A 54,853-nucleotide genomic window follows, 5' to 3' on the forward strand; every position below is an offset into this window, starting at 1 on the left:
ACGATGATCAAGGCCTCCCGCTTCATGAATGAAAAGGATCCGCACAGCACGGCGGTAATGATGCTGTTGCAGCCGGGGCGGGTGACCTGGGGACATTGCGGCGACAGTCGTCTTTATCGCTTCCGCGATGGCCAGTTGCTCGGTCGTACCGTGGACCACTCCTTTGTCGAGCATCTGGTGGCCATCGGCAAGATCACGCCGGAGCAGGCGGAAACCCATCCCAACCGCAACGTGTTGATGACTTCACTGGGCGGCCAGGACGAACCGCGCTTCGACTTTGGCGATACCGATGACCTGCGCCCTGGCGACAGTTTCATGCTGTGTTCGGATGGTATCTGGGCCTACTTCGACGAAGCCGAAATGGGCGCCCTGCTCAAGCAGAATTCGGCGCGCAAGGCCTGCGAGAAGATCATCGAACTGGCGCGCCAGCGAGCGGCCGGTAGCGGTGACAATCTCTCGCTGGCCGTCATCCGCCTGCTGGAGATCGAGGTGCCAAAAAATCGGCCGCCAGCCGGCTTCGTGCCGCGTACGTCGAGTTAACGCAAAAGCGGCCCGCAGGCCGCTTTTTTCATTCCGGGGAGGCTCAGCCTTTTCGGCCGAGGCCGCCGAGCAGCGCCGCCACCACCCGTTTCGGCTTGTGCGGATCAGCCTTGGCCGGGGCCGTGGGCGAATCTGGCACTTCACCGTGGGGTTGGGGTGTGGATTCATAGGGCTTGCTGAAGTCGAAGCCGTCGGCGGCGATCATCGGGTTGCGCCGGGGGCGTTCCGGACGGTCCCGGCGTTCGCTACGCTCGCTGCGTTCCGGCCGGGTGGCTAGCGGTGCCTTGGGCGGCGGCGTACGCTTCTTCTTGTTTCCCGGCGGGTATTCGTATTCCGGTTCCGGTTCGAAACCGGCCACTTCAACCTGTTCGATCGGGCGCTTGATCAGCTTCTCGATATCCATCAGGTACACGACTTCGTGTGCGCTGACCAGCGAGATGGCGTTGCCCGTCTTGCCGGCACGACCGGTCCGGCCGATGCGGTGTACGTAGTCTTCCGGAGTATGCGGCAGTTCGTAATTGATCACGTAGGGCAGGTCGTCCACGTCGAGGCCGCGGGCGGCGACATCGGTGGCGATCAGGGCATGCGTGTCGCCAGCCTTGAAAGCGTCGAGCGCCTTGATCCGGTCGAGCTGGCTCTTGTCGCCGTGAATGGCGTCAGCCTTGATGCCGGCGCGCTGCAGTTCACGGGTCAGGCGCGAGCAGCCCTGCTTGGTGCGCATGAAGACGATGCACTGGCGAATCTCACCGGACTTGAGCAGCTTGGTCAGCAGGCCGCGTTTGCCATATTCGGAGACCGGATGCACGCGGTGAGTGATGGTGTCGGAAACCTGATTGCGGCGGGCGACTTCGACCAGCACTGGCGACTGCAGCATGGTGTCGGCGAGTTTCTTGATCTCTTCCGAGAAGGTCGCCGAGAACAGCAGGCTCTGACGTTGCGCCGGCAGCATGTTCAGGATGCGGGTGACGTCCGGGATGAAACCCATGTCGAGCATGCGGTCGGCTTCGTCGAGGACCAGCGCCTGTACCGAGTTGAAGCTGACGCTCTTCGATTCGACGTGGTCGAGCAGTCGGCCCGGCGTGGCGACGAGGACTTCGACGCCTTTTTTCAGTTCGGCGATTTGCGGCTTGATATCGACGCCGCCGAAGGCGCACATGGCGCGGATCGGTGTGTGCTTGCTGTAAGCCTTGACCGATTCGAACACCTGCAGTGCCAGTTCACGCGTCGGTGCCAGGATCAGCGCACGTACCGGATGTTTGGCCGGCGACGGGCTGCTGCTGGCAAATGGCAGGATGCGCTGGAGGATGGGCAGCGTGAACGCGGCGGTCTTGCCGGTGCCGGTCTGGGCGCCGCCCATGATGTCCTTGCCGCTGACGACGAGCGGGATGGCCTTGGCCTGGATCGGCGTCGGCTTGCTGTAGCCCATGTCGTTGAGGGCGCGCAGCAACTCGGGCGCGAGGCCGAGGTCGGCGAAGGTGATTTCTGGGACTGCTTCCGCAGGCGGGGGGCTGACCGTGTTGTCAGCTAACGTATTGATTTCAGACATGGGCCGGAATTATACCCGCGAAGGCGCCTGCATATCGGGCGAGTTTGTACAAGGCCGCCCAGCGGCTCAGGGAATCTGCGCCAGCGCCTGCAATTGCTCGCGGTTGATCGGTTTGACCAGAATGTCGTCGAAGCCGACGGCAAGGAAGCTGGCGCGCTCTTCGGGGAAGGCGTGCGCTGTGTAGGCGATGATCCGGATGTTGCGTCCAGCGTACTGCTGGCGCAGGCGTTCGCAGGTTTCCTCGCCGCTCAGGCCAGGCATGCTGATGTCGAGCAGGACCAGCCGGAAGTCATGGCGGGCGGCGAGTTCGAGCGCGGCTTCGCCGCTGTCGGCCTCGTGTGTCTGCCAGCCCATCTTGCGCAGCAGGGTGGTGGCAATCAGGCGGTTGGTCGGGTGATCGTCGACGATCAGGGCCAGGTGTTCACTCATCCTGCGCTTTCTTCGGCATCAATACGGTAAAGGTCGCTCCCTGGCCGGGCTCGGATTCGACGCTGACCTGGCCGCCCATGTGGGTGACGAGTTGCCGGACCAGCGCCAGCCCCAGGCCGGTGCCGCCGTGTTCGCGGGTGAGGAAGTTTTCCAGCTGCTTGAATTTCTCGAAGATCACTTCCTGATCCTCGCGGGCAATGCCCGGGCCGGTGTCGCGCACGTAAATGGCGATCCATTCCTTCTCGTCGCGGGCGCCAAGGATGATGCTGCCCTGCTGGGTGAATTTGACGGCGTTGCTGAGCAGGTTGTTGATGATCTGGCGCAGGCGGGTGGCGTCGGTTTTCAGGTAATCGGGCAGGTCGGCGGCAAGGTGCAGCGAGATCGTCAGCCCCTTGGCTTCCGCGCTGCTGCGATGCACGGCCAGTGCATTTTCCAGGAAGCCGTGCAGGGGAACCTCGTTCTGCTGGAATTGCATCTCGCCGGCTTCGATCTTGGCCAGGTCGAGGATTTCGCTGACCAGGGTGAGTAGGTGTTCGCCGCTCTGATGGATGATTTTCGCGTATTCGAGATGTTCCGGCGATTGCAGGTCGCTGCGCAGCAGGTCGGCGAAACCCAGAATGCCGTTCAGTGGCGTCCGCAATTCGTGCGAGACGGTCGCCAGGAAGGCCGACTTGGCGCGGCTCGCCTGTTCGGCTTTCTCGCGGGCTTCTTCGAGGCGCTTGAACGACTCTTCGACGGAGTCGGCCATGGCGTTGAAGGAATGCGCCAGTTCGCCCATTTCGTCCTTGGCAGAGTCGTCCAGGCGGCGACGCAGGTCGCCGTCGCGGAAGGCGCGGATGCCGTCGATCATCGAGGTGATCCGGGCAGTCAGCAGATTGGCCATCCAGATGGCGATGAAGATGACCACGACGACCATGGCCACGGTTGATCCCCAGAGACCGATTGCGGTGGTGGTCAGGCTCTGTTCGATGCCTTCCAGCAGGTCGCTGCGCTGGGCCTTGAACTGACGGTCCTTTTCGCCGACCAGGGTATTGATCTTCTCGGCCGTGTCGGTGGCGGCCTTGTGGAAATCGTCCACATTCGCGCCGATGGTGACGAAGCCGAATCCTTGCGGTGTCTTGCCGTACTGGCCGGTGTAATAGGGAATCGCGGCCGCCGTGGTCAGTTTCCACAGGCCGGAGAAGAAGATCACGAAGGAGCCGGAGCCGCCGTGTTCGGTCAGTGCATTCCAGCCGTCGCATTGGGGCGAGAAATTGAGGTAGCGGCAGTCCAGGCCGAGGGTGCCGGCCTTGATCTGCTCGGGCGCCGGCTTGCGGGTCAGGCGCTGGTCGCGGAAGGGGGGAATGTCGGCCAGGAATTCGTGCGAGGGTTTGCCGCTGGCCTGCCATTCGGCGTACAGCTCGGTGTCCAGCCACGGGGTGACCGGGTGGCCGGTCTCCGGGTCGTAGCCGACGATCATGTAATCGCGCGGATGCGAGATTGAGCGGCTCTTATGGTCCCAGATGAAGGCGTAATTGCCCTTGATCGCGTCGATGATCGGTGTGTAGCGCTCGGCGGTCGGCATCAGCCGGTCGGTGAACTGGCGGATGTGGTCGTGATCGAGTGCCAGCGTGACGTAGCCGGTAACCTGGCCGTTGCGCACGACCGGTGTGGCCCAGCGGACGATGCCGCGGAAACGCTTGCCGACGGGATTTTCCGTGCCGGCGTAGGCAGCCTTTTCCGGGGAAAAGGGCAGCCCGATCTTTTCCAGGCGCTCGGGGATGTAGGGACCGATCAGGTCGGTGCGGACGTAGGCGCCGATGACGTCGGATACGTAGATTTCCCCGGGCTTGAGGCTTTTCAGTTCGGCAAAGTAGTTTTCGGCGCGGACAAAGGTGTTGCGACGGTCGCTGACATTCTTCAATGCCTTGTCGGTCAGGTCGCCCTGAGTGATCTTGATCTTTTCGTTGCCGGCCAGGTCGATGTAAGTCATTTCGACGAACAGCGGCGTGACTTCGGGTTCGCCCAGATATTCCGGTGGGCGCAGGTGGAAGTCGCGGGCATTGTCCGGCAGGATGGGGCGCGTCCGTTTGGCTTCAAGGCTGACGGTTTCGACCGGCTCCCAGGTTTTGGTGTCGGGCGCCAGCCGCCAGGGGCCGTGCCGATAGAGGGTGCGCTTACGTTGCGCCAGGAAGCGGCGGAAAGCGGCTTCGCTGAGGTCGCTGTCGGCCGCCTGCAGGATGTCGGCATCGCGGGCATAAAGGAAGCGGGCGATGTTGCGGGCCGCGTCGGTGGTCAGGGTCTCGATGGCCTCGCGTGAGCGCTCGTCGAGTGCCTTGATCGAATCCTCGGTGACTGTCTTGCCAATGTCCTGGATGGTTTGCAGCGAGGTGTCGGCCATGTCGGCCGCCTTCTGCGATACCGCATCGCCCAGGCCCTGCGCCGTGTACCAGGCGAACCAGGCCAGCAGGACCAGTGGTACGACCTTGATCAGAACGAAGATGGAGATCAGCTTGCCGCGGATTCCGTGCAGAAATTTGGGCAGCCGGTTCTTCATTTGGAATGTCTCGGTAGGCGCCGTAGCGGTCAGGCTGAGCTTACTTGTTTTCTGTAGCGGTTGGCGGTGCCGTCTCGGTCGGCGTGGCCGGTACCGCGGTTGTGCTGGCAGTTTCGGTCTCCGCCGCGGCGGCCGGCCGGCGGCGTTTCGCGCCGGGGGGTTCCGGCGGAGGGAGTTGCGGGGCGATGGTTTCCAGCTGGTTCTCCCGCATGTACTCGTCCATCTCGCGCCAGCCGCTGTATACGCTGGCCTTGGGTAGCCAGCTGTAGATTGCGTAACAGTCCTCGATGGCCCGCCCGGAATGGCGGCAGGCGCTGCCGACGGCCTTGCCTTCGGCGTCGACCTTGGCTTCCTTGAGGGCCGGGTTCTCGATGCCGAGCTTGGCGGTCACCTGGTCGCAACCGGCCAGGACCATTGCGGTCAGGCTGAGAATGAGGGCGTGCTTGATCATGCGGGGGATTCTCGCATATCTGTCACCAATCTGTCGAAATCTGGCAACCTGACAAGGCGTTATAATGCGCCGACGTTTTTTGCCGGGTGTTGCACATGCTGCGTGTCGTTCGTTCCTTGTTGATTGTTTCTTCCCTGGTGCTGGCCGGGCCCGGTCATGCTGCCAAAACACCGGCCAAGGCGCCGGCCGTCGAGCCGACGTTGGCGCATAACCTCGATGTTGCCAATGAAGCCCGTCTGGCTGAGATCATCGAGCGCTATCGCAAGGAAACCGGTAATTCGATTCGTCTGGTCCGGATCGAGAAAGGCGACAAGCCGGCGACGCTGAACCTGCTCAGCCGCTATCAGATGAGCGATGTGCTCAGCCAGCCCAAGGATTTTGTGCCGCTGCACTCGATGATGAGCCGGGCGGGTGTCCCGCTGTCGCTGAGCTTGTCGGAAGTGCTCAAGCCGGGCGTCACCGACGCTCGGGGCCGCCTGGTGGCCCTGCCGGTGCTCTATTCGACGCCGGTGCTGTTCTACAACAAGAACGCCTTCCGCAAAGCCGGGCTGAATCCCGACGTGGCGCCGAAGACCTGGTTCGAAATGCAGGGCTATCTCGACAAGCTGCAATCGGCCGGCTATGACTGCCCGTACACCTCGTCGTGGCCGGTGTGGGTGCATATCGACAATGTCAGCGCCGTTTCCGGCGTGCCGGCCACCGACGCCAAGGGCGGACTGCGTTTCAACGCGCTGCCGCAGGTCAAGCATGTGGCGATGATGGCGACCTGGAGCAAGGCCCGCTATTTCCGCCAGTTCGGTCACGGCAATGAAGCCAGCCAGCGGTTCCGCGACGGCCAGTGCGCGATGATCACCACCGATTCCCGCGAGCACGCCGACTTCCAGGATGCGCGCGGTGTCGAACTCGGCGTTGCGCCGCTGCCGTATCACGACGATGTCTATGGCGGTCGCCGTCCGGCGCTGGCCGACGGCCCGTCGCTGTGGGTCGGTGCCGGCAAGCCGGCGGCTGAATATCGTCAGGCGGCGCGTTTTGTTTCCTTCCTGCTGTCGCCGGAAATCCAGATCGAACTGGTGCGCAACCACGGTGGTCTGCCGATGACCGAAGCGGCGCGCCTGGCCTCGCTCAGCCGCCTGCTGCAGGATGGCAAGCAGGCGCTCGACGCAGCCTACGCCTCGCTGCAGGGCAAGGCCGATACGCCGTCGCTGCGGGTCAGCAATGTCGATGGTGCGCGCATCATCGCCGACGAAGAGCTGAGCGCCGTCTGGGCCGACGAGAAGCCGGCCAAGGCCGCGCTCGACACGGCGGTCAGCCGTGGCAATTCGGTACTCGGCGCACGCCCCGCCCTGAAGAAGGTCCAGCCCTTCTGAGCGCTTTACGCCTGCCCCGCTGGATTGCCCACCGGGGCGGCGGCGCGCTGGCGCCCGAAAATACGCTGGCCGGCATCCGTCTGGCGGCCCGGATGGGATTCCGGGCGGTCGAGTTCGACGTGATGTTGAGCGCCGATGCCTCACCTTTCCTGATTCACGACGAAACCCTGGAGCGCACCACCAACGGCCACGGCGCGGTCTGCCGGACCGGCGATCGTGAACTCTCAGCGCTCGACGCCGGCGCCGGCGAACGGGTGCCGAGCCTGAGCGAGGCGGCGCTGCTTTGCCGGCAACTGGGCCTGCGCGCCAATGTCGAAATCAAGCCGGCGCAGGGGCTGGCGCGGCAGACTGCCGAAGTCGTCGTCCGCCAAGCGCAAACTTTGTGGGGCGGCGACTCGCTGCCGCCGCTGTTGTCCTCGTTCTCGCTGGAAGCCCTGGAAATCTGTCGCGATCTCGCGCCGGAACTGCCGCGGGGGGTGCTGTTCGAAACCTTGCCCGGCGATTGGCCGGCGGTGGTTCGCCAACTCGGGGCCGTTTCCGTTCATTGCGACGCGACCCAACTGAGCCCGGAACAGGCGGCAGCGGTTCGCCAGCAGGGTCTGCTGCTGTGTTGCTATACGGTCAACGAAGCGGTACAGGCGGAGCGTCTGCTGGCCTGGGGCGTGAACAGCCTGTTTACTGACCGCCTCGATCTTTTTGCGGCAGACGCTGCCACCTGAGCGCGGATCGGCATTTTTTCTTTTAAAATCACGGGTTCCGTATTCTTCGAGCCCAAGGGGCAGATCGTTCATGAAAAGCGCCGAAATCCGCCAGAAATTCCTCGACTTCTTTGCCGCCAAGGGCCACCAGATCGTCTCGTCCAGCTCGCTGGTGCCGCACGACGATCCGACGCTGCTATTCACCAACGCCGGCATGAATCAGTTCAAGGACGTCTTCCTCGGTTTCGACAAGCGCCCCTACAACCGGGCGACGACCTCGCAAAAATGCGTGCGCGCCGGCGGCAAGCACAACGACCTCGAAAACGTCGGCTACACCGCCCGTCACCACACCTTCTTCGAGATGCTCGGCAACTTCAGCTTCGGCGACTACTTCAAGCGCGACGCGATCAAGTACGCCTGGGAACTGCTCACCGAGGTCTATGGCCTGCCGAAAGACAAGCTGATGGTCACGGTGTATGCCGAGGACGACGAGGCCTACGACATCTGGCACAAGGAAGTCGGCGTGCCGGCCGAGAAAATCGTGCGCATCGGCGACAACAAGGGCAGTCGCTACGCGTCCGACAACTTCTGGATGATGGGTGATACCGGCCCCTGCGGCCCGTGCACCGAAATCTTCTACGACCACGGTGAGAAGCACTGGGGCGGCCCCCCGGGGTCGCCGGAAGAAGACGGCGACCGTTTCATCGAAATCTGGAACAACGTCTTCATGCAGTTCAACCGCGACGAAGCCGGCGTCATGCATCCGCTGCCCAAGCCGTCGGTGGACACCGGTATGGGCCTGGAGCGCATTTCCGCCGTGCTCCAGGGTGTGCATGCCAACTACGAGATCGACCTGTTCCAGGCGCTGATCGCCGCCGCCGCCCGTGAAACCAGCGACGCCGACATGAATTCGCCGTCGCTCAAGGTGCTTGCCGACCATGTCCGTGCCTGCTCCTTCCTGATCGCCGATGGCGTCATCCCGGGCAATGAAGGCCGTGGCTACGTGCTGCGCCGCATCATTCGCCGCGCCATTCGCCACGGCTACAAGCTCGGCGCCCGCGCCGCCTTCTTCCACCGCATCGTCCCCGATCTGGTCGGCGAGATGGGCGAGGCCTATCCGGAACTCAAGGAAAACCAGGCCAAGATCGTCGCCACGCTGAAGCAGGAAGAAGACCGCTTCTTCGCGACCATCGAGAACGGCATGGAAATCCTCGAAGGCGAACTCGCCGCGATGGCCGACAAGGGCGTCACGGTGTTCAACGGCGAAACCGCGTTCAAGCTGCACGACACCTACGGCTTCCCGCTCGACCTGACCGCCGACATCTGCCGCGAGCGCGACGTCACCGTCGACGGCGCCGCCTTCGACGCCGCCATGGCCCGCCAGAAGGAACAGGCGCGTGCCGCTGGCAAGTTCAAGATGGCGGTCAATCTGGAATATGCCGGCGCCGAAACGACCTTCCACGGCTACGAATCGCTCGACGCCAAGGGCAAGGTGCTGGCGCTGTACAAGGACGGCGCGGCGGTCGATGAACTGCACGAAGGTGACCTCGGTGTCGTCGTCCTCGATCACACCCCGTTCTACGCCGAATCCGGCGGCCAGTGCGGCGACCGTGGCGAACTCAAGGGCGTTGGCGGCATCTTCGCGGTCGAAGATACGCTGAAGATCCAGGCCGCCGTGTTCGGCCACCACGGCATCCTCAAGACCGGCAAACTGGCCGTCGGCCAGGAAGTCGGCGCTCGCGTCGATGCCGTCGCCCGCGCTGCCACTGCCCGTAACCATTCGGTCACCCACCTGATGCACAAGGCGCTGCGCGAAGTGCTCGGCGCCCACGTTCAGCAGAAGGGCTCGCAGGTCGATCCGGACAAGACCCGTTTCGACTTCGCCCACAATTCGCCGATGAGCGCCGAGGAAATCCGTGAGGTCGAAGAAATCGTCAATGCCGAGATCCTTGCCAACGCCGCTACCGACAGCCGGGTGATGGGGCTCGAAGACGCGCAGAAATCCGGCGCGATGATGCTCTTCGGCGAGAAGTACGGCGATGAAGTACGCGTCGTCGCCATCGGTTCTTCCAAGGAACTGTGCGGCGGCACCCACGTCGCCCGCAGCGGCGACATCGGTCTGTTCAAGATCGTCTCCGAAGCCGGCGTTGCTGCCGGCGTGCGCCGCGTCGAAGCGGTCACCGGCACCAATGCACTGGCCTACGTCCAGGAACAGGCGACCCGCGTCGCCGGCATCTCGGCGCTGTTGAAGACGCAGCCGGACGATATCGCCGAGCGCATCGCCGGCATGCTCGACAACGTCCGTTCGCTGGAAAAGGAACTGGCCCGCCTGAAGTCCAAACTGGCCGCCTCGCAGGGCGACGATCTGGCCGCCGGCGCGGTCGACGTCAAGGGTGCGAAAGTCCTGGCGGCAACGCTGGAAGGTGCCGACGTGGCGACCCTGCGCGAGACCATGGACAAGTTGAAGGACAAGCTGAAGTCGGCGGCGATCCTGCTGGCTTCGGTGGCCGATGGCAAAGTGACGCTGATCGCCGGCGTCACCGCCGACCTGACCGGCAAGGTCAAGGCCGGCGAGCTGGTCAATATGGTTGCCCAGCAGGTCGGCGGCAAGGGTGGCGGGCGTCCGGACATGGCGCAGGCCGGCGGCACCCAGCCGGAAAACCTGCCGGCGGCGCTGGCTTCGGTCAAGTCCTGGGTGGAGGGAAAACTGTGAAAAAAATGCTGATGATTGCCTTGCTTGCCGCTGGGCCGGCCCTGGCGACGGAACTGGATCGTACGCCACTGACGGCGGTGACGGCCGATGGCCAGTCGGTACGCTTGTTCCCGAACGGTCGCTGGGAATATGTCGATCAGGCCAAGGCGGCGGAAGCGCAGAAAGTTGCTGCCGAATATCCGGAAAACAAGACTCGCCCAATCGAGTCTCAGGGGATCGTGATCGGCGGTATCGGCCGCTACGTGATGCCCGGTGACAAGGATTACAACCGCGGTTCGCTGAATCCGAAGATGCGCTGAGCGCTCAGCGCAGCAAACGATCGTCCGGGGTTTCCCGGACGCATTCCCCGTCGATGAAGTCGCCGCCGCCGGCCTGGCCCGGCATCGGCGCGGCTTCGCGCATGGCCTTGCGCAGGGCGCGGGTCTTCCACCAGAACCAGCCGGCGAAGAGCAAACCGCCGACAGCGGCCACCGCCAGTGCTACCAGCGAGAACATCAGCGCCAGTACGATCAGCACGCCGGTCAGGATGAAGGCAACGATGCGCCCGAGCAGGGTTTGCGGTGGGCGGACGAAGTTGCTGCGGGCGTGAAAGCGATTCATTGTGGCTGACAGGGTTGGGGAAACAGGCTGACATTGTGCCGCAGCATCCTGGCGGCGTTTGTATTGTCTTGTCGCTGCTTGTGTAACCGTAGCCTCAAGCGGATTTTTCCTGGGTCAGGCTGTTGGCCCATTGCAGGGCGCCGGTCTGTGCCCGGTTGAGGGCCTTGGGGCCGATCGCCGGCAGGCGGGCAAAGCAGCTGGCCAGACGCGACAGGTCGCCGCTCTCGCTGCATTCGGTCAGGCTGAGCAGGTCGGCCAGTGGGCCGGTGTCGTCGCACAGCGCGCCTTTGACATCGTCGCCGAGGCCGAGCGGGGCCACGATCTCGCGGATCGGCTGGCCGACCAGCACCGGCATCAGTGACATGATGCCGACCATGAAGGCCTTGTCGGCGAAAGCCGGGTTGGCCGGTTCGACTTCGGCGGCCAGCAGTTCCATCAGGCGGCCGCGGGTTGCCGCCAGTTGCAGCAAGGGGCTGGCGGTGCCGTTCTGGCTGCCGGAAGCGAACAGCAGGAGTTGCAGCCAGCGTTGCAACTGGCGCCGGCCGAGCACGGCGATGGCGTGGCCCAGCGAAGTGATCGTTTCGGTAGTGCCGCTGCCGACCGAATTGGTCATGCGCAGCAGGTTCATGGTCAGGCCGGGTTCGGGTTTCAGCGCCTGTTCAATCGCGCCGGTATCGGCGTCCGACAGCAGCAGGCCCATGAGCTTCATCAGCGAAAGCTGGGAATGGTCGAGCTTGCGGCCGGCGATGATGGTCGGCTTGGCGAAGTAATAGCCCTGGAACAGTGCGAAGCCGAGCTTCATGCATTGTTCCATCTGTTCCCGGGAGTCGACCTTTTCGGCGAGCAGGACTTTGCCGCTCGGCTTCAGTTTCATCGCCAGTTGCATCAGTTCGACGCGGCTGAGCGGCTGGATGTCGACCTTGACGATTTCCACCAGCGAGAGCAGTTCGGCGTATTCCGGGGCGAGCTGGATGACGTCGTCGAGCGCCAGCGTGAAGCCGGCGGCCTTCAACATCCGGCAGCGGTCGACGACGGCTTCGCTGGGCGGAACGGTTTCGAGGATTTCCAGCACCACCGACTGGCGCGGCAGCAGTTCCAGCATGTCGCTGAACAGGAATTCCTCGTCGACGTTGATGAAGCCCCGGCAGTTGCCGAGCGCCGCTTCGACGCCGAGTTCGGTAAAGGCATTGGCAATGACCGTGGCGGTTGCCGCGACGCCGTCGGTGACGTCGGCGGCATTGCCACTGCCGTTGCGGAAGAGCAGTTCGTAAGCGTGGAGCCGCTGGTCGCGGTCAAGGATGGGTTGGCGTCCGAGAAAAAGCTGATCGGCGGCGTCGCTCACGAAATCTCCTTAGAACGGCAGTTGTATCCCCGGCCAGACGGCGTTCAGCGCCTGCCGGAAGCCGGCCTGGATGCGCGCCAGTGCTTCGGCGTTGTCCGCTTCGAAGCGCAGCACGACCACCGGCGTCGTGTTCGACGGCCGGGCCAGGCCGAAACCATCCTTGTATTCTACGCGTACGCCGTCGATGGTGATGATCTCTTCAGCACCGTCGAAGCGGCCTTCGGCCTTGAGCTTGTCGATCAGGACGAAGGGTTCGCCTTCGGCCATCTTGATGTTCAGTTCCGGGGTCGATGGCGAATTCGGCAGCGCCTTCAGCGGGGCATTGACGTCGGCCGAGCGGCTCAGGGTTTCTAGCAGGCGGGCGCCGGTGTACAAACCGTCGTCGAAACCGTACCAGCGTTCCTTGAAGAAGGTGTGGCCGGACATCTCGCCGGCCAGTGGGGCGCCGGTTTCCTTGAGCTTGGCCTTGACCAGCGCGTGGCCGGTGTTCCACATCAGTGGCGTGCCGCCGTGCTGCTTGATCCACGGGGCCAGCAGGCGCGTGCATTTGACGTCGTAGATGATGGTCCCGCCCGGCACGCGCGCCAGCACGTCGGCAGCGAACAGCATCAGTTGGCGGTCCGGGTAGATGATTTCGCCGTCCTTGGTGACGACGCCGAGACGGTCGCCGTCGCCGTCGAAGGCGATGCCGATTTCGGCGTCGGTATCCTTGAGCGCCTGGACCACGTCGGCCAGGTTTTCCGGCTTGGACGGGTCCGGGTGGTGGTTGGGGAAGTTGCCGTCAACCTCGCAATACAACGGCACGATCTCGCAACCCAGGCGCTTGAACAGTTCCGGTGCGACCGCGCCGGCCACCCCGTTACCGCAATCCATGACGATCTTCAGCGGCCGTGCCAGTTTGACGTCGCCGACGATCTTGTCGATGTAGGCGGCAACGACATCGGCGCTGCGCTTGCTGCCCTGGCCGTTGCGTACCTGGCCAGCCTCGATGCGCCGCTTCAGGTCCTGGATCGCGTCGAGTGCCAGCGTGGTGCCGGCGATCACCATCTTCAGGCCGTTGTAGTCGGGCGGGTTGTGGCTGCCGGTGACCGAGACGCAGGAGTTGCAACCGAGCTCATAGGCGGCGAAGTAGGTCAGCGGGGTGGGCACGCAGCCGACGTCGATGGCGTCACAGCCGGCGGCCATGATGCCGTCCATCAGCGCACCAGCCAGTTCTGGTCCCGACAGGCGGCCGTCGCGACCGACGGCGATCGCCGTCTGGCCCTGTTCGAGTGCCAGCGTGCCGAGCGCCTGGCCGATCCTCCGGACGACATCGGCGGTCAGCGATTTGTTGACGATCCCACGAATGTCGTAGGCCTTGAAGATTTCTGCGGGGAGAGCTTGGTTCATGATGGGCGCTTATGACGTTTCGAAAAGGAAGAAGTGTAAGAGCCTTTGCGGGAGCCAGTCCAGCCGTCCGGGAAAACTGCCGCCGACAAAACCGACGTGACCGCCGCTGGCCGGTTGTTCAAGGCGGACGCAGGCGGCCACTTCGGCGGCGCCGGGCAAGAAGCGGGCGGGCAGAAACGGGTCGTTCTTCGGATTGACCGCGAGTGCCGGGACGGCAATCGATTTCAGGAAGGGCTTGGCCGAACAGCGCCGCCAGTAATCGTCGGCGCCGGCAAAGCCGTGCACCGGGCCGGTGACGGCGTCGTCGAACTGCCACAGGTTGGCGGCGCGGCGCATGCGGGCTTCGTCGAAAATGCCGGGGAAGCGGCGCAGGCGCTCGGCCGAGATGGCTTTCAAAGTGTTCAGGAAGTGCCGGGTATAGACGCGGTTGAAACCGCGCGCCAGGTGGTGGCCGCAGGCGGCGAGGTCGAGCGGCGCGCACATCGCGGCGACGCCGGTCACCACCTCGGCGGCGGCTGTGCCGCGTTCGCCGGCCCACTTGAGCAACGCGTTGCCGCCGAGCGAGACGCCGGCCGCGTGCAGTCGCCGGCCACCTTGCCCGGCCTGGATGCGACGAAGGATCCAGTCGATCTCGTCGCTGTCGCCGGAATGGTAGGCACGTGGCTGCCGATTGAGTTCGCCCGAGCAGCCGCGGAAATGCGGCAGCATCAGGCGCCAGCCGGCGGCCCGGCAGGCGTGCGCGGTCGAGATCGCGTAGTGGCTGCGCGAACTGCCTTCGAGACCGTGGAAAAGCACCAGCGTCGGTGCGTCGTCCGGCGCATCGAGAAAATCTACGTCGATGAAATCGCCGTCCGGCGTCGGCCAGCGTTCCCGGCGCAGCGGCAGCGGGCGCGGCTTGATCAGCAGCGGCCACAGCGTCTGCAGGTGGCCGCCCGGCAGCCAGGACGGCGCGTGATAGGCGGGCGGTTGAGCGCTCAATGCAGGGTGTGCGGCATGGCGTCGGCCATCGCCTGGTGGCCGTCGTCGGCGGCCGAGGCGTGGCGGCTGGCCAGGCGCCAGCCGTGGGCGCCCCGGACATAGACGTGGGTGACGTGCAGCGGCCCGTGCGGCGAGGGATCGTCCCCGACGAACAGGATTTCGGTCAGGTGATGTACCGCCATCACCGTGCCCTGCCAGTGGGCGATGCGCTCGGGCTGGATACGCAGGCGGGCGTTGGCAAAGATGCTGCGCCAGCTTTCGCGGATCGGCACGATGCCGGTCAGGCGCACCCCGGTCGGATGCACGCACAGGGTTTCGTCGTCCTCGCACCAGTAGTGCATCAACAGGTCGGCATCGCCGCCGGTGAGGGCGTCGTAAAAGGCGATTTCCAGGTCGTCGGGCGAGGCGAAAGTGATCGGCTGGCTCATGCGGGTATCCATTTCTCGCAGGCGGCGGCGACTTGCGCGGGGTAGAGCCGGTTCAGGCAATCGAGGTGGCCGAGCGGGCAGTCGCGCTTGAAGCAGGGGCTGCAGTCGAGTTTCAGGCTGAGGATGTCGGCCCGGTCGGACAGCGGCGGCGTGAAACCGGGCGACGACGAGCCGTAGAGGGCGACGATGGGCCGGTCGACGGCAGCGGCGACATGCATCAAGCCGGAATCGTTGCAGACCACGAAATCGCTCAGGGCGAGCAGGTCGACCGCCTGGTCGAGGGTCGTTGTGCCACAGAGGTTGCGACAGCAGCCGGGGGCCAGCGTAGCGATTTCCTCGGCGACCGCGTGATCCTTGGGCGAGCCGAACAGCCACACGGCGTAGCCACGCCCGGCGAGTGCTCTCGCCAGTTCGGCGAAATGCGCCGCCGGCCAGCGCTTGGCCGGGCCGTACTCGGCGCCGGGGCAGAAAGCGACGACCCGGGCCGGACGTTCCATGCCGAGTTCGCCGAGCGTGCGTGCCTGGTCGGCGGCGGTCGAGCGCAGGCGCGGATGGGCGAGCGGCCGCTGTAGCGCGGCACCGGGCATCTCGGCCAGTTGCATGAAACGTTCGAGCATCAGCGGCAGGGCCGCCTTGTCGAGCGTGTGGCGGACGTTGATCAGGCCATAGCGCGACTCGCCGGTGAAACCGACGCGTTGCGGAATGCCGGCGAGAAACGGGACCAGTGCCGACTTCAGCGAGTTGGGCAGGACCCAGACGGCGTCGTAATCGCGCGCCGCCAGTTCGCGGGCCAGCCGCCAGCGTGCCTTGAGCGAGAGCTGGCCGTGGCCGAAAGGACTGTCGACGAGGTCGGCGATCTCGTCCATGCGGCGCAGCACCGGCGCCACCCAGCGCGGTGCCAGGGCGTCGATCTGCAGGCCGGGATGGCGCTCGACCAGCCGCGCGAACAGCGGCTGCGCCATGATCGTGTCGCCGATCCACGAGGGGGCGACGATGAGGGCTTTCTTCATGTGAAAACGGCGGGTGTTGTGCCCGCCGTCCCTGTGTCAGTGATGGCCCTTGGGCGCCTCACCGGTGAAGACATACTTCGTGCTGCAGTAGGGGCAGACGACTTCGCCGGTCTTCAGCACGTCGAGGAAGACGCGCGGATGCTGGCTCCACAGCGCCGAGCCCGGCTGCGGGCAGTGCAGCGGCAGGTCGGCTGCGGTGACTTCGATGGTCTTGTTATCGGACATCGTTCTCTCCCTGAGGATAGCGATCAGACGTGGGCCAGCCAGTCGGCGTGGGCGGCCGAGCGGCCATAGACCACGTCGAAGTACTTTTCCTGCAGTGCCTTGGTGATCGGGCCGCGGTGGCCGGGGCCGATCTGGCGGTTGTCGAGTTCGCGGATCGGCGTCACTTCGGCGGCGGTGCCGGTGAAGAAAGCCTCGTCGGCGCAATAGACTTCGTCGCGGGTGATGCGCTTCTCGACGACTTCGATGCCCAGTTCGCCGGCCAGTTGCATGACCGTGGCGCGGGTGATGCCTTCCAGGCAGGCGGTCAGGTCCGGCGTGTACAGCTTGCCGTTCTTGACGATGAACAGGTTCTCGCCGGCGCCTTCGCAGGCATAGCCTTCCGGATCGAGCAGCAGGGCTTCGTCGTAGCCGTCGGCGGTGGCCTCGTTGTTGGCCAGGATCGAGTTCATGTAGTTACCCGAGGCCTTGGCGCGGACCATGGTGATGTTCACATGGTGACGGGTGTAGGACGAGGTCTTGATGCGGATGCCGCGCTGCAGGCCTTCCTCACCGAGGTAGGCACCCCACGGCCAGGCGGCGATGATCACGTGCACCTTGGCGCCCTTGGGCGAAACGCCCATCTTTTCCGAGCCGTAGAAGGCGAGCGGACGTAGGTAGCCGGATTCGAGCTTGTTGGCGCGGATGACTTCCTTCTGCGCCTCGTTCAGTTCTTCCTGCGAGTACGGCATCTGCATCTGGAAGATGTGCGCCGAGCGGAACAGGCGCTCGGTATGTTCCTTGAGCCGGAAGATCGCGGTGCCGGATTCGGTCTTGTAGGCGCGGACGCCCTCGAAAACGCCCATGCCGTAGTGCAGGGAGTGGGTGAGGACGTGGGTGGTCGCTTCGCGCCAGGGCACAAGCTTGCCATCCTGCCAAATGAAACCGTCGCGATCCGACATGGACATGGTGGGAATCTCCGTGATGCTCTCTTGAAAGCAGACGATTTTAGCCGAAATCAGCGGTTAAAATAATGCTTTTGCACAAGATGCCACCGATGATCTGGAAGCCGAACGTGACTGTCGCCGCCGTGATTTTCCGCGACGGGAAATTCCTGCTGGTCGAGGAGGAAACCGAAACCGGGCTGGCCTTCAATCAGCCGGCCGGTCACCTCGAACAAGGCGAAGCGCTGGTCGATGCGGTGATCCGCGAAACGATCGAGGAAACCGCCTACCACTTCAAGCCGACGCATCTGGTTGGCGTCTATAACTGGCGGCATCCGGCCAAGGATGTCACCTACCTGCGTTTTGCCTTTACCGGCGAATTGCGAGGCTACGATGCCGGTCGCCGGCTCGACGACGGTATCGTCGGCGCCCGCTGGCTGACCCTCGACGAAGTCCGGGCCACGCAGGCGCGCCATCGCAGCCCGCTGATCCTGCGCTGTTGCGAGGACTGGTTGGCCGGTAAACGCTATCCGCTCGATCTGCTGGTGCATTACGACTGATGCGTCGGCTGTTCGCGCTGCTGGCCTTTTTTGCGCTGCCGGTGGCGGCGGCCGGCGAAGCGCGGGTGTCGGTGTGCCACGGTTACAGTTGTGTCGCCCAGGCGGAGATCGTGTACTCGGCGGCACAGCTGGACGAAATCCGGCGCTTGCTGCTTGCTGCCGCTGATGCGCCGGGGGAACGCGATGCCCTGGCCGAGGTCGTAGGACGGCTGTATCGATGGGGCGGTGAGCAGTCGGCGATCGCCAGCGACCGTGCGGGGAATTTTGCGGATGGTGATGGGGTGGGCCGGATGGATTGCATCGACCACTCGACCTCGACCACGCGGCTGCTGCATCTGCTGGGCGAGCGCAAATGGTTGCGCTGGCATCGTGTGCTGGAACCGCAGGCGCGATATTTTCTGGGGCTGATCGCCAACCACTGGTCGGCGGTCATCGAAGCGAGCGACGGCGAGCGTTACGTCGTCGATAGCTGGTTTGTGAACAACGGAGAGCCGGCGGTGATTCTGCCGCTGGACGAATGGAAGAAAGGGGCTGGGCCCGATGTCTAAGGGAACCGTGGTGGTGGGATTGTCCGGCGGCGTCGATTCGTCGGTCGCAGCGCTGCTGTTGAAGCGCCAGGGCTGGAAGGTGATCGGCCTGTTCATGAAGAACTGGGAAGACGACGACAATGACGAATACTGCTCGACGCGCCAGGACCTGGTCGATGTGATGAGCGTCGCCGACGTCATCGGTATCGATGTCGAGGTGGTCAATTTCGCTGCCGAATACCGTGACCGCGTGTTCGCCGAGTTTCTGCGCGAGTACCAGGCCGGGCGCACCCCGAATCCGGACATCCTGTGCAACTCGGAAATCAAGTTCAAGGCCTTCCTTGACCACGCCATGCAACTGGGCGCCGAGAAGATCGCCACCGGTCACTACGCCGGCGTGCGCGAGTTCAACGGCGAATACCAGTTGCTCAAGGCCGAGGACGGGACCAAGGACCAGAGCTATTTCCTCTACCGGCTGAACCAGGCGCAGTTGTCGAAGACGCTGTTCCCGCTGGCCGACCTGTACAAGCGTGAAGTGCGCAAGATCGCCGAAAGCGAAGGCCTGCACGTCGCCACCAAGAAGGACTCGACCGGCATCTGCTTCATCGGCGAGCGGCCGTTCAAGGACTTCCTGAGTCGCTACCTGCCGCCCAAACAGGGCGAAATCCGCCGTCTCGACGACGGCAAGGTGCTCGGTAGCCACGACGGTCTGATGTACCACACCATCGGCCAGCGCAAAGGCCTGCACATCGGCGGTTTGAAGGAGAAGGGCCAGCCCGGCGGTGGCGATCACGACGCCTGGTTTGTCGCCGGCAAGGACATGGAGAAGAACGTGCTCTACGTCGTCCAGGGGCACGATCACCCGGCACTGCTGCGCGACGATCTGCTGGCCGAGCAGTTGAGCTGGGTGTCCGGACGGGCGCCGCACACCCACTGGGTTTACACCGCCAAGCCGCGTTACCGGACCAGCGATCAGCCCTGCCATGTCGAGGCGGTCGATGGCGAAACCTGCACGATCCGCTTCGCCGAACCGCAGTGGGCGCTCACGCCGGGTCAGTCGGTGGTGGTTTACGAAAGCCGGGTTTGCCTGGGCGGTGGGGTGATCCGCTAGTCGCCGTCAGGCAGCGCGCATCGGCGAGTGTTCGATGACGTGGCGGAAGGCGTGCAGGAGGTCGGGGTCGAATTTTTCGGCGTCCGGCCCGGACATCAGGTCGATGATTTCGTGATGCGTGCGTCCCGGATGGTAGGGGCGCGGCGCCGCCATCGCGTCGTAGTTGTCGGTCAGCGAGACGATGCGGGCGAATAGCGGAATCGCGGTGCCGCGCAGGCCGTCCGGATAACCCGTGCCGTCGAAGTTCTCGTGGTGGTGACGGACGATTTCAGCAAGCCGGTCAGCGCGTTGATCGGCGATGGCGCGAACGATCCTTTCGCCGATCAGCGGGTGGCGGCGCATGGTCTCCAGTTCGTCTTCGGCAAAGCGGCCGGGCTTGTGCAGCACGCGGTCGGGGATGCCGATCTTGCCGATGTCGTGCAGGCCGGCGCCGAGGCTGAGCAGGGCGAGTTCATTGCTGTCGAGCTCGATGTGCCGGCCGAGTTCCTGGGCCAGTGCAACGACCCGGCTGCAGTGGTCGTGGGTGTCACCATCGCGCTCGTTGAGTGCGGTGCAGAGTGAGTTGAAAATCCGGTGCATGGGCGTGATCTAAAAGGGGGAGTGCTTCATTGACCCTGCAGATGCTGCCGGGTTCAGAATAAAAAAGGCGCCGTTGCGGCGCCCTGGTAAGGTGTTTTCGACCGGGTCAGGTCTGCGGCACGGTGTCGATGAACGACTGGCGCTGCATCAGCTTGTCGTACAGGCGGGCCAGGTTGGGGTGGCTTTCCTGCCAGGCGATGTCGGGGAAGCGCAGGCAGAGGTAGCCGAGTGAGGCACCGACAGCGATGTCGGCCAGCGAGAAATGGGTGCCCATGCAGAAGTTCTTTTCGCCCAGATGCGTTTCCATGAAGCGCAGCGTCCGCGTGATCACGTCGCGCTGGCGGGCGATCCAGTCGGCACTCTGTTCCTTCTTCGGGCGCAGGCCTTCCATGACCGCACTGACGGCCGCGTCGTTGAGGCCGTCGGCGACGGCTTCCCAGCGTTTGACCTCGGTGCGCTCGCGGTTCGGCGCCGGCAGCAGCTTGTTGTTCGGGGTGATGTTGTCGATGTGCTCGACGATGACCCGCGAGTCGAACAGCGGGGTGTCGTCGTCAAGCAGCAGGGCCGGAATGCGGCCCAGCGGATTGATGTCGGGTACGGTGCTACCGGCCTGACGGGGCGAATCGATCACGAAATCGTATTCCATCTTTTTTTCAGCCAGGACGATCCGGACTTTGCGGACGTAGGGGCTGGTATGGGTGCCGATCAGCTTCATCGCATGCTCTTGGATTGGGGAGTGCAATTATAGCGTATGGCGCTGGGTGTGGTCGGGCGGGTAAAATCACGCCCTCACCGAAAAGGATGTATTTATGGACTTCAATCCCCTGACCGCCATTTCCCCGCTCGACGGCCGCTACGCCGGCAAGGTCGACGCCCTGCGCGAACATTTCTCCGAGTTCGGCCTGATCCGTGCCCGCCTCAAGGTCGAGATCGAGTGGCTGAAGGCGCTCGCCGCTGAAGCGCATTTCACCGAAATCGCCGCTTTCTCGCCGGCGACCATCGCCGAACTGGATGCGCTGGTCGCCAATTTCGGCCCGGTGCAGGCAGCCGAGGTCAAGGCCATTGAAGCCACCACCAACCATGACGTCAAGGCGCTCGAATACTGGATCAAGGGCAAGACCAAGGGCAACGCCGAAGTGGTCAAGGTCAGCGAGTTCATCCACTTCGCCTGCACTTCCGAAGACATCAACAACCTGTCGCACGCGCTGATGTGTCAGGGCGCCCGCGAACAGGCCATGCTGCCGACGCTGGACAAGGTCATCGAGAAGCTGCGCGAACTGGCCCACGCCTACGCCGACATCCCGATGATGAGCCGTACCCACGGCCAGCCGGCGACGCCGTCGACGATGGGCAAGGAAATGGCCAACGTCGCTTACCGCCTGCAACGCGCCCGCGTCCGTATCGCCGGCGTCGAACTGCTCGGCAAGATCAACGGTGCCGTCGGCAACTACAACGCCCACCTGGCCGCCTACCCGGGCTACGACTGGGAAGGCTTTGCCAAGCGCTTCGTTGAGTCGCTCGGCCTGACCTTCAACCCCTATACCATCCAGATCGAGCCGCACGACGCGCTGGCCGAGCTGTTCGACGCCTTTGCCCGCGCCAACAGCATTCTGGTCGACCTCGACCGCGACGTCTGGGGCTACATCTCGCTCGGTTTCTTCAAGCAGAAGGTCAAGGCCGGCGAAATCGGCTCGTCGACGATGCCGCACAAGGTCAATCCGATCGACTTCGAGAACTCCGAAGGCAACCTCGGCCTGGCCAATGCCGTCCTCAAGCACCTCGCCGAAAAGCTGCCGATCTCGCGCTGGCAGCGCGACCTGACCGATTCGACGGTGCTCCGCAACATGGGCGTCGGCCTCGGCTACACGCTGCTCGGCTACGATTCGCTGTTGAAGGGCCTGGGCAAGCTGGAAATCAATGCCGACCTGATGAAGGCCGACCTCGACGCCAACTGGGAGCTGCTCGCCGAGCCGATCCAGACGGTGATGCGCCGCTACGCCGTGCCGAACGCCTACGAAAAGCTCAAGGAACTGACCCGCGGCACCCGCGTGTCGCGCGACGGCATGCAGGCCTTCGTGTCCACGCTGGACATTCCGGAAGCCGCCAAGGCCGAACTGCTCAAGCTGACGCCGTGGGACTACACCGGCAAGGCCGCCGAACTGGCCAAGCGTATCTGATAGCAACGACCCCGACAGGCCGATTCGCTTTGCGGATCGGCCTTTTTCATGGAGAAAAAAATGTCCTTTTCCGAAAACCTGAAGAAATTACCCGGCATCTCCCACCTGGCCGCCCTCAATTTGCTCGATGCCGACGGCAATGTCGTCGCCACGATCGAGAACAAGGCCGGCAGCCAGGGTTCGCTGGCCGTCTACAACCATCTGGCCCAGACCTACGGTTCGATCAATGTCGAAGCGGCAAAAAAAGGCATTGAAATCTTTGCCGAACACAGCGAGGACGAGCGCGCCAACCCCGGCAAGCACCCGAATATCGCCCGTCTGCTGAAGATCGAAGCCGGGGCGCCGGTGCTGCGGGTCAAGCACGTATTCGCGGTTTGAGGCGACGCCTCAGTCCGCGTCTTCAACAAAGGTCCATTCCCGCCCGTCGGCCCGCAGGCACAAACGGCCGTCGCTCAGGGTGACGGCAAGCCCGGGATAGTCGATATCCAGCGCGCTCTCGAAGCGCGCACCGTTGCGGAAGCCGAGTTGCAGGCGGCCGGCTTGCGGCAGGACCTCCAGGCGTCCCTGGCAGGCCGGGCAACGGGCGGCGAGAATGCCGCCCTCGCTATCGACCAGTTCGTCGCAGGCATCGAGCCAGGCCGAAGGGGGGATTTTTGCGCCGCAAAGAGGGCAGTTGGCGTCGCGTTTCATTCCAGACTCCGGTTGCATTCATGAACCGCCAGCTTAGCGCGAACCGCTTTCGCCAGAACGAACTTTGTGCCGGCATGCGCTTGCCATTGGCTTATCGTTCGAATTCATTCATTGGTTTCGTGAATATCGGTCAGCGAGCGGGCTGTCATGCCGCCGGGCTGGCTGCGTATAATCCGTCAGAGAACTTCGGGGGCGGAGTGGTTCGCAAAATCAATCATTTTCCTTCAACACAACGGAGATTACACGATGAAAAGCAAGTTGCTGCTCGCACTGATCGCTACGGCGACCGTCACCACCGCACATGCCCAGGTCAAAGTCGAGGATGCCATCAAGTGGCGTCAGTCGGCCTATGCCACGATGGGCTGGAGCATGAGCCGGATCAAGGCCAATATCGACGGCACCTACAACAAGGATGACGTGATCAAGGCGGCCAATGTGATCCAGGCCATCGCCAATTCCGGCATGGGCGCGCTCTACGTTCCGGGCAGCGACAAGGGCAAGGGCTGGGTCGATACCCGCGTCCAGCCGGCGCTGTTCACCGATGGTCCCAAGGTCGGCAAGATCGCCGGCGACTTCAACGCAGCCGCCAACGAGCTGGCCAAGGTTGCCGCCACCGGCAATGCCGGCGCGGTCAAGGATGCCTTCGGCAAACTGGGCGGTACCTGCAAGTCCTGTCACGACGACTATCGCACCAAGCAGTAAGCTGCTTGTCTGACAGGAAGCAAAACGGGGCGCCGCGAGGCGCCCTTTTCATTCGACAAGGAGTTTCAGGATGAACAGCAAAAAAAGAATACTGGTCTGGGATCTGCCCACCCGCTTGTTTCACTGGTTATTGGTCGTCGCCGTCGTTGGTCTGGTGGTGAGCGGCAAGGTCGGCGGCAACCTCATCGACTGGCATGGCAAGATCGGCCTGCTGGTGCTTGGCCTGGTCGTTTTTCGCCTGGTCTGGGGCATCGTCGGCTCGACCTACGCGCGTTTCTGCCAGTTTTTCCCGACACCGGCCAAGATCGCCACCTATCTCAAGGGCGGCTGGCAGGCACCGGGTCACAACCCGCTTGGCGCTTTTTCGGTATTCGCCCTGCTTGGCGTGCTGATCTTTCAGCTACTGACCGGCCTGGTGGCCAACGACGACATCGCCTTCGTCGGCCCGCTGTACGACCTGGTCGGGCGCGACTTGAGCAACCTGGCCACCGGCTGGCACCATCTTTCGGTCAATGTGCTGATCGCGCTGGTCGTGCTGCACCTGGCGGCGATCATGTTCTACGCGCACGTGAAGAAGGACAATCTGGTCAAGCCGATGGTGCGTGGCTGGAAGGAAGTCGACCAGGGCGAATCGGCCCGGGGCGGCGGCGCGCTGGCGCTCGTGGTGGCCCTGGTGATCGCGCTGGCCGCCGTGTTTGCCGCCAGTGGTGTGTGGTTGCCCGAACCGCCGCCACCACCGGCTGCGGTGGAGACGCCGGCCTGGTGAATTTTCGGGGAATAAATATCAACACTGGCAAGAAATGCCTTGCCTATAATCTAAGTGAGGAAAATACCAATCCGCTGAGAGGGAGGCATGTCCTACCGCGCCATTCTTGTGCTGGCCAGTCTGTTGCTGATGGCGATCTTCGCTGGCGTCGCCCTGTTCGGGGCGCGCCTGGTGGATGTCCGTCTGCAGGCCAGCCTGGAAAGTGAGGCGCTGCGCCTGAAGACGGCCTACGAGTTGTCGCAGGGCGAGCTGGAACAGCAGATGATGGCCCTGGCCGGCATGGTTGCCGCCGATCCGGAAGTCATCCGCCTGCTCAAGGCGGCCGGCGCCACGGTCGAAGGCGAAGGCAATGGTAGTGGCGGCGAGGAGGCCGATCTCCTGCGGCGCCAGCTTTACCTGCATTTGCGCCAGCACTGGTCCTACATGCAGAAGGAACTGGGCATCCGCCAGATGCAGTTCGTCTTGCCGGGCAGCCTGTCCTTCCTGCGCTTTCATGCGCCGACCCAGCATGGCGATTCGCTGGCCGGGTTGCGCTGGCTGTTGCGCGATGTCGAACGCAAACGGACAGCGGCCAGCGGTTTCGAGACGGGGCGCGCCTACGCCGGCATTCGTGGGGCGGCGCCGATCTTCGACAGCGAGCTTCGTCCGGGCGATGCGCGAGCCCTGGTGGGGGTCATGGAAGTCGGCATGGCCTTCGATGGTTACATCGAGCGCCTGAGCGAACGTACCGCCGTCGGCTTTGGTGTGCTGCTCGACCCCGCCTCCGTGACCTCGGCAATGTGGGAAAACTACCGTCCGCCGGCCCCTGCCGAGCAGCCCGGTGCCTGCTGTTACCTGCTGGCGGCGTCGCGCGGCGAACTGGCCGACTGGATGGCCGACAAGGCACTGCCCGCGTATGCCGGGACTTTTCGCAATGATCTGGTGGACCATCAAGGACACCGCTTCCAGTTGATCCGTTTCCCGCTGCGCGATTATCCGGGGCTGCAGGACCCGACCCGGCCACCGATCGGTTCGGTGGTGATCTGGCAGGATGTCGGCGCGATGATCGAGGCCAGCGGCGATTTCAAGGATAAGGCGTTTTTCAACCTGGCTTTTGCCTATGCGGTGACCCAGTTGCTGGTGCTCTTCCTGGTCAATCTGTCGCGCCGCGAATGGATCAGCCAGTTGCTAGAACAGACCGCGCGCGTCAAGGAGCTGTCGCATCAGAACGAAGTCCTGCTGATGGCGGCCGGTGAGGGGATTTTCGGTGTCGACCGCGGGCATGTGGCGACCTTCATCAACCCCGCCGCCCAGAAAATGCTGGGTTACGCCCCGGACGAAGTGATCGGCAACAATCTCCACAGTCTGATTCATGCCCTGCGTCCCGATGGCTCGGCGTACGACGAGTCGGCCTGTCCGATTGCCATGACCCTGGCTGATGGACAAGCGAGGACACTGGAAGAAAACCTGCGCCGGCGCGACGGCAGCAGCTTTCCGGTGCAGATGACGGTGTCGCCGATCCGGGAAAACGGTGTCTGTACCGGCGCCGTGGTGGTTTTCCACGACATCAGCGAGCTCAAGGAGAAGGAAGCGGCGCTGACCTGGCTGGCCAGCACCGACACCCTGACAGGACTGGCCAACCGGCGGCATTTCATCGCGCAACTCGAGGCCGAGATTCACCGCTGGCAGCGGACGGGATTCACCTCGGCCTTGCTGATGGTCGATCTCGACTGGTTCAAGCGGATCAACGACACCTGGGGGCATGCGGCGGGCGACGAGGTGCTGCGTCACTTTGCCGACGTGTTGCGCCGTTCGCTGCGGCGGGTCGATTTGCCGGGGCGGGTCGGCGGCGAGGAATTTGCCGTGCTGCTGCCCGGTAGCAGTGCTGAGGATGCGCTGGTGGCGGCCGAACGCCTGCGGCGCAATATCGAGAACGAGCCGGCGATGACCTCGTTCGGTAGCATTCCGTTCACGGTCAGCATCGGTGCCACCCTGCTGATTACCGGTGACGACTCGCCCGATCAGCCCCTGCTGCGCGCCGACCGGGCGCTGTACCGGGCCAAGGCGGCCGGGCGCAACCGTGTCGACGGTGACTTCCCGGACAGCCTTACGCCAGCTGGCGAGCCGACATCAGTTGCTTGACCCATTGTTTCTGGGCTTCCTGACGCCGTTTTTCGGTTAGCCGTTCGATGATGCGGTCGCGCACCTCGGCGAAGGGAATCATGCCGCTGGGCAGGATTTCGTCGCAGCGGATGATGTGCAGCCCCATTTCCGAGGCCAGCACTTCACTGACTTCGCCTTCGCTCAGGGCAAATGCCGCGCTTTCGAGTTCCGGGTACAGCTGATTGCGGCGGACCACGCCGAGCAGACCTTTTTCCACCGCGCTCGGGCACTGCGAGTGGCGTAGCGCCGCCTTGGCGAACTTTTCGGGGGCCGTGTGGGTGACACGCAGGCCGTCGAGCAGGCGATGCGCCTGGTCGGCTTCCTGCGGGGTGTCGACGGTGATCAGGATGTGGCGCAGGCGACGGGCCTCGGGGCGATCGAAGGCGTCCGGGTGCAGGCGGTAGTAGATTTCGGCATCGACTTCGCTGACTTCGGGCACGGCCGAAACCACGCGGTCGAGGATGGCCTCGACCCGCAGGTCGCGTTCGACCGAAGCGGCCAGCGAATGCCGGTCCAGGCCGATGCGGGCGAGATCCTGGAGGAAGGTTTCCTCGTCCGGATAGCGTTTGCGGATTTCCTCGATCCGGGTGCGCAGGGTCGGTTCGGGCACCATGACATTGCGCGCCTGTTCGCTGGACAGGATGCGTTGCTCAATGCTGTCCTGCTTCGCAGCGACTTCGCCGAGTCGGTTGCGCTCCGGCGGGCTCAGCGTTTCGGGTGCTTTCTGGAAGAGTTCCCAGGACAGCTTCAGTTCGAGGTAGGCGTGTTCCATGGCTTCATTCCGGGGTGAGGGATTCGAGCAGACGCTCCGGGATCTGCAGGAGGCGTCCAGGCAGGCTGTCGAAATGGATGTGGTAGGCGACGCCGCCGGGCGCATCGCGGATGACCTTGATGACTTCACCGATGGCGCCTTCGGCAATCACGGCATCGCTGCCGACCGGCAGTTCGACGACGATCCGCACTTTCTCGCGGAACTCGAAGCGCGACGGGGTCCACGGCTCTTCGGCGCCGATCAGTTCTTCCTCGCGGCAACCGACGATCATGTTGATGTCGAGAAAACTGACCGAGTAGATGATCTGGTCCTGCAGGAAGGTGCCGACATCGACCACGTAGCCGATGCTGCCGCGACGTACCAGCGGCGCCCCCGGATCGAGCCCGGGATAGGTGCCGTCGTTACGCACGTTGCGGATCAGGCGGACGCTGTCCTCGATCTGCCATTTGGGTCTGCTCATCGGGTTGGACTCAGTCGCGGAAGATCTTGTCGATGGAAACGAAGGAGCTGTAACCCCCGTCCGGCTTGGCCTGGTTCTGGAACACGGCGAAGACCTTTTCGGTCAGCGAGTCGGACTCCACGAAATCCTGGTAAGCGCGTTCCAGCCACAGACGGTAGATGGCGCGCTGCTGCTCTTCCTCTGGCGGCAGGTTGGGCGTCTGGCGGGTCAGATAGTCGTGAAAGCGCTGCAGGATGTGCAGGCGATTGACGTGGACCACCGAAGGTTCGAAGGGAATCTCGAAGTACTCCAGGAAATCTTCAGCGGAAACCAGTTCTTCCATGGCTTCGGCAAGGCTCAGTGTATCTTCCATGATGGCCTCCTCAGGCTGCGGCAAGGGATAAATCGGAATTGGGCCGGGACGACGCCCCGGTGCCCTGGAACTCATCGACAACTTCAAGCAGTTTTCCGGCGCCGAGCTGGTCGCGGCTGTCGAGCGCAACCAGTTTGATCAGGCGTTGGCGCGAGGCCTCGATCCGGCCCAGACGCAGCAGCACCACGGCACTGGCTTTCAGCGCCAGCAGGTAGAAACGCAGCAGGCCGAAGGAACTGGCGGCGGCGGAACCGAGGTGGTTGTCGCCGATCTTCGCCCAGTCATCGGGCAGGCCAAGGTGCTGGGCAGTCAGGTGCATGACCCGCTCGGCGACCTTCAGCGCGTCTTCCAGGCGGTGCTGGTAGAAGTAATAGCGGTACAGACCAACCAGCACGGTCAGGTTGTCCGGGGCCAGCAGGTTGGCGCGCAGCAAGGACATTTCCGCTTCCGGATCGCCGTATTCGGCGGCCGCCCGGGCGATCAGCGCTTCGGCCTCGGCCGGCAGCGGATCCTCGAAATAGAGCTTGCAGTCGGAGAAGTCGAGCAGATCCATGTCAGTGCGCTGCCTCGTGCATGGCTTCACTGTCGCAGCAAAGGTCGCCGGCCGAGCAGGTCTGGCATTCGCCACCGTGGTTCGGCGCCGGTTGCTGGCGCAGGGCGGCGAGTTCGTTCTCCAGCGTATCGATACGGTCGATCAGGCAGGCAATCGAGCGTGCCACCGGGTCGGGCAGGACGTTGTGGTCGAGGTTGATGCCGTTGCCGGCCGGGCGGGCCAGGCGGGTATCGACGATGCGGCCGGGAATGCCGACCACGGTACGGTCGGCCGGCACGTCCTTGACCACCACCGAGTTGGCGCCGACGCGGACGCGCTCGCCGATGCTGATCGGCCCGAGAATCTTGGCGCCGGCGCCAACGACCACGCCGTCGGCCAGGGTCGGATGGCGCTTGCCCTTGTTCCATGAGGTGCCGCCCAGGGTGACGCCGTGGTAGAGGGTGACGTCGTCGCCGATCTCCGCCGTTTCACCGATGACCACGCAGGCGCCGTGGTCGATGAAGAAGCGGCGGCCGATGGTGGCGCCGGGGTGGATGTCGACATTGGTCAGCAGGCGGCCGGCGAACGACAACAGGCGGGCGCTGTAGCGCCAGCCGCCGCGCCACAGCTTGTGCGCCAGGCGATGGGCGAGGATGGCATGGACACCGGGGTAGGTGGTCAGCACTTCCAGCGTCGAGCGGGCGGCCGGGTCGCGTTCGAAGACGCAGGCCAGGTCTTCCTTGAGGGTGGCCCACAGGCCGGGAGCGGAAGGATTCGGTGCGGTCATGGTCATCGCTTCAGACATGGAGCGGACTCCTGGAAGAAGCCAGCAGGCCGAGCAGATCGGTGGCCTCCGGCGGGTGCTTGTGGGCGGCGACAAAATTGCGGACGCTGGCGAGCAGGGCTTGCGCCTCGTTCTCGCCGAGCTCGATGCCGAGTTCGCGATAGACGACCTGGACCGCGCGCGAGCCGGAGTGTTTGCCGAGCACGATGCGGTGCGCCTGGCCGACTTCGCGCGGGTCGAAGCCCTGGTAGTTGTCCGGATGCTTGAGCAGGCCATCGACGTGGATGCCGGCCTCATGGGTGAAGGCGCCGGCGCCGACGACGCTCTTCTGCCAGGGCACGGCGCGGCCGGACGCGCTGGCAACGGCAGCCGACAGGGCAGGGAAGGCGCGCAGTTCGACGCCGGTGTCGATGCCGTGCAGCTTCTTCAGCCCGAGCACGACTTCCTCTAGTGGTGCATTGCCGGCGCGTTCGCCCAGGCCATTGACCGTGGTGTTGACGTGCGTTGCCCCGGCCTTGCAGGCGGCCAGGGTGTTGGCCGTGGCCAGGCCCAGGTCGTCGTGGGCGTGCATCTCGATCTCCAGCCCGGTGCGGGCGCGCAAGGTCGAAATGCGGTCAAAGGTGGTGAACGGTTCGAGGATGCCGAGCGTGTCGGCAAAGCGCAGGCGGCGGGCGCCGGCGCGTTCGGCGGTGGCGGCCAGCGCGCACAGGAAATCCAGGTCGGCTCGCGAGGCATCCTCGCAACCGACACCAACTTCCAGCCCGAGGTCGAGCGCCATGCCGATGTAGCGCGGCAGCTCGCGCAGCAGCCAGCCGCGCTCCTGCTTCAGTTTGTAAGCCAGATGCTGGTCGGAGGCCGGCACCGAGATGTCGATCAGGTGCGCACCCAGATTGGCGCTGGCGGCGATGTCGGCCGCGTGCATGCGGCTCCACACCATCAGCCGGGCGTTCAGGCCGAGCCCGGCAACCGCCCGGATCGACTCGCGCTCCTCGGCACCCATGGCCGGAATGCCGACCTCCAGCTCGGGCACGCCGATGGCGTCCAGGCGGCGGGCGATGTCCAGCTTTTCCGCCAGGGAAAAGGCAACACCGGCCGACTGCTCACCGTCGCGCAGGGTGGTGTCGTTGATGGTGACGAAGCTGGACTGGCTCATGGGAATCTCCTTGCAATGTGTCTAGCAAGGGGGGTGCCAGTTTTTAACTAACTGAATTTTAACGATTAATTTATTGCGGTTTGGTTCTGGTGCCTTGCTTGTCGCAAAACCGACAAAACGCCTGGCCGCTCTGGCGGGATCAGTCCTGTGCCGGCCGGGTACGGTAGTGGGCTTCGGCCATGCCGGCCGCCGCTTCCCATAGCGCCGGTGCGCCGGCTTCGATCGGTGGGCGGCAGCGGGCGGTGATCTGTTCGAGCGTGACCGCGCATTCCACCCAGGTGCCGCCGTCGGTGGCGGCGTTGTGCAGCATCGGCTGGAAACGGTCCAGCGCCTTGGCAAATCGGGCGTCGTCGCTCTCCGCTGCCTCGAATTCCAGCCACAGCGCGTGGAACTCGGCCGCCTGTGCCTCCGGCAGCAGGCCGAAGATGCGTTCGGCGGCCAGGCGTTCGCGCTCGGCCTGCCCGGCATGCGTCGCCGGGACGTGGAAGGGTACGTCGCCGGCGTCGATCTCGACGATGTCGTGAATCAGCAGCATCTTGACGACGCGCAGCACATCGACCGAGCCGGCGGCGTGATCGGCCAGCACCAGCGCGTATAGCGCCAGATGCCAGGAGTGCTCGGCACTGTTTTCACGGCGCGAGCGGTCGATCAGCGGCGACAGGCGAACGACATTCTTGAGCCGGTCGATTTCCTTGAGGAAGTCCAGTTGCCGTTGCAGATCGGCGGGGGTCAAGACTTTCTCCACTTCGCCCAGGGATCGGCATTGTCCGACGCAGCATCACGATTCGACGGCCGCCGCTCCGGGCCTTTACGCTGGCCGGCATCGCGGTCGTGGGCGGCGGCTTTCCGCGCGCGCTTTTCACGCAGGCGCTCGGCATCCTCCAGGCTCAATTCGGCCGGCTCGCCCGGTTGTTGATCGCGGGGAATGATGCGGTCCCGGGGCGGCAGCTCGAACTGCTCGGCCGAGGCGCGCGGCAGGCTCTTGAACTGGTACAGGTAAAAAGCCTCAACCTTCTCCCGCGCCCAGTCCGTCTTCTTGAGGAACTTCACGCTGGATTCGACGCTGGGATTGTTGTTGAAGCAATTGATGTTCAGGTAGGCGTAGAGGATGTCGAAGCCGTAGTGATCGACGATCTCCGTCAGCAGTTGTTTCAGGCTGAGGCCATGCAGCGGGTTGTTCTGGTAATCGATATCGGTATTCATGGTGCAGGATTGCTGAGGATGGGATTCAAGGCGGTTGTAAAAAGGCGCGAAAACGACGAACATGCCGCCCCCCCCTGTTATACCCGAATTTTCTCCCCGCCATGGCTTTCAAGAATAGTCCCTTCCGCTTCCAGATGGTCGATGTGTCCCTGCTCGATCCCGATCCCGCACACGTCCGCCAAAGCATCAACGAGGAGGCGCTCAAGGGGCTGACCAACGCGGTGCGCAAGCTGGGCATCATCCAGCCCATCGTCGTCCGACCGGCGGCTGATGACCGTTACTCGGTCATTGCCGGCGAGCGCCGGCGCCAGGCGGCGATTCAGGCGGGCGAAACCCAGGTGCCGGTCATCGTCCGCGACTGTAGCGACGAGGACGCGCTGGAAGTGCGGGTTTTCGAAAACATCGGCCTGGGCGTCCGCTCGGCGCTCGAACCGCGCGACATGGCCACGGCCATCCAGGCCATCGCCCAGCGTTTCGCATCGCCCGAAGAAGCCGCCCAATACTTTGGCCGCGCCCCGACCTGGCTGGCCCAGGCCACAGCCGCCGCCAACCTGTCGGAAAAAGTCACCGCCCTGCTGGATGCCGGGAAAATTTCCAGCACCGGCGCCGCCGTGCAACTGGAAAAACTGGCCAGGAAGAACGAAGCCAAGGCGGAATCCCTGATCGAGCAGATCGAGCAGTTGCCGGACGGCGAAAAGATGTCGAAGAAGGACATGGATGAAGTCCTCGCCGTCGCCCCTGCCAGCAGCGAACCCACCGAAGCGGCGCCATCACCCGTTGCGCCGGCACCGGCAGTCAACCAACCCGAACCGGCAGCCGCCGCTATGGATACGCCGCCCAGGGAAGCGCCGCCCGATGCTCCTCAACCTACGCCCACGCCCCGCACCAAGGTCAACCCCGGCAAGGTGAAGCTGGTGGCTGAACTCCTCGGCTTGAGCGAGGAAGATGAAGAAACGATCCTGGCGCGGCTGATTGACGAGTTCTTGTCGCTGAGGGGCGGTTGAATTCGGCAATAGCTGACAAACGCAGGGTAGCTGTCGGTCGATAGCTGTCGAGACAAAAGTACCTGGTATTCCCTCGTCTGCCGTTGAGTCCGGAAAACCTGGCGAATCACGTTTTTGCACGTTTTCTTGAGATTCGTCCGGTAGGCCGGACTCTTGAGCCTCTTTCTAATTGGCAGCGCCGGTGCCGGCACGGTTTCTATGCTTTTCCGGCGAACAGTTCGATCTTGCGGGTCGGCCCGGAGATGATCAGCAGGTCGCCGGGAAGAATTTGGCTGCTCGGCGTTGCGTGCTGAAAATCTTCATGGGCCCGCTTGATGCCGACCACGGTGACGCCGAATTTCTCCCGGATCATCGACTCGCCGAGCGTTTGCTGATGGGTGCTGGCCGGGGCGTGAATCCTGGCGATGGCAAAGCCATCGTCGAATTCGATGAAATCGATCATTCGGCCGCTGATCAGGTGGGCTACCCGTTCGCCCATGTTAGCTTCGGGATAGACCACATGATGGGCGCCGATGCGTTCAGCGATCTGGCCGTGTTCAGCAGTCAGCGCCTTGACCCAGATATCCTTGATGCCGAGCTCGGTGAGAACCATCAGCGTCATCAGGCTGGCGGCAATGTCGGTGCCGATACCGACGATGGCGTGGGAGAAGTCGGCCACGCCCAACTGGCGCATGATCGCAGTATTGGTCGAGTCGGCCTGCACGGCGTGGGTCAGCAGGTCGGCCCATTCGCGGACCAGTAGTTCATCACGGTCGATACCCATGACATCATGCCCAAGATGAACCAGCGACTGGGCAACCGAGCTGCCGAAGCGGCCAAGTCCAATGACGACGACACTGTCGCCCTTGGCAAAGGAATACTGTTCGGTGAAAAGTCTAGCCAACAATGGGATGCTCCTCGGGATAGCGGAAAGGCATGCGTCGCTCGCCCAGGGCCAGTGACGCTGCAAGGGTGATGATGCCGACTCGTCCGGTGAACATCAGTACGGTCAGTACCAATTGGCCGAATGGTGGCAATTCGGCGGTGATGCCGGTGGACAGGCCAACCGTGCCAAAGGCGGAAATCACCTCGAAAATCACCTTGTCGGTGGGCAGGTCGGTGTGGATGAGGATGCTGATTGTGCCGAGCACGACCATCGCACTGCCCAGGACGAGAACAGTGATGGCCTGGCGCTGGGCGGACAGGCTGACCCGCCGCCCAAAAGCCTCGCTATCGCTGCGGCCACGAATTTCGGCAATGACCAGTAGCGCCAGTATGGCGACGGTGCCAACCTTGACACCACCCGCCGTACCGGCGCTGCCGCCTCCGACGAACATCAGGAAGTAGTGCAGTGCCCAGCTTTCGTGGGTCATGGCGCCGATATCGATGGAGTTGAAGCCGGCCGTGCGCGCGGAAACGGAAGCAAAGGCTGCCGACAGGAGCTTGTCGGGAAGGTTCATCGGACCGAGTGTGGCCGGATTCGCCCATTCAAAGAGCAGCAGGACGAGAAAGCCGCCAAGCAACAGGATGCCGGTAGCGAGCAGTGTCAATTTGGTATGCAGAGACCAATGGCGGGGATCGTGGCGTTTTGCCCGCAGGTCGTGCAGTACCGGAAAACCGATGCCGCCAACAACAATGGCAAGCATGACCGGCAGCAGGACCAGTGCGTCTGTCGCGTAACGCATCAAGCTGTCAGGGTGGATCGAGAAGCCGGCATTGTTGAACGCCGAAACGGCATGAAAAATCCCGCTCCAGAGGGCCTCGTGCCAGGGTAGGTCGTAGGCGAGGTGCAGCCGCAGGGTAAGCAGGGCGGCAATCAGCAACTCGGCCAGCAGCGTGACCGTGAAGACGAGGCGGGCGACGCTGCCGACATCGCCGAGTCCAAGCGTGTGCGTTTCAACCTGGCTGATCAGCTTGGTCCGCAGACGTAGCGAGCGATTGACCATCAGGCCGAGCAGGGTGGCGGCGGTCATCATGCCGAAGCCGCCGATCTGGAACAGGGCCATGATGACGATCTGGCCGAAGCTCGACCAGTACGTGCCGGTGTCGACAATGACCAGTCCAGTAACGCAGACCGCCGAGACAGCGGTGAAGAATGCCGTCAGCCACGGAGCGGAAACACCGTCTGTCTGTGCCAGTGGCAGCATCAGCAAGGCGGTGCCGAAGAGGATCGCCATCAAAAAAGCCAGCGCTACGGTCTGGCTCGGATGTAGCAAAAATTTCATGCGTCGATACGGAAGAAGCGATGGGCCGAATTCTGGCAAGCACGGCATAAAAATGTCGTAAAGAATTGCTTGCCGTTTGCTGCCGTCCTAGCGCAGCCGCACGAAAATCAGTAATCGGTTATAAACTGATCGCCCTGACGGAGGAGGAAGACACAATGAAAAAAATACTGCTGGCGCTGACTGGCGCCATGATGCTGTTCGCCCAGAGCGTTCGCGCCGAGGCGGTGCTGACGGTCGATCAGCTTGGCAACGGGGTGTTTGCGCTGATCGGTCAGACGGCGGGTCGCTTGTATGGGAATTTTGGCTTGAACGCCAATTACGGGGTGATCGATACGCCGGAAGGGGCCATCCTGATCGATTCGGGGGCGTCCAGCGTTGCTGCCAGGCTGCTCGATGGCGAAGCCCGCAGGCTGACCGGCAAGCCGGTCAAGTGGGTGATCAACACCGGCGTTCAGGATCATCGCTGGCTGGGCAACGCCTATTTTGCCGCGCAGGGTGCGCAGATCATCGCGCTGCAGCGCACGGTGACGGACCAGGCGCGTCTTGGTCAGGGGCAGATCGAGTCGCTGGCGCGCGAACTGAAGGAACAGATGGATGGCACGCTACCGGCGCCGGCCGTCCAGCCACTGACGGGCGATATGCAGACGCTGACCCTCGGTGGGCGTACGCTGGTGTTGCGTTACTTTGGGCATGCCCACTTTGCCGGCGATGCCGTGGTCTGGTTGCCGCAGGAGAAAATCCTGTTTTCTGGCGACCTGATTTATGTCGACCGTTTGCTCGGCATCCTGCCCGAGAGCAATGCCGAGACTTGGCTGGCGGCGTACCGGCAGGCGGTCGCCTTGCAGCCGGCGCGCATCGTGCCCGGGCACGGCCGCGTCTGCGATGTCACCCAGGCCCAGCGCGAAACGGGTGACTATCTGGCTTTCGTCGTCGGCGGCGTGAAGAAGTTTGCCGAGGACATGGCGGGGGTGGATGCCGCTGTCGCCGCCTTGAACGATGCGCCCGCGTTCAGGCATCTGCGTAATTTCGATGATTTGCACCGGGGCAATGTCAATCGCGCTTATCTGCGCTTCGAGTCGGCGCAGTAGTTTCGCCCGCTCCGGTCTGCGGTGCCTCGGGCGCCGCAGTTGCTGCCATGGTCAAGTTCTCGCGTCTGGGTGTTCTGCTGTTGTTGTCTCTGTCGTTGCACGCCGCGATCATCGTCGGCTGGCAGCGCGCTGGCGCACGCCCTGCGCCAGCGCCGGACGTGATCGAAATCCGTGTCGCCGCGCAGCTTCGGGAGGTGCCACCGGCCGACGTCGAAACGCGTGCGCCAGCGACTGCCGCCCCGGATGTTCGCCCGCGTCAGCGCAGGATTCCGGCGGTCGAGCCCAAAGCAGCCGCAAAGCCAGCCTCGCTGGCGGCCCCGGCGCCACCCAGTGCCGAGGAATGGCAACTGGCTTCGAGCTACAAGCTGAAGAACAGCAAGCGCTATCGCCACAACTGGGGGCAGCAGGTGCGGAGCATGATGGGCACGGCGGTCGAGGGGTCGGAGCAGGGCATGGTGCGTTTCCGGATCGAGATCGCGCCTGACGGGACGTTGGCGAATGCCACCGAGTTGTGGTCGACCTCGAAAACTGCTTCGGAGCGCGCCTGGAAGGCGATCAAATCCCTGCCGCCCTTGCCGCCCACGCCAACGGGCAAGCCCCTGATATTCGAGCGGACGATTTCGTTCATGCCCTACGAAACCGGCTGGCCACCCAGCTACACCCTCGATTGCCTGCCCGATCCGCCGGCCTTCAGGAATCCCTTTGCCTGGGATGGCAAATCGCCGGCCTCACCGTCGCCGCGACAAACGCCGGAAGCACAGCAGCCGGCCGCCGATGAAGAAGCGGTGAAATGTGTCACGGACTCGACAGCCGAGACGATAGAACAGGAAGAAGGCGAGATGAAGCGCCAGGTGGAGGTTTATCGCTGGGGGCGGTAACGCTCAAACCGCGTACGGCCGATGCAGCCAGTTGCGGATGATGTCCACATCGCGTTGCGGCAGGTAGGCGAAGCCGGTCAGGGCGTCTTCGACGGTGCTCTGGGCGACCCAGTGCGGGACGGCCTTGGTGGTGAGCATGTGGAAGTACCAGGCCATCGGGTAGCCGACGGCGCGGTCGAAGCGTTGCAGGGCTTCCTGGAGATTGAGGCCGCTGGTGCCGGGGGCGGCTTCGAAATCCGGCGGGTCGCCGGGCAGGGTGGCGATTGGCTGGGCGCGGAAGATCGGCTGGTGGTAGCGGTCGAGGTGTTCGCGGGTGGCGATCACCCAGTGGTTGGCATAGTCGCTGTTGGCGCCGGCGCTGCTCTTCGACCAGTCGTCGAGCATGCGGTGGATGGGCGCGGCTTCCTGCTTTTGCGCCTGCATGCGCGTGAGGAAGGCGCCGATGTGCTGGATGCGGCGCAGCGTGTAATAGGGCAGGCCGAGCGGTAGCGGGTTGAGGTTGCCGCCGCGCGGGTCGACCAGTTCTTCCAGCGTCGTCGGTTCGTTGCTGAACAGGCGATGCGCGCGCATTTCCTGCAGGTCTTCGATTTCCAGTTGCAGAAAATTGTCGGCCTCGTCGCCGACGTTGGCGGTCAGGTAATGGGTCTGGCCGACCAGTCGGGTGGCGTACAGGGTCCGCCCTTCGTTTTCCTCGATCAGTTGCTGGATGTCGCCGTCGCAGGCGTCGAGGGCATCTTCGACCCATTGTTCGAGGTTGTCGGTGATCCGCTGGCCGTGTTCGTCGACGATGCCGCCCAGACGATACCAGCCGCCGCGCGCCAGGGCATGGCGGAACTGCCAGTCCGGCAGCGCTTCGTGCAGGGCCCGGGCCAGGCTGGTGCCGCCGGCGCTGACCGGCGTGCGGGCGCAGGTTTCGACAATCGCGGGCGACAGGGATTTGCAGTATTCGGTCCAGGCCTGGTTGCTTTTCATGATCACTTTCCGGCGGTAGGGGTGGCTGGGGTTTCGGCGAGTCGGCTGGCGACGGCTTCCCGGACTTCGAGTTCCGGGTCGTCGAGCAGCGGCGGCAACAGTTCCGGCGGCGCGTTGCCAACGGCGGCCAGGCGGACCCACCACTCGCCATCAGTAAGCAGGCGGGCAGCCAGTTCGGGCAGGGCGCGTTCGGCGACGATGGCCCGGACTTCGGGTTCGGCATCGTTAGCCAGCAGGTGCAGGGCGAAGGCCGGCAGCCGGCTGGCGACGACCTTGCGCACCTCGCGCTCCGGATCGCGGGTCATCTGGGCGAGCTGGCCGTGGGGCAGGCGACGGGCGACGGTGGCACGGACCAGGTAATCGCTGTCGTCGATCAGTTGCTGCAGTTCCGTTGGTGGCAGGCGGGCGGCGACGCTCAGGCGGACTTCACGGTCCGGGTCGCGGGCCATGGCATGTAGTTGGTTGTCCGGTAGGCGGCTGGCGACGACGCGGCGAACGACTTCGTCGCTGTCGCTACGCAGCCGGAAGATCCGGTCGATCGGGGCGTAGCGGGCGGCAATGGCGCGCCGTTCCCAGAAGATGTCGTCGAGGTAGTTCTCGGCTTCGCCGGGGTTGCGGCGAAAAAAGCGGTCGATCTGGCGGCCGCTATGGGCACGCACGCAGGCATCCCCGGGTTGGCAGCGATCCGCTTCGGGAAAGGCAGGAGACAGGGGGCAATGCGCGCAAAGCCCGCCTGTCGGACGTTCTGTCGTTTGCTGGACCATGGCCGGGCGAGTGACGCTTGGTGGCTGCCCTTACCGCTGGTGGAACCAACGGTAAGGCGCGATCACACTGCCAGCGGTGCGTAGGTGAAGCAGTTCTTCGGGCAGACGCGGCCACAGGCGCTGCAGCCGATGCAGTCGTCGATGTCCTTTAGCGTCATCTTGGCGGCGGCGCTTTCGTCCTCATCCTCATCCTCGTCGGAGTCGATCAGATTCAGCACGTCACGCGGGCAGACCTTGTAGCAGCGACCGCAGCCGATGCACTTGTCTTCGGCCAGCGCGACGACGAACTCGGGAACCCAGGAGGCGCCGCCACGGGTCAGCGCAGTGTAATCAGCCATGACTATTTCCTTTCTTGACAAGTTCCGGGCCAGTGGCTGCCGACCGCGGTTTGTTCGGTGTGTATATGTCCAGGTCTGCGCCGGCACCTTCCGGTAGTTTGCTGTCCTGGGGCACGCAACCCTGTTCAGCAAATTTGGTGCCACTTTGTAAGTTATTGTTTTTGTTGAGTTTGGCTGTGGTGTTGTGAGGAATGCGACAGGCGTTTTCCCACACATCGCCCGAGGTGTCATATGGACAAGGCTGCGTCTTTTTGCTTTAATTAATCCAACAGGTGTTGGATTTTTTGTGCGTCCCGTTTCTGTCGGGCAAGCTATGACCTGAGGGTATTTGGGCTTTCGGGTTTGAGGAGCGCAGAAATGTCAAAGCAGTCTTGCTTGAAGCCGAGGCAATGTGCAGGAGCCGTGCTGGTGCTTCTGGCTACGCTCGGTGGGTGCTCGCTTGCGCCGCCTTATGTGCGTCCGGATGTGGCGCTCGGAAAGTATTCCCCGACCGATATGCAGCCAGTTGGCGGCCAGACTCAGGCTGCCGATCTGGCCTGGCAGGATTATTTCGCCGATCCCCGTCTGCGTGATCTTGTCCGGGTTGCGCTGGACAACAGCCGCGACTTGCGCGCTGCCGTACTGCGTGTCGAAGAGGTCCGTGCGGCCTATGGCATCACTCGGGCAGAGCGCTTTCCGACCATTGGGCTGGGTGCCGACGGGGCGCGCAGCCGGACGCCAGCCGACCTGAACGTGACCAGACGGATCCAGTACGGTGGGCAGTACCAGGTTGGTCTGGGGCTGGTCGGCTGGGAGCTGGATTTCTGGGGGCGGGTGCGTAATCTGGAAACGGCTGCACTGGAGTCTTTCCTGAGTAGTGATGCGGCGCGCCGCGCTGCTACGGTGGGGCTGGTGGCCCAGGTTGCCGATGCCTACCTTGGTTTGCGTGAACTGGACGAACGCATCGCGCTCGCCCGTCACACGGTGACAACGCGTGAGGAGGCCCACCGGATATTTCGTCGGCGCGTGGAGGAAGGGGCCACCTCCAGGCTCGACCTGACCCAGGTCGAAACCCTGCTCACACAGGCCCAGGGGGTACTTGCCCAACTGGAACAGGCCCGTGCGTTGCAGGCTCATGCGCTTACCCGGCTGGTTGGGGCACCCGTTGACCTGTTGCCGCAGGTGGACGGGTTGGACGATGGACAGATACTGCACGAGCTGGATCCCGGCTTGCCTTCGATGTTGCTTGCCGGACGGCCGGACATCATGGCCGCAGAACACCAATTGAAAGCGGCCAACGCCAATATCGGTGCGGCGCGCGCAGCGTTTTTCCCGCGCATTGCCCTGACCGCTTCGGCCGGTACCGCCAGCGCCAGCCTCGACGGCCTGTTCGAAGCCGGTAGCGGTGCCTGGCGTTTTGCCCCCAGCTTGTCCTTGCCGATCTTCGATGCCGGACGGAATCGTGCGGCGCTGGCGCTGGCCGAGGTCAGGCGCGATCAGGCGGTGGCCGGTTACGAGAAGGCGGTGCAGCAGGCTTTCCGCGAAGTGGCCGATGCGCTTGCCATGCGCCACTGGCTCGAAGAGCAGGTGCGTATTCAGCGTGTGGGCTTGAGCGCACAGAGTGAGCGCGCCCGTCTGGCCAAGCTTCGCTATGACAATGGCGCTGCGCGCTATCTGGAAGTGCTGGATGCGCAGCGAGACCTGTTGGCCATCGAGCAGCAACTGGTGCAAACCCGGCGGGCCCTGTTGTCCAGCCGGGTGGCGCTGTATGCGGCATTGGGCGGCGGCAGCCGGGTGGCTGAGGACGATTGAAGGAGTGGCTGGGATCATGAACGCGATATTCAAGAGACGATGGGTGGGGCTTGCTGCTGTTGCGGTCTTGCTCGGCGCCGGGCTGGCCTGGTACGTGGTGCAGCAGCCTGGACCGGTGGCTGGGTTTGTCAGCGGCAACGGACGCATCGAAGCGACCGAGGTTGATGTTGCTACCAAGCTGCCGGGGCGTGTGGTCGAGGTCTATGCCGGCGAGGGCGATTTCGTACTTGCCGGTGCGGTATTGGCCCAGATGCAGGTGGACGGCCTGAATGCTCAGCGTGACGAAGCCGTGGCCCATCAGCAACAAGCGCTGAACGCGGTGCGTAGCGCCGAGGCGCAGGTGGCGGTACGTCAGAGCGATCTGGTGGCGATCCAGGCGCTGGCCTTGCAGCGGGAGAGCGAGGTGGATGCCGCTCAGCGCCGCCTAGCTCGCTCGCAGACCTTGTCGGCGGAGGGCGCGGCCTCCATTCAGGAGCTGGATGATGACCGGGCACGCACGCGCAGCGCGGAGGCAGCGCTGAATGCTGCGCGCGCCCAGATTGCTGCCGCGCGTGCAGCGGTACTGGCGGCCGAGGCTCAGCTCGTTGGCGCGCGCTCCTTGGTCGAAGCTGCGGCGGCAACCGTGGCGCGCATCGATTCGGATATTGCCGACAGTCAGTTGAAGGCGCCGCGCGACGGGCGTGTCCAGTTTCGCCTGGCACAGGCCGGGGAGGTGCTCGCCGGTGGCGGCAAAGTGCTCAATCTGGTCGATCTGTCTGATGTCTACATGACTTTCTTCCTGCCGGAAACGGTGGCTGGCAGGGTGGCGCTCGGGGCCGAGGCGCGCATCGTGCTCGATGCCGCGCCGCATCTGGTGATTCCGGCGACCATTTCCTTCGTCGCCAGCACGGCGCAGTTCACCCCCAAGACGGTGGAGACTGCCAGCGAACGGCAAAAGCTGATGTTCCGTGTACGCGCACAGATTGCCCCGGAACTGCTGCGCCAGCATCTGGCACAGGTCAAGACCGGCTTGCCGGGGGTGGCCTGGGTACGCCTCGACCCGGAGGCAGAATGGCCGGCTGAACTGGCGCTGCGGGTTCCGCAATGAGCAGCGATGGCGGCGCACCCGCGCCGGTCGCTCGTCTGAGCGGCGTCGGTTTGCGCTATGGCGCGACGCAGGCGCTCGTGGGCGTCGATCTGGAGATTCCTGCGGGCTGCATGGTCGGGCTGATCGGTCCGGATGGTGTTGGCAAATCCAGCCTGATCTCCTTGCTCGCCGGCGCGCGTGCCGTCCAGCAGGGCAGGGTGGAGGTGCTCGGCGGTGACATGGCCGTGCGCCGCCACCGCGAGGCTTCGTGCCCGCATATTGCCTACATGCCACAAGGTCTGGGCAAGAACCTCTATCCGACCCTGTCGGTGGAAGAGAACCTGCAGTTCTTTGCGCGATTGTTCGGCCACGGTGTCGCCGAGCGCAGGCGTCGCATCGACGAGCTGACCCGAGCCACCGGCCTCCAGCCTTTTCTGGCGCGCCCGGCGGGCAAGCTCTCCGGCGGTATGAAGCAGAAGCTTGGCCTGTGTTGTGCGCTCATTCATGATCCGCAGTTGCTGATCCTGGATGAGCCGACGACCGGGGTCGATCCGCTTGCCCGCAGCCAGTTCTGGGCGCTGATTGCACGGATCCGGCGTGATCGGCCGGGTATGAGCGTGATCGTGGCCACCGCCTATATGGACGAGGCTGAACGCTTCGACTGGCTGGTGGCGATGAATGCCGGGGGCGTGCTGGCCACCGGAACGCCCGGCGAACTGCATGCCCGAACCGGCACGGCAACGCTGGAGGCCGCCTTCATCGCCCTGCTGCCGGAAGCGGTGCGGCGCGGTCATCGCGCGGTGGAGGTGCCGCCCCTGGCAGAGGACGAGGATGCGCAGATCGCCATCGAGGCGCGTGAGTTGACCATGCGTTTCGGTGATTTCACTGCGGTCGATCAGGTCAGTTTCCGGATCCGGCGTGGGGAGATTTTCGGCTTCCTGGGATCCAATGGCTGTGGCAAGTCGACCACCATGAAGATGCTGACCGGCTTGTTGCCGGCAAGTGCCGGCGAGGCCTCGCTGTTTGGTCACAAGGTCGATGCCCGCGATATCGATACGCGCCGCCGCGTGGGGTACATGTCGCAGGCCTTCTCGCTGTATTCGGAGCTTACGGTACGCCAGAATCTGGTGCTGCATGCCCGCCTGTTCAATGTGCCGGCGCCGGAGATCGACCGGCGGGTGGCCGAAATGAGCGCACGTTTCGAGCTCGACGCCGTGCTCGACAGTCTGCCTGAACAATTGCCATTGGGCGTGCGCCAGCGTCTGTCGCTGGCGGTGGCGATGGTGCATCGGCCGGAACTGCTGATTCTCGATGAGCCGACTTCCGGTGTTGATCCGGTGGCGCGGGACAATTTCTGGCGCTTGATGATCGATCTCGCGCGCAAGGATCGTGTGACGATCTTCATTTCCACTCACTTCATGAACGAAGCGGAGCGTTGCGATCGCATTTCACTGATGCACGCCGGGCGGGTGCTGGTCAGTGAGTCGCCAGCCGAACTGGTACGCCAGCGTGGTACGGCCTCGCTGGAGGCGGCGTTCATTTCCTATCTTGAAGAGGCTGGTGCGCAGGAGTACGGGGTGACTGGCGAGGTGGTGCCGGTGGCCGTCGAGCCGGCCGCAAGCACGGCTGCGGTTAGGCGCCCTGTGCTGTTCAGTCCGGCACGCGCACTGAGCTATTCGCAGCGAGAGGCGATGGAGCTGATGCGCGATCCGGTGCGCGGTACCCTGGCCTTGCTCGGGAGCCTGATCCTGCTGCTGATCATGGGTTTCGGTATTACCCTGGATGTCGAGAATCTCGACTTTGCGGTGCTCGATCACGACCAGAGCACACTCAGTCAGAACTACGTGCTCAACCTTGCCGGCTCGCGCTACTTCACCGAGCGTCCACCGATCACCGATCATGCAGATATGGATCGGCGCATGCGCGCCGGTGAACTGGCCCTGGCCCTGGAAATTCCCCCGGGGTTCGGGCGTTCGCTGCTGCGCGGTCAGCCGGTGCAGATCGCCGCCTGGGTCGATGGTGCCATGCCGCAGCGCGCTGAAACCGCGCAAGGCTACGTCGCCGGCATGCACCAGACCTGGCTGGCGGAGATGGCACGCACCCGGCTGGGGGTGAAAGTCGGTGCCGGCATCGCCAGCATCGAGACCCGCTACCGATACAACCCGGACGTGCGCAGTCTGCCGGCCATCGTACCGGCGGTGATTCCCCTGTTGCTGCTGATGATTCCCGCCATGCTTACCGCCCTCGCCGTGGTGCGGGAGAAAGAGCTTGGTTCCATCCTCAATCTCTACGTCACCCCGGTGACGCGGGCCGAGTTTCTGATCGGCAAACAACTGCCTTATGTGCTTCTGGGCATGCTCAATTTCTTGCTGATGGTCTGTTTTGCAATGTGGCTGTTCGGCGTCCCGGTCAAAGGCAGCTTTCCCGGTCTGACCCTGGCGGCACTGGTCTACGTGCTGTTCGCGACCGGTTTTGGCCTGTTTGCCTCGACCTTCACACGGAGCCAGATCGCCGCGATGTTCGTCGCCATCCTCGGGACTTTGCTACCCGCCGTGCAGTTTGCCGGCTTGCTCAATCCGGTGTCCTCGCTTGAGGGCATGGGACGGGTCATTGGTGAGCTTCACCCGGCCAGCCATATGCTGACCATCAGCCGCGGCGTGTTTACCAAGGGACTGACCCTGTCCGATCTGGACCACTCGTTCTGGGCGATGAGTCTGGCGGTGCCCCTGATCATCGGGCTATCGATTGCGTTGCTGCGCAAACAGGAGCGTTGAGATGGACAAGCGCAGATTGGCCAATGTTTATCGCCTGGGGGTGAAGGAGCTGTGGAGCCTGTGGCGTGATCCGATGATGCTGGCGCTCATCGTCTATGCCTTCACGCTGGCCGTCTACAGTGCCGCCACCGCCATGCCGGAAACCCTGCACAACGCCTCGCTCGCGGTGGTCGACGAGGATGCCTCGCCACTGTCGGCACGCGTGGTCTCGGCGTTTTATCCGCCCCACTTCACCCGTCCGCAGCGGCTTGAGTTACCGCAGGTGGATGCGGCGATGGATGCGGGCAGCCACACTTTCGTGCTCAATATTCCGCCCGGTTTCCAGCGCGACGTTCTTGCCGGACGCTCGCCGGTCATCCAGCTGAATGTGGATGCCACCCGGATGTCGCAGGCCTTCACCGGCGCTGGCTATATCCAGCAGATCGTCCTGGGCGAGGTCAATGAGTTCGTCCAGCGCCATCGCGGCGGGGCCGTGCCGCAGGTCGATCTGGTGCTGCGCGCACGCTTCAATCCGGGGCTGACAAGAGCCTGGTTCGGCTCGCTGATGGAAATCATCAATCAGGTTACCCTGCTGTCCATCATCCTTACCGGCGCCGCCTTGATCCGCGAGCGTGAGCATGGCACGGTCGAGCATCTGCTGGTGATGCCGGTGACGCCAGCGGAAATCATGCTCGCCAAGGTATGGTCGATGGGTCTGGTGGTGCTGTGTGCGACGGCGTTTTCGCTGAAGGTGGTGGTTGAGGGCGCGTTGCAGGTGCCGGTTGAGGGCTCGTTGCTGCTGTTCCTTGCTTGTGCGGTCCTGCATCTTTTTGCCACCACGTCGATGGGCATCTTCATGGCGACGGTAGCGCGCTCGATGCCGCAGTTCGGCCTGTTGATGCTGCTGGTGCTGTTGCCCTTGCAGATGCTCTCCGGTGGTGTGACGCCGCGTGAGAGCATGCCGGAACTGGTACAGAACCTCATGCTGGTTGCGCCGACCACGCATTTTGTTGCAGCGGCGCAGGCCATCCTCTATCGCGGTGCCGGACTGGAAGTGGTGTGGCCACAGTGCCTGGCCATTCTTGTCATCGGCTCGCTGTTGTTTGCGGTGGCGCTGCTGCGCTTCCGCAGCACGATCAGTCAAATGGCTTGACCCGTATGCGTACTGAACAACGTCAGACGAGCTCTCCTGGTCGCCCGCGTGGCGCGGCTGACAGCCGTGATCGCCTGCTGGCGGCGGCGCTTGCCGCGTTTACCCGGGTCGGTTATGAAGCCGCCGGATTGCGTGCGATCGCCGATGAGGCAGGATGCGATGTGTCCATGGTTGCACATCACTTCGGCAGCAAAGCCGGCCTGTGGCGTGCGGTGGTCGAGTGTGTCGGCCAGCGGCATGATCTATGGTTGCGGGATGTCATCGGCTTGGTGAACAGCAAAAGCCCTGTTGCCGACCGTCTCGGAGCGCTGGCCGACAGCATGATCGACGGTCTGGTGGATGTTCCCGGCTACGTGAGCTTTGTCAATCGTGCGCTGGCTGAACCGGGAGAGCGGCGGGATGCCCTGGTCGAAAGAGTGATCCGCCCTGGCGTGGAAACCTGTACGCCGCTCTGGCGTGAAGCGATGGCGGCTGGGGTGCTGCGTGCACTCGACCCGACTGTTCTGCACATTGGTCTGTTCGGTGCCTGCACGATGTTGCTGATGATGACTGATGTCTGCGCTGAGCTGGGTGGCCGGGCGCTGGACGTCGGTGATCTGAAGGCCGAATTGCGTACGCTAATGCTCAGCGGGCATGTCGGCCGGACGCCCGGCTGAACAGCCCGCCGTTGCTTTGCTCAGTCGTCGTCGCTGTCCCGGCTGGCGACGATGACGCCGTTGGCCACGTTCAGGTCGCTGGTTGCTTCCAGACAGTGGCCGCTGACGCCGGTGATCAGGTAGATCAGCGCAGCCGGTGTTTCAGCGACCGGCTGCAGGCGCGGTGAAATGTCGTTTTCGCTACACTCGGTGAAGATCATGTCGGGAAAGCCAGCGCGCAAGGCGTTGATGCTTTCCTCTCGTGTCACGGCAGCAACGACTTCGGCCAGGCGCTCGGGCGTCATCTCAGGCATCCTCGCCGTCGAGCGCTTCGGCGAAGCGGCTCAGTGAACTGGGCTGCACACCCATGACCCGGGCCAGCCAGGGGGGCGGGCTGCTCAGGGCGGCTTGCAGTTCGCCGAGAATTTCACTGGCAGCGCCACCCTTCGGCTTTTTCAGCGGATGGACGCCGGCGCGCACGACTTTGGCAGCGGCGGGGCCGCCGATCGACTGGATGAAGACCAGATCGCAGTCGGCGATGACTTCGGCGCGCGCCTTGTTCTTGTCTTCGGCAGCGTCGGCGTCAAGGGCCGAACGGATGGCGATCAGCTTTATTGCCGAGGCCGACAGTTGATAGATCAGGAAGCGTTCGCAGGAACCGAAATGACCATCGAGGTTTTCGCCCTTGTTGTTGGCGATGGCGACGCGGATGGAACCAGGCATGTCGCCATCGACATAGCTTTCGATGACCGGCAGCTCGCTGTTAGTGACGTTTTCACCCCACAGGAAGCGGACGGCATCCTTGAGGGCTTCGTTGCTGACGCCGACCACACAGTTTTCTTCGGCATGACCACCGGCCAGGATGCTCCGCAGGTCTTCGACGGTGATCGAGGCAAGCTTGGACTCAGTGAGCGGCAGGTCGTACTTGTCGGACAATGCACCGACCAGGGCGCGAACGTCCAGGCCATCGAGAGTACGGGCCGCCAGCGCGATACGGAGGGCGGCTTCACGGGATGCGATAGGGGGTGCAGACATGTTTGTGCTCCGGTTGAGGGTCTGGAATGGAACGCCCGCAACGGCTGACCGCAACAGGCGCTCGGTTCCGGACTCTCGGTCAGGCCGGCGAGATACAGCCGGACGGACAGACGTTCACGCACATCGGCGAGTCATTCTCGCCTTCGCATTCGGTGCAGGCGTCGGCGTCGATGGTGTAGAACACCTTGCCCTTCTTGATCGCCTTGGTCGGGCAGATCGGGCGGCAGTCGTCACAGGCGGTGCATTCGTCTGGGTTGATATACATTGCCATGATGTTTAGCTCCTAGTTGTTAGCAGAGAGCGCCAGCGTTGAGGGCTGGCAACTCGCTACTGCCTCACTCAATCTTCAGCCGCGCCGAGTCGCTTGGCCCGTACCGAGATGGGCAGGCGCGGCGGTTTGGCGATAGGGTCGACGTAGTAGCTGCCACCGTTCTCCAGCTTCAGTTCGCCGCCCCATTTCTCCGGGGTGTCGAACTCGATGGAGTTGATGGCAGCTTCCAGATCGCGCTTCGGCAAATAAAACACCAGCCCACCGGCAGCGTTCTGACGAATCATGATGTTGGCCATTTGAATTCCTCAAGCGACTTGGGGAGAAGGCAGGATTGCTCCCGCGCTTCTCCCTTTTGTCTGGCAGATTACCGAACCAGGTCGTGGTTGTAGTCCGTCGTGCCCATGCCGCGGGTCTGGTCGTCGAGCTTTTCCAGAACCGTGTTGGTCAGGGTGGTCAGGATGTACATGGCGCCTTCGTAGCCCAGCGTCGTCATCCGATGCAGGTGGTGACGGTCGAAGATCGGGAAGCCGATACGGATCAGCGGAACTTCGAACTCGGGACCCTTGTGCAGCGTGTCACGCTGGATGTATTTGCCGTAGCTGTTGCCGATCAGGAAGTCCGGCTTGTCGGTGAAGCACAGGCTGCGCAGGTGCCAGAGGTCGGCGCCCGGATAAACCTTGCCACCGGCGCCGTAGGGCGAGGTAGCCAGCAGTTTTTCCATGGCCTTGGCCCACTTCTTGGAACCGTTGTTGCTGACGATATGGGTCGGTTCGATACCGAATTCCATCATCAGCTTGACCATGCCCATGACGAAGTCCGGGTCACCGTAGATGGCCATCTTCTTGCCGTGCAGCCAGGCGTGGGAGTCGGTCATCATGTCGAGCAGGCGGCCGCGCTCCAGGGAGATGGAGGCCGGGATCGGCTTGCCGGTGACTTCGGAAACCTTTTGCAGGAATTCGTCGGTCCACTCGACACCCATCGGGATGTTGAGCTTCGGCACTTCGTGGTTCCAGGTGCTCTCGACGAACTTCTTGGTCTTTTCCAGTTGCATCGGCTGGATCAGGAAGGTCGTGTGGGCGTTCGGGGCATCCTTGACTTCGTCGATCGTCGTGCCGCCGGCGTACATGCGGAATTCGCCGTCAGCCGGGGTGTCGAGGATTTCTTCCGGATCGGAGAGCATCGTGTAATCGACGCCCATTTCCTTCATGTAGCGCTTGATGATGCGGAAGTTGCCGAGGTAGGTTTCGAAGCCCGGCACGAAGTTGATCTTGCCGTTCGAGCCGACAACCTTGCCTTCCATGTTGTTCAGTGTGAAGTAGCGGAGGATGCCTTCTTCCATGTTGTCCCAGCCGGTGACGTGCGAGCCGACGAAGGACGGGGTGTGCGCGAACGGAACCGGGAAATCCTTGTCCAGGTTGCCTTCCTTGCGGGCGTTACCGATGAAGGCGTTCAGGTCGTCACCGATGACTTCCGCGATACAGGTGGTCGACATGGCGATCATTTCTGCACCGTAGAGCTTGGTGGCGTTGGCCAGACCTTCATGCACGTTCTTCTGACCACCGAACACGGCGGCGTCTTCCGTCATCGAGTCGGCGATGATGGCGATCGGCTCCTTGAAGTGACGGTTGAAGTAGGTGCGGAAGTAGGCGATACAGCCTTGCGAACCGTGGATATAGACCAGGGTCTTGGCAAAGCCCAGCGAGCACAGGGCAGAGCCGAGCGGCTGGCAGGCCTTGGCCGGGTTGATGGTCAGGGCTTCGCGCTTGAAGTTGAGGTCCTGGTATTCCTGGGTGGTCGTCCAGGCGAAGGTTTCAGCGATCTGGTCGGCAGAATGGCCTTCTTCGAATTGCTTCTTGCCCTTCAACGTCGCCTTGTAGTCGTCGTCACGGAAGAGGGGGAAACACGGCTTGATGTCATCTACGGTTTGCATCTTGATCTCCTTCGCCCGCACCACCTATCTGTGGATACGGGCGTAAGTTGTACGATTGCTGCGGAATCAGGCAGCCTTCTTTTCAGCTTCCGAAGCAGCCTTCTGCCACGGGGCCTTCATCAGGTTCCAGCACGGGTTGTTCAGGGTCAGGTCCATGTCCTTGGCGAAGATGGCGAAACCGTCACAGCCGTGGTAGGGGCCCGAGTAGTCCCAGGAGTGCAGCTGGCGGAAAGGAATGCCCATCTTGTGGAAGACATACTTTTCCTTGATGCCGGAACCGATCAGGTCGGGCTTGCAAGCCTTGACGAATTCTTCGAACTCGTAGCCGGTGACGTCGTCGTAAATCAGGGTGGCGTCGCCCATTTCCTTGATCGTGCGATCGTAGTCATCGTTGTGGGCGAATTCGTAGCCGGTACCGACCACTTCCATGCCCAGGTCTTCGTAGGCGCCAACCACGTGACGCGGACGCAGGCCGCCGACGTAGAGCATGACCTTCTTGCCTTCGAGGCGCGGACGATACTTGGCGATCACGGCATCCATCATCGGGGTGTACTTCTCGATGACTCGCTCGGCGCCTTCCTTGATGCTGTCGTCGAAGAAGGAAGCGATCTTGCGCAGCGATTCCTTGATCTTGGTCGGGCCAAAGAAGTTGTACTCGAGCCAGGGAATCCCGTACTTCTCTTCCATGTGGCGGGAGATGTAGTTCATCGAGCGGTAGCAGTGCAGCAGGTTCAGCTTGACCTTCGGGGTGTTCTCCATTTCGGCCAGGGTGCCGTCGCCGGACCACTGGGCAACCACGCGCAGACCCATCTCTTCGAGCAGGATGCGGGAAGCCCAGGCGTCACCACCGATGTTGTAGTCGCCGAGGATGGCGACGTCGTACGGGGTGGATTCGAAAGCCTGACCGTCACGGTTGGAGATGATCCAATCGCGGACCGAGTCATTGGCGATGTGGTGGCCCAGGGATTGGGAAACACCGCGGAAGCCTTCGCAGCGCACCGGAACGACCGGCTTGTTGATCTGGGCAGCAGCTTTCTTGGAAACCGCTTCGATGTCGTCGCCGATCAGGCCGATCGGGCATTCGGATTGAACCGAGATACCCTTGTTCAGCGGGAAGAGCATTTCGATTTCATCGATCAGCTTGGCCAGCTTCTTGTCGCCGCCGAAAACGATGTCCTTCTCCTGGAAATCCGAGGTGAAGTTCATTTCGCAGAAGGCATCGACGCCGGTGGTGCCGACGTAGTAGTTGCGGCGGCCGGCGCGGGCATATTGACCGCAACCGATCGGGCCGTGCGAGATCGAGATGATGTCCTTGATCGGACCCCAGACCACGCCCTTGGAACCGGCGTAGGCACAACCACGCATGGTCATGACGCCCGGCAGGGACTTGCGGTTGGAAGTAATGCACTTCTTCGACGACTCAAGTTCCTTGTCGTTGATCATCAAGTGCTTGGCACGGTCCTTCTTGGCTTTCTCGGGGTAAACCTCAAGCACCTCTTGAATGAGGGCTGCGGTTTCTTCGCGGGTGAGCGCTGCCATGGTGTAACTCCTTTCGTTGCGCCGGCATCTATTTGTGCACGACGCCAACATTGGTTGAATACTGGCGATACAAGGTTCGCCGCCGGAGCGACGAACCCGGACTGCTATCAGGCGGCCTTTTCGGCAGCCAGTTCAGCAGCGGTCTTGCCGACGATGCTTTCGTCTTCGGCTTCCATGATGCCGAATTCCATCAGCAGCTCTTCCAGCTCTTCCATCTCGATCGGGGTCGGGATGACGAAGTTGGTGTTGTTGACGATCTTGTTGGCCAGGGCGCGGTATTCGTCGGCTTGCTTGTGCGTCGGGTCGAATTCGACGCAGGTCATGCGGCGGATTTCGGCGTGCTGGACAACGTTGTTGCGCGGCACGAAGTGGATCATCTGGGTGCCGAGGCGGGCAGCCAGGGCCATGATCAGTTCGTCTTCGCGGTCGGTGTTACGCGAGTTGCAGATCAGGCCGGCCAGACGGACGGAACCCGAGTTTGCATACTTCACGATGCCCTTGGCGATGTTGTTGGCGGCGTACATGGCCATCATTTCGCCGGAGCAGACGATGTAGATTTCCTGGGCCTTGTTTTCGCGGATCGGCATGGCGAAGCCACCGCAGACCACGTCACCGAGCACGTCGTAGAAGACGAAGTCGAGGTCTTCGTCATAGGCGCCTTCTTCTTCCAGGAAGTTGATGGCGGTGATGACGCCACGGCCGGCACAGCCGACGCCGGGTTCCGGACCACCGGATTCGACGCACTTGACGCCACCGAAACCGATGGACATGACGTCTTCCAGTTCGAGGTCTTCAACCGAGCCGGCTTCAGCAGCCAGGTGCATGACGGTGGTTTGAGCCTTGCTGTGCAGGATCAGGCGGGTGGAGTCGGCCTTCGGGTCGCAGCCGACGATCATGACCTTCTTGCCGGATTCGGCGAGGGCGGCCACGAGGTTCTGGGTGGTGGTCGACTTGCCGATCCCGCCCTTGCCGTAAATGGCGCATTGACGCAGTTTTGCCATGGTGTAATCTCCTTAGTCTGTCAGTCGATTTGAAATGCAATTGGTGAGTGTCGCGACTGATCTTCTGCATGTTGCGTGCCAGCTCGGCTGATGGCTTTCAAGTTGTTGTTTATTAAATGAAAAACAAAAAACATGGGGATGGGGGCGCGGTGGGGTTGTGCGACAAAGACCCTGGCTTGTGTCGGGGTGACGACAATCCAAGCCTGCCGCGCGAGGCGCGCCTGCCGATCAATCGCTGCAACCTGCCGGCGGTCGTGCTTGGCAGCCTGACTTATCAGCGTCATCCCTCACCGCTGCTGCTCGACGGCGTTGCCGAACTGCACCGCGACCTGTTCCGCCGCCTGGGCGAAGCCGGCGACGATGCGGCGGTGCGCGGGGAAGTCTTCCGCGATTACCTGACCGTGCATTTCCAGCTCGAATGGCCCGAGGAAATGGGCTTCACCGGCAACAACAAGTCACGCGCCCGCGCCAATTACGCGCGCATGATCCGCGGCTGGAGCTTCGATGCCGACAGCCGCGAGGGCGCGGTGCTCAAGGGTTGGGTCGAATCGCGTTTCGGCCTGCTGCCGCGCTGGCACGGCCAGCCGCTGCGCGATACCCACGACGACGCCTGGCTGCATTACATGGAAATGCGCTCGCAGGGTCTGTACGGGACCAGCGCGCTGGAGGCGCAGTTCGACCTGGTCTATACCTATTGCCAGCATGAACTCGCCCGTCGCCATTCAGGGGCCGGGCATGTGACGCTGTACCGCGGCGTCAACCGGGTGGCTGATCATGAAATCCTGGACAGCCGGGAGGGGGGGCGCCACACCATCCTGCTCAACAACCTCAATTCCTTCACCTGCAGCCGTGATCGGGCTTGCGAATTCGGCGATTACATCCTGACGGTGGACATGCCGCTGACCAAGATATTTTTCCACTGCGGCCTGCTGCCCGGCGTGCTGCAGGGGGAGGACGAATTCCTGGCCATCGGCGGTGTCGTCGATGTCACCTTGTCGACAATCTGAGGGTTGAGGCCGGTTCAGTCCCGGCCGTGCAGTCCGGGATCGGCGGCGACGATGGCATCGAGCGTGGCCAGCGCCTCGGCGTAGGCAAAGTTCTCGATTTCATTGCCCAGACGGGCGGCCGAGCGGCCGGCGGCGAGCACCAGGCGCGGCTGCAGCCGGTGGAAATGATCCAGGGCATTGATGTCGTCGCTGGCCAGCAACTCGCGTAGTTCGGCCAGTTCGCCGGCCAGCCGGGCGTAATCGATGGTCGGCGCCGGACTGTCGGCGACGGCCCGTTCGTGGGCTTCACGCAGGGCGGCGAAGGCGTCGCAGAACTCAGCCAGCAAGGCGGTCAGCGCCGCCGTCGGCAGGGCGGCCGAGGCTTCCGGCGTCATGGTGTTGCCGATGCCTTGTTCGATGACGCCGGCCTTGGCGGAAATCTGCAGCAGACCGAGGGTGGCCGCCGATCCCTTGAGCGAATGCGCGCGTCGCCGGGCGGTCGGCGTGTCGCCGTCGGCCAGCAACTGCTCAATGCGGTGGCCGTCGTCGCGGTGTGTGCCGCAGAACTGGTCGAGCAGGCGCCACAGGCGCTCGCTCTGGCCGAGTGTCGAGCGCAGGCCGAGCTTGCAGTCGAGCCCGGGCAGGCTGCTCAGACCCTGGCAGACTTCGTCGCCGGCGGCCGGTGCCGGCAGGCCGGCGGCGCGCCCGGTGTCGCCGCCTTTCAGCCAGCGCAAGAGCGCGGTGTACAGGACGGCCGGCTCGACCGGCTTGGCAATGTGTTCGTTCATGCCGGCGGCGCGGGTGGTCTCGCGGTCTTCGTCGAAGGCGTTGGCGGTCATCGCCAGGATCGGGATGCTTTCGCGGCCGGCGAGTTGGCGGATGCGGCGGGCGGCTTCGAGACCGTCCATGTTCGGCATCTGGACGTCGAGCAGGATCAGGTCGTAGGCCGTCTTGCCGGCCATGTCCACGGCCTGGCAGCCGTCGTCGGCGACATCGACGCGCAGATTGACCTGGCGCAGCATGTCGAGCGCGACCTCCTGATTGAGCAGATTGTCCTCGGCGAGCAGCACATGGTAGCCCTCGAGCTGGCTGCGCAGCAGGGTCATGTCGTCGCTGCTGTCGCCGACGCGCTGGCGGTGATGCTTCTGATCGAGGCGATCCTCCAGGCGTTCGAGGGCAACCAGCAGGCTCGACGGGGTCAGCGGCTTCGGAATGAAACCGGCAAAACCCAGGCTGCTCATGTCGTCGCGTGGCGCGCCCAGGGTGCCGCTGACGAGGAAGGTTTTCGGTGCCTTGGCCAGTTGCCCGGCCTGGATGCGCCGGCCGACCTCGATGCCGTCGAGGCCAGGCATCTGCCAGTCGAGCAGCAGCAGGCCGTAGGGGTCGCCCTCGGCTTCGGCTGCCTGCAGGCGGGCCAGGGCTTCGTTGCCGCTGGCCAGGCAGTCGGGGCGGGCACCCAGTTCGCTGAGCACTGCGGCCATCGAGATGCGCGCGTCCTCGATGTCATCGACGACCAGCGCGCGCGTGCCGGGCGGCAGGATGTCGGCGTTGCTGCGGTGATTGAAGCCGGCCACCTTGCCGAACGGCAGTTCGATCCAGAAGGTGCTGCCCTGGCCCGGCGTGCTGTTGACGCCGAGCTTGCCGCCCATCAGGTCGACCAGCCGGCGGGTGATCGCCAGTCCCAGGCCGGTGCCGCCGTAGCGTCGGGTGGTCGAGGCGTCGGCCTGTTCGAAGGCGCGGAACAGGCGCGATAGCTGCTCCTC

At 63.5% G+C, this 54,853-nt stretch carries 58 protein-coding genes (2 of these 58 cut by a window edge); 22 read left to right on the forward strand and 36 right to left on the reverse strand.

Features of this window, described 5'->3' with window-relative positions; all coding sequences use genetic code 11:
• Positions 1–540 carry the 3' portion of a PP2C family protein-serine/threonine phosphatase gene (locus AADV58_RS06015; RefSeq protein WP_341744316.1) on the forward strand. 258 nt of this gene lie to the left of the window's left edge, so the window shows 540 of its 798 coding nt (coding positions 259–798); its start codon lies beyond the left edge, outside the window; the stop codon is at positions 538–540.
• A gap of 43 nt (positions 541–583) precedes the next feature.
• On the opposite strand, the gene AADV58_RS06020 is transcribed toward AADV58_RS06015, so the two are convergent.
• The 4 genes from AADV58_RS06020 to AADV58_RS06035 all read right to left on the reverse strand — a co-directional run bounded on the left by AADV58_RS06020 (position 584) and on the right by AADV58_RS06035 (position 5,502).
• Complete coding sequence (locus tag AADV58_RS06020) at positions 584–2,020, reverse strand: DEAD/DEAH box helicase (protein ID WP_341744534.1); 1,437 nt, start codon at positions 2,018–2,020, stop codon at positions 584–586.
• 132 nt (positions 2,021–2,152) lie between these two features.
• Positions 2,153–2,515: a response regulator gene (locus AADV58_RS06025; RefSeq protein ID WP_028996217.1), complete on the reverse strand. Its 363-nt coding sequence runs from the start codon at positions 2,513–2,515 to the stop codon at positions 2,153–2,155.
• Positions 2,508–5,051, reverse strand: coding sequence for an ATP-binding protein (locus tag AADV58_RS06030; RefSeq protein ID WP_341744317.1), 2,544 nt, complete (start codon positions 5,049–5,051; stop codon positions 2,508–2,510). Before AADV58_RS06030 ends, AADV58_RS06025 begins: the two co-directional genes overlap by 8 nt.
• A 40-nt stretch (positions 5,052–5,091) precedes the next feature.
• The gene (locus AADV58_RS06035) at positions 5,092–5,502 is read right to left on the reverse strand and encodes a hypothetical protein (RefSeq protein WP_341744318.1); all 411 of its coding nucleotides are present in this window, start codon (positions 5,500–5,502) and stop codon (positions 5,092–5,094) included.
• Positions 5,503–5,597: 95 nt separating this feature from the next.
• Here AADV58_RS06035 and AADV58_RS06040 point away from each other — a divergent pair, with 95 nt between their 5' ends.
• The 4 genes from AADV58_RS06040 (at position 5,598) to AADV58_RS06055 (ending at position 10,579) form a co-directional block, all read left to right on the forward strand.
• On the forward strand, positions 5,598–6,869 hold the full coding sequence (locus tag AADV58_RS06040; RefSeq protein ID WP_341744319.1) for an extracellular solute-binding protein: 1,272 nt from the start codon (positions 5,598–5,600) through the stop codon (positions 6,867–6,869).
• An 11-nt stretch (positions 6,870–6,880) separates the two neighbouring features.
• Positions 6,881–7,588, forward strand: a complete 708-nt coding sequence (gene ugpQ / locus AADV58_RS06045) for a glycerophosphodiester phosphodiesterase (protein WP_424243842.1) — start codon at positions 6,881–6,883, stop codon at positions 7,586–7,588.
• Positions 7,589–7,658: 70 nt separating this feature from the next.
• Positions 7,659–10,280, forward strand: a complete 2,622-nt coding sequence (gene alaS / locus AADV58_RS06050) for an alanine--tRNA ligase (protein WP_341744320.1) — start codon at positions 7,659–7,661, stop codon at positions 10,278–10,280.
• Between the two features lie 5 nt (positions 10,281–10,285).
• A complete protein-coding gene (locus AADV58_RS06055; RefSeq protein WP_281984376.1) occupies positions 10,286–10,579 on the forward strand; it encodes a hypothetical protein in 294 nt (97 codons plus the stop codon).
• 4 nt (positions 10,580–10,583) lie between these two features.
• Here AADV58_RS06055 and AADV58_RS06060 read toward each other — a convergent pair whose 3' ends face one another.
• The 8 genes from AADV58_RS06060 to AADV58_RS06095 form a co-directional block, all read right to left on the reverse strand.
• Positions 10,584–10,880 carry a hypothetical protein gene (locus AADV58_RS06060; protein ID WP_281984365.1) on the reverse strand — a complete coding sequence of 99 codons (297 nt, stop codon included), beginning with the start codon at positions 10,878–10,880 and terminating at the stop codon, positions 10,584–10,586.
• A 94-nt stretch (positions 10,881–10,974) separates the two neighbouring features.
• A complete protein-coding gene (locus tag AADV58_RS06065) occupies positions 10,975–12,222 on the reverse strand; it encodes an EAL and HDOD domain-containing protein (RefSeq protein WP_341744321.1) in 1,248 nt (415 codons plus the stop codon).
• Between the two features lie 9 nt (positions 12,223–12,231).
• Positions 12,232–13,611 carry a phosphomannomutase/phosphoglucomutase gene (locus tag AADV58_RS06070; RefSeq protein WP_341744322.1) on the reverse strand — a complete coding sequence of 460 codons (1,380 nt, stop codon included), beginning with the start codon at positions 13,609–13,611 and terminating at the stop codon, positions 12,232–12,234.
• A gap of 9 nt (positions 13,612–13,620) precedes the next feature.
• Entirely contained in the window at positions 13,621–14,589 is a 969-nt protein-coding gene (locus tag AADV58_RS06075; RefSeq protein WP_028996207.1) for a YheT family hydrolase, read from the reverse strand.
• On the reverse strand, positions 14,586–15,017 hold the full coding sequence (locus AADV58_RS06080; protein ID WP_028996206.1) for a YybH family protein: 432 nt from the start codon (positions 15,015–15,017) through the stop codon (positions 14,586–14,588). The genes AADV58_RS06075 and AADV58_RS06080 overlap by 4 nt, the downstream gene beginning before the upstream one ends.
• Positions 15,014–16,027, reverse strand: a complete 1,014-nt coding sequence (waaF, locus tag AADV58_RS06085; RefSeq protein WP_341744323.1) for a lipopolysaccharide heptosyltransferase II — start codon at positions 16,025–16,027, stop codon at positions 15,014–15,016. Before waaF ends, AADV58_RS06080 begins: the two co-directional genes overlap by 4 nt.
• Before the next feature lie 36 nt (positions 16,028–16,063).
• Positions 16,064–16,252 carry a zinc-finger domain-containing protein gene (locus AADV58_RS06090; protein ID WP_028996204.1) on the reverse strand — a complete coding sequence of 63 codons (189 nt, stop codon included), beginning with the start codon at positions 16,250–16,252 and terminating at the stop codon, positions 16,064–16,066.
• Between the two features lie 23 nt (positions 16,253–16,275).
• Complete coding sequence (locus AADV58_RS06095) at positions 16,276–17,196, reverse strand: branched-chain amino acid transaminase (protein ID WP_028996203.1); 921 nt, start codon at positions 17,194–17,196, stop codon at positions 16,276–16,278.
• Between the two features lie 65 nt (positions 17,197–17,261).
• Between AADV58_RS06095 and AADV58_RS06100 the strand changes: the two genes are divergently transcribed.
• From AADV58_RS06100 to mnmA, 3 genes are read left to right on the forward strand one after another with little or no spacing between them, the layout of a single operon-like run.
• Positions 17,262–17,732: an NUDIX hydrolase gene (locus AADV58_RS06100; protein WP_424243835.1), complete on the forward strand. Its 471-nt coding sequence runs from the start codon at positions 17,262–17,264 to the stop codon at positions 17,730–17,732.
• On the forward strand, positions 17,732–18,280 hold the full coding sequence (locus tag AADV58_RS06105; protein ID WP_341744324.1) for a hypothetical protein: 549 nt from the start codon (positions 17,732–17,734) through the stop codon (positions 18,278–18,280). The genes AADV58_RS06100 and AADV58_RS06105 overlap by 1 nt, the downstream gene beginning before the upstream one ends.
• Positions 18,273–19,370 carry a tRNA 2-thiouridine(34) synthase MnmA gene (mnmA, locus tag AADV58_RS06110; RefSeq protein ID WP_028996200.1) on the forward strand — a complete coding sequence of 366 codons (1,098 nt, stop codon included), beginning with the start codon at positions 18,273–18,275 and terminating at the stop codon, positions 19,368–19,370. The genes AADV58_RS06105 and mnmA overlap by 8 nt, the downstream gene beginning before the upstream one ends.
• Before the next feature lie 6 nt (positions 19,371–19,376).
• Here the strand turns inward: mnmA and AADV58_RS06115 are convergent, their stop codons facing one another.
• Positions 19,377–19,949: an HD-GYP domain-containing protein gene (locus AADV58_RS06115; protein ID WP_028996199.1), complete on the reverse strand. Its 573-nt coding sequence runs from the start codon at positions 19,947–19,949 to the stop codon at positions 19,377–19,379.
• Positions 19,950–20,055: 106 nt separating this feature from the next.
• On the reverse strand, positions 20,056–20,664 hold the full coding sequence (locus AADV58_RS06120) for a glutathione S-transferase N-terminal domain-containing protein (RefSeq protein ID WP_028996198.1): 609 nt from the start codon (positions 20,662–20,664) through the stop codon (positions 20,056–20,058).
• Positions 20,665–20,758: 94 nt separating this feature from the next.
• Here AADV58_RS06120 and purB point away from each other — a divergent pair, with 94 nt between their 5' ends.
• Positions 20,759–22,126: an adenylosuccinate lyase gene (gene purB, locus AADV58_RS06125; RefSeq protein WP_341744325.1), complete on the forward strand. Its 1,368-nt coding sequence runs from the start codon at positions 20,759–20,761 to the stop codon at positions 22,124–22,126.
• 60 nt (positions 22,127–22,186) lie between these two features.
• The gene (locus AADV58_RS06130) at positions 22,187–22,504 is read left to right on the forward strand and encodes a DUF2322 family protein (protein WP_028996196.1); all 318 of its coding nucleotides are present in this window, start codon (positions 22,187–22,189) and stop codon (positions 22,502–22,504) included.
• Positions 22,505–22,513: 9 nt separating this feature from the next.
• Here AADV58_RS06130 and AADV58_RS06135 read toward each other — a convergent pair whose 3' ends face one another.
• Positions 22,514–22,816, reverse strand: coding sequence for a hypothetical protein (locus AADV58_RS06135; protein WP_028996195.1), 303 nt, complete (start codon positions 22,814–22,816; stop codon positions 22,514–22,516).
• 246 nt (positions 22,817–23,062) lie between these two features.
• Between AADV58_RS06135 and AADV58_RS06140 the strand changes: the two genes are divergently transcribed.
• The 3 genes from AADV58_RS06140 to AADV58_RS06150 all read left to right on the forward strand — a co-directional run bounded on the left by AADV58_RS06140 (position 23,063) and on the right by AADV58_RS06150 (position 26,405).
• A complete protein-coding gene (locus AADV58_RS06140) occupies positions 23,063–23,518 on the forward strand; it encodes a c-type cytochrome (RefSeq protein WP_028996194.1) in 456 nt (151 codons plus the stop codon).
• A 70-nt stretch (positions 23,519–23,588) separates the two neighbouring features.
• Entirely contained in the window at positions 23,589–24,284 is a 696-nt protein-coding gene (locus AADV58_RS06145; protein ID WP_028996193.1) for a cytochrome b/b6 domain-containing protein, read from the forward strand.
• A gap of 87 nt (positions 24,285–24,371) precedes the next feature.
• Entirely contained in the window at positions 24,372–26,405 is a 2,034-nt protein-coding gene (locus AADV58_RS06150; protein WP_341744326.1) for a diguanylate cyclase, read from the forward strand.
• Here AADV58_RS06150 and nifM read toward each other — a convergent pair.
• The 8 genes from nifM to AADV58_RS06190 all read right to left on the reverse strand — a co-directional run bounded on the left by nifM (position 26,371) and on the right by AADV58_RS06190 (position 31,682).
• Positions 26,371–27,198: a nitrogen fixation protein NifM gene (gene nifM / locus AADV58_RS06155; protein WP_341744327.1), complete on the reverse strand. Its 828-nt coding sequence runs from the start codon at positions 27,196–27,198 to the stop codon at positions 26,371–26,373. The genes AADV58_RS06150 and nifM overlap by 35 nt on opposite strands.
• A 4-nt stretch (positions 27,199–27,202) precedes the next feature.
• Entirely contained in the window at positions 27,203–27,658 is a 456-nt protein-coding gene (locus AADV58_RS06160) for a nitrogen fixation protein NifZ (RefSeq protein WP_043421937.1), read from the reverse strand.
• Between the two features lie 10 nt (positions 27,659–27,668).
• Positions 27,669–28,010 (reverse strand): nitrogenase-stabilizing/protective protein NifW, encoded by a 342-nt coding sequence (gene nifW / locus AADV58_RS06165; protein ID WP_043421984.1) that lies wholly within the window; start codon positions 28,008–28,010, stop codon positions 27,669–27,671.
• A gap of 10 nt (positions 28,011–28,020) precedes the next feature.
• A complete protein-coding gene (locus AADV58_RS06170; protein WP_028996189.1) occupies positions 28,021–28,563 on the reverse strand; it encodes a hypothetical protein in 543 nt (180 codons plus the stop codon).
• Between the two features lies 1 nt (position 28,564).
• Positions 28,565–29,299, reverse strand: coding sequence for a serine O-acetyltransferase (cysE, locus tag AADV58_RS06175; RefSeq protein WP_424243843.1), 735 nt, complete (start codon positions 29,297–29,299; stop codon positions 28,565–28,567).
• A 40-nt stretch (positions 29,300–29,339) separates the two neighbouring features.
• Entirely contained in the window at positions 29,340–30,479 is a 1,140-nt protein-coding gene (gene nifV, locus AADV58_RS06180; protein ID WP_341744329.1) for a homocitrate synthase, read from the reverse strand.
• A 139-nt stretch (positions 30,480–30,618) separates the two neighbouring features.
• On the reverse strand, positions 30,619–31,212 hold the full coding sequence (locus tag AADV58_RS06185; protein ID WP_028996186.1) for an HD domain-containing protein: 594 nt from the start codon (positions 31,210–31,212) through the stop codon (positions 30,619–30,621).
• Positions 31,209–31,682: a VF530 family DNA-binding protein gene (locus tag AADV58_RS06190; protein ID WP_028996185.1), complete on the reverse strand. Its 474-nt coding sequence runs from the start codon at positions 31,680–31,682 to the stop codon at positions 31,209–31,211. Before AADV58_RS06190 ends, AADV58_RS06185 begins: the two co-directional genes overlap by 4 nt.
• A gap of 101 nt (positions 31,683–31,783) precedes the next feature.
• Between AADV58_RS06190 and AADV58_RS06195 the strand changes: the two genes are divergently transcribed.
• Positions 31,784–32,686 carry a ParB/RepB/Spo0J family partition protein gene (locus AADV58_RS06195; RefSeq protein ID WP_028996184.1) on the forward strand — a complete coding sequence of 301 codons (903 nt, stop codon included), beginning with the start codon at positions 31,784–31,786 and terminating at the stop codon, positions 32,684–32,686.
• Between the two features lie 196 nt (positions 32,687–32,882).
• On the opposite strand, the gene AADV58_RS06200 is transcribed toward AADV58_RS06195, so the two are convergent.
• The gene (locus tag AADV58_RS06200) at positions 32,883–33,572 is read right to left on the reverse strand and encodes a TrkA family potassium uptake protein (protein ID WP_341744330.1); all 690 of its coding nucleotides are present in this window, start codon (positions 33,570–33,572) and stop codon (positions 32,883–32,885) included.
• The gene (locus AADV58_RS06205; protein ID WP_028996182.1) at positions 33,562–34,890 is read right to left on the reverse strand and encodes a TrkH family potassium uptake protein; all 1,329 of its coding nucleotides are present in this window, start codon (positions 34,888–34,890) and stop codon (positions 33,562–33,564) included. The genes AADV58_RS06200 and AADV58_RS06205 overlap by 11 nt, the downstream gene beginning before the upstream one ends.
• A 155-nt stretch (positions 34,891–35,045) precedes the next feature.
• Here AADV58_RS06205 and AADV58_RS06210 point away from each other — a divergent pair, with 155 nt between their 5' ends.
• Positions 35,046–35,978, forward strand: a complete 933-nt coding sequence (locus AADV58_RS06210; RefSeq protein WP_028996181.1) for an MBL fold metallo-hydrolase — start codon at positions 35,046–35,048, stop codon at positions 35,976–35,978.
• 47 nt (positions 35,979–36,025) lie between these two features.
• The gene (locus AADV58_RS06215; RefSeq protein WP_341744331.1) at positions 36,026–36,856 is read left to right on the forward strand and encodes a hypothetical protein; all 831 of its coding nucleotides are present in this window, start codon (positions 36,026–36,028) and stop codon (positions 36,854–36,856) included.
• Between the two features lie 3 nt (positions 36,857–36,859).
• Here the strand turns inward: AADV58_RS06215 and AADV58_RS06220 are convergent, their stop codons facing one another.
• From AADV58_RS06220 to fdxB, 3 genes are all read right to left on the reverse strand, one after another.
• Positions 36,860–37,828: a hypothetical protein gene (locus AADV58_RS06220; protein WP_028996179.1), complete on the reverse strand. Its 969-nt coding sequence runs from the start codon at positions 37,826–37,828 to the stop codon at positions 36,860–36,862.
• A 2-nt stretch (positions 37,829–37,830) separates the two neighbouring features.
• Positions 37,831–38,592, reverse strand: coding sequence for a 4Fe4S-binding leucine-rich repeat protein (locus tag AADV58_RS06225; protein WP_081700317.1), 762 nt, complete (start codon positions 38,590–38,592; stop codon positions 37,831–37,833).
• Between the two features lie 62 nt (positions 38,593–38,654).
• Positions 38,655–38,930: a ferredoxin III, nif-specific gene (fdxB, locus tag AADV58_RS06230; RefSeq protein ID WP_028996177.1), complete on the reverse strand. Its 276-nt coding sequence runs from the start codon at positions 38,928–38,930 to the stop codon at positions 38,655–38,657.
• Positions 38,931–39,338: 408 nt separating this feature from the next.
• Here fdxB and AADV58_RS06235 point away from each other — a divergent pair, with 408 nt between their 5' ends.
• From AADV58_RS06235 to AADV58_RS06255, 5 genes are read left to right on the forward strand one after another with little or no spacing between them, the layout of a single operon-like run.
• Positions 39,339–40,721: an efflux transporter outer membrane subunit gene (locus AADV58_RS06235; RefSeq protein WP_341744332.1), complete on the forward strand. Its 1,383-nt coding sequence runs from the start codon at positions 39,339–39,341 to the stop codon at positions 40,719–40,721.
• Between the two features lie 16 nt (positions 40,722–40,737).
• Positions 40,738–41,808: an HlyD family secretion protein gene (locus tag AADV58_RS06240; protein ID WP_028996176.1), complete on the forward strand. Its 1,071-nt coding sequence runs from the start codon at positions 40,738–40,740 to the stop codon at positions 41,806–41,808.
• A complete protein-coding gene (gene rbbA, locus AADV58_RS06245; RefSeq protein WP_341744333.1) occupies positions 41,805–44,561 on the forward strand; it encodes a ribosome-associated ATPase/putative transporter RbbA in 2,757 nt (918 codons plus the stop codon). The genes AADV58_RS06240 and rbbA overlap by 4 nt, the downstream gene beginning before the upstream one ends.
• 1 nt (position 44,562) lies before the next feature.
• Positions 44,563–45,693, forward strand: coding sequence for an ABC transporter permease (locus AADV58_RS06250; RefSeq protein ID WP_028996174.1), 1,131 nt, complete (start codon positions 44,563–44,565; stop codon positions 45,691–45,693).
• A 5-nt stretch (positions 45,694–45,698) separates the two neighbouring features.
• Positions 45,699–46,349 (forward strand): TetR/AcrR family transcriptional regulator, encoded by a 651-nt coding sequence (locus AADV58_RS06255; protein ID WP_051295552.1) that lies wholly within the window; start codon positions 45,699–45,701, stop codon positions 46,347–46,349.
• A 20-nt stretch (positions 46,350–46,369) separates the two neighbouring features.
• On the opposite strand, the gene AADV58_RS06260 is transcribed toward AADV58_RS06255, so the two are convergent.
• The 7 genes from AADV58_RS06260 to nifH all read right to left on the reverse strand — a co-directional run bounded on the left by AADV58_RS06260 (position 46,370) and on the right by nifH (position 52,104).
• Complete coding sequence (locus tag AADV58_RS06260) at positions 46,370–46,633, reverse strand: DUF6129 family protein (protein ID WP_051295551.1); 264 nt, start codon at positions 46,631–46,633, stop codon at positions 46,370–46,372.
• A 1-nt stretch (position 46,634) separates the two neighbouring features.
• Complete coding sequence (locus AADV58_RS06265) at positions 46,635–47,363, reverse strand: dinitrogenase iron-molybdenum cofactor N-terminal domain-containing protein (RefSeq protein ID WP_028996173.1); 729 nt, start codon at positions 47,361–47,363, stop codon at positions 46,635–46,637.
• 79 nt (positions 47,364–47,442) lie between these two features.
• The gene (locus AADV58_RS06270; protein WP_028996172.1) at positions 47,443–47,634 is read right to left on the reverse strand and encodes a 4Fe-4S binding protein; all 192 of its coding nucleotides are present in this window, start codon (positions 47,632–47,634) and stop codon (positions 47,443–47,445) included.
• A 68-nt stretch (positions 47,635–47,702) separates the two neighbouring features.
• Positions 47,703–47,930, reverse strand: coding sequence for a putative nitrogen fixation protein NifT (gene nifT / locus AADV58_RS06275; protein WP_028996171.1), 228 nt, complete (start codon positions 47,928–47,930; stop codon positions 47,703–47,705).
• Between the two features lie 68 nt (positions 47,931–47,998).
• The gene (gene nifK / locus AADV58_RS06280; protein WP_028996170.1) at positions 47,999–49,564 is read right to left on the reverse strand and encodes a nitrogenase molybdenum-iron protein subunit beta; all 1,566 of its coding nucleotides are present in this window, start codon (positions 49,562–49,564) and stop codon (positions 47,999–48,001) included.
• A gap of 66 nt (positions 49,565–49,630) precedes the next feature.
• Positions 49,631–51,103, reverse strand: coding sequence for a nitrogenase molybdenum-iron protein alpha chain (gene nifD, locus AADV58_RS06285; protein ID WP_028996169.1), 1,473 nt, complete (start codon positions 51,101–51,103; stop codon positions 49,631–49,633).
• A 107-nt stretch (positions 51,104–51,210) separates the two neighbouring features.
• Positions 51,211–52,104 (reverse strand): nitrogenase iron protein, encoded by an 894-nt coding sequence (gene nifH / locus AADV58_RS06290; RefSeq protein ID WP_028996168.1) that lies wholly within the window; start codon positions 52,102–52,104, stop codon positions 51,211–51,213.
• Between the two features lie 116 nt (positions 52,105–52,220).
• Here nifH and AADV58_RS06295 point away from each other — a divergent pair, with 116 nt between their 5' ends.
• A complete protein-coding gene (locus tag AADV58_RS06295) occupies positions 52,221–53,111 on the forward strand; it encodes an NAD(+)--dinitrogen-reductase ADP-D-ribosyltransferase (protein WP_341744334.1) in 891 nt (296 codons plus the stop codon).
• 14 nt (positions 53,112–53,125) lie between these two features.
• Here the strand turns inward: AADV58_RS06295 and AADV58_RS06300 are convergent, their stop codons facing one another.
• Positions 53,126–54,853, reverse strand: partial view of a PAS domain-containing hybrid sensor histidine kinase/response regulator gene (locus AADV58_RS06300; RefSeq protein WP_341744335.1) — the 3' end only. Its footprint extends 2,571 nt past the window's final position; 1,728 of the gene's 4,299 nt are visible here — the last part of the coding sequence; its start codon lies beyond the right edge, outside the window — the gene reads right to left on this strand; the stop codon is at positions 53,126–53,128.

This window comes from Azonexus hydrophilus (assembly GCF_038368255.1).
GTDB classification, from domain to species: domain Bacteria; phylum Pseudomonadota; class Gammaproteobacteria; order Burkholderiales; family Rhodocyclaceae; genus Azonexus; species Azonexus hydrophilus.

Excerpts from the sequence above, each read along its gene's own strand:
- AADV58_RS06025 (WP_028996217.1), bottom strand. The coding sequence starts at position 2,515 with ATGAGTGAACACCTGGCCCTGATCGTCGACGATCACCCGACCAACCGC.
- AADV58_RS06030 (WP_341744317.1), bottom strand. The coding sequence starts at position 5,051 with ATGAAGAACCGGCTGCCCAAATTTCTGCACGGAATCCGCGGCAAGCTG.
- AADV58_RS06035 (WP_341744318.1), bottom strand. The coding sequence starts at position 5,502 with ATGATCAAGCACGCCCTCATTCTCAGCCTGACCGCAATGGTCCTGGCC.
- AADV58_RS06040 (WP_341744319.1), top strand. The coding sequence starts at position 5,598 with ATGCTGCGTGTCGTTCGTTCCTTGTTGATTGTTTCTTCCCTGGTGCTG.
- alaS (WP_341744320.1), top strand. The coding sequence starts at position 7,659 with ATGAAAAGCGCCGAAATCCGCCAGAAATTCCTCGACTTCTTTGCCGCC.
- AADV58_RS06055 (WP_281984376.1), top strand. The coding sequence starts at position 10,286 with ATGCTGATGATTGCCTTGCTTGCCGCTGGGCCGGCCCTGGCGACGGAA.
- AADV58_RS06060 (WP_281984365.1), bottom strand. The coding sequence starts at position 10,880 with ATGAATCGCTTTCACGCCCGCAGCAACTTCGTCCGCCCACCGCAAACC.
- AADV58_RS06070 (WP_341744322.1), bottom strand. The coding sequence starts at position 13,611 with ATGAACCAAGCTCTCCCCGCAGAAATCTTCAAGGCCTACGACATTCGT.
- AADV58_RS06080 (WP_028996206.1), bottom strand. The coding sequence starts at position 15,017 with ATGAGCCAGCCGATCACTTTCGCCTCGCCCGACGACCTGGAAATCGCC.
- waaF (WP_341744323.1), bottom strand. The coding sequence starts at position 16,027 with ATGAAGAAAGCCCTCATCGTCGCCCCCTCGTGGATCGGCGACACGATC.
- AADV58_RS06090 (WP_028996204.1), bottom strand. The coding sequence starts at position 16,252 with ATGTCCGATAACAAGACCATCGAAGTCACCGCAGCCGACCTGCCGCTG.
- AADV58_RS06095 (WP_028996203.1), bottom strand. The coding sequence starts at position 17,196 with ATGTCCATGTCGGATCGCGACGGTTTCATTTGGCAGGATGGCAAGCTT.
- AADV58_RS06100 (WP_424243835.1), top strand. The coding sequence starts at position 17,262 with ATGCTTTTGCACAAGATGCCACCGATGATCTGGAAGCCGAACGTGACT.
- AADV58_RS06105 (WP_341744324.1), top strand. The coding sequence starts at position 17,732 with ATGCGTCGGCTGTTCGCGCTGCTGGCCTTTTTTGCGCTGCCGGTGGCG.
- mnmA (WP_028996200.1), top strand. The coding sequence starts at position 18,273 with ATGTCTAAGGGAACCGTGGTGGTGGGATTGTCCGGCGGCGTCGATTCG.
- AADV58_RS06115 (WP_028996199.1), bottom strand. The coding sequence starts at position 19,949 with ATGCACCGGATTTTCAACTCACTCTGCACCGCACTCAACGAGCGCGAT.
- AADV58_RS06120 (WP_028996198.1), bottom strand. The coding sequence starts at position 20,664 with ATGAAGCTGATCGGCACCCATACCAGCCCCTACGTCCGCAAAGTCCGG.
- purB (WP_341744325.1), top strand. The coding sequence starts at position 20,759 with ATGGACTTCAATCCCCTGACCGCCATTTCCCCGCTCGACGGCCGCTAC.
- AADV58_RS06130 (WP_028996196.1), top strand. The coding sequence starts at position 22,187 with ATGTCCTTTTCCGAAAACCTGAAGAAATTACCCGGCATCTCCCACCTG.
- AADV58_RS06135 (WP_028996195.1), bottom strand. The coding sequence starts at position 22,816 with ATGAAACGCGACGCCAACTGCCCTCTTTGCGGCGCAAAAATCCCCCCT.
- AADV58_RS06140 (WP_028996194.1), top strand. The coding sequence starts at position 23,063 with ATGAAAAGCAAGTTGCTGCTCGCACTGATCGCTACGGCGACCGTCACC.
- AADV58_RS06145 (WP_028996193.1), top strand. The coding sequence starts at position 23,589 with ATGAACAGCAAAAAAAGAATACTGGTCTGGGATCTGCCCACCCGCTTG.
- AADV58_RS06150 (WP_341744326.1), top strand. The coding sequence starts at position 24,372 with ATGTCCTACCGCGCCATTCTTGTGCTGGCCAGTCTGTTGCTGATGGCG.
- nifM (WP_341744327.1), bottom strand. The coding sequence starts at position 27,198 with ATGGAACACGCCTACCTCGAACTGAAGCTGTCCTGGGAACTCTTCCAG.
- AADV58_RS06160 (WP_043421937.1), bottom strand. The coding sequence starts at position 27,658 with ATGAGCAGACCCAAATGGCAGATCGAGGACAGCGTCCGCCTGATCCGC.
- nifW (WP_043421984.1), bottom strand. The coding sequence starts at position 28,010 with ATGGAAGATACACTGAGCCTTGCCGAAGCCATGGAAGAACTGGTTTCC.
- AADV58_RS06170 (WP_028996189.1), bottom strand. The coding sequence starts at position 28,563 with ATGGATCTGCTCGACTTCTCCGACTGCAAGCTCTATTTCGAGGATCCG.
- nifV (WP_341744329.1), bottom strand. The coding sequence starts at position 30,479 with ATGAGCCAGTCCAGCTTCGTCACCATCAACGACACCACCCTGCGCGAC.
- AADV58_RS06190 (WP_028996185.1), bottom strand. The coding sequence starts at position 31,682 with ATGAATACCGATATCGATTACCAGAACAACCCGCTGCATGGCCTCAGC.
- AADV58_RS06195 (WP_028996184.1), top strand. The coding sequence starts at position 31,784 with ATGGCTTTCAAGAATAGTCCCTTCCGCTTCCAGATGGTCGATGTGTCC.
- AADV58_RS06205 (WP_028996182.1), bottom strand. The coding sequence starts at position 34,890 with ATGAAATTTTTGCTACATCCGAGCCAGACCGTAGCGCTGGCTTTTTTG.
- AADV58_RS06210 (WP_028996181.1), top strand. The coding sequence starts at position 35,046 with ATGAAAAAAATACTGCTGGCGCTGACTGGCGCCATGATGCTGTTCGCC.
- AADV58_RS06215 (WP_341744331.1), top strand. The coding sequence starts at position 36,026 with ATGGTCAAGTTCTCGCGTCTGGGTGTTCTGCTGTTGTTGTCTCTGTCG.
- AADV58_RS06220 (WP_028996179.1), bottom strand. The coding sequence starts at position 37,828 with ATGAAAAGCAACCAGGCCTGGACCGAATACTGCAAATCCCTGTCGCCC.
- AADV58_RS06225 (WP_081700317.1), bottom strand. The coding sequence starts at position 38,592 with ATGGTCCAGCAAACGACAGAACGTCCGACAGGCGGGCTTTGCGCGCAT.
- fdxB (WP_028996177.1), bottom strand. The coding sequence starts at position 38,930 with ATGGCTGATTACACTGCGCTGACCCGTGGCGGCGCCTCCTGGGTTCCC.
- AADV58_RS06240 (WP_028996176.1), top strand. The coding sequence starts at position 40,738 with ATGAACGCGATATTCAAGAGACGATGGGTGGGGCTTGCTGCTGTTGCG.
- rbbA (WP_341744333.1), top strand. The coding sequence starts at position 41,805 with ATGAGCAGCGATGGCGGCGCACCCGCGCCGGTCGCTCGTCTGAGCGGC.
- AADV58_RS06250 (WP_028996174.1), top strand. The coding sequence starts at position 44,563 with ATGGACAAGCGCAGATTGGCCAATGTTTATCGCCTGGGGGTGAAGGAG.
- AADV58_RS06255 (WP_051295552.1), top strand. The coding sequence starts at position 45,699 with ATGCGTACTGAACAACGTCAGACGAGCTCTCCTGGTCGCCCGCGTGGC.
- AADV58_RS06260 (WP_051295551.1), bottom strand. The coding sequence starts at position 46,633 with ATGACGCCCGAGCGCCTGGCCGAAGTCGTTGCTGCCGTGACACGAGAG.
- AADV58_RS06265 (WP_028996173.1), bottom strand. The coding sequence starts at position 47,363 with ATGTCTGCACCCCCTATCGCATCCCGTGAAGCCGCCCTCCGTATCGCG.
- AADV58_RS06270 (WP_028996172.1), bottom strand. The coding sequence starts at position 47,634 with ATGGCAATGTATATCAACCCAGACGAATGCACCGCCTGTGACGACTGC.
- nifT (WP_028996171.1), bottom strand. The coding sequence starts at position 47,930 with ATGGCCAACATCATGATTCGTCAGAACGCTGCCGGTGGGCTGGTGTTT.
- nifK (WP_028996170.1), bottom strand. The coding sequence starts at position 49,564 with ATGCAAACCGTAGATGACATCAAGCCGTGTTTCCCCCTCTTCCGTGAC.
- nifD (WP_028996169.1), bottom strand. The coding sequence starts at position 51,103 with ATGGCAGCGCTCACCCGCGAAGAAACCGCAGCCCTCATTCAAGAGGTG.
- nifH (WP_028996168.1), bottom strand. The coding sequence starts at position 52,104 with ATGGCAAAACTGCGTCAATGCGCCATTTACGGCAAGGGCGGGATCGGC.
- AADV58_RS06295 (WP_341744334.1), top strand. The coding sequence starts at position 52,221 with ATGAAAAACAAAAAACATGGGGATGGGGGCGCGGTGGGGTTGTGCGAC.